At 61.6% G+C, this 57671-nt stretch carries 52 protein-coding genes (2 of these 52 only partly in view); 25 read left to right on the forward strand and 27 right to left on the reverse strand.

The features are described 5' to 3' along the window. The 6 genes from GFU70_RS24625 to GFU70_RS24650 form a co-directional block, all read left to right on the forward strand. Positions 1-3556: the 3' portion of an EAL domain-containing protein gene (locus GFU70_RS24625; protein ID WP_153388926.1), read on the forward strand. Its footprint begins 293 nt before the window's first position; only the last 3556 of its 3849 coding nucleotides appear in the window; its start codon lies beyond the left edge, outside the window; it ends in the stop codon at positions 3554-3556. 222 nt (positions 3557-3778) lie between these two features. Beyond that, complete coding sequence (gene glyA, locus GFU70_RS24630; RefSeq protein ID WP_058544066.1) at positions 3779-5032, forward strand: serine hydroxymethyltransferase; 1254 nt, start codon at positions 3779-3781, stop codon at positions 5030-5032. 204 nt (positions 5033-5236) lie between these two features. Continuing rightward, positions 5237-5767: a hypothetical protein gene (locus GFU70_RS24635; RefSeq protein ID WP_153388927.1), complete on the forward strand. Its 531-nt coding sequence runs from the start codon at positions 5237-5239 to the stop codon at positions 5765-5767. Positions 5768-6185: 418 nt separating this feature from the next. Next, positions 6186-7499 carry a C4-dicarboxylate transporter DctA gene (locus GFU70_RS24640; RefSeq protein WP_153388928.1) on the forward strand — a complete coding sequence of 438 codons (1314 nt, stop codon included), beginning with the start codon at positions 6186-6188 and terminating at the stop codon, positions 7497-7499. A gap of 59 nt (positions 7500-7558) precedes the next feature. Then, positions 7559-8263: a FadR/GntR family transcriptional regulator gene (locus tag GFU70_RS24645; protein ID WP_058544063.1), complete on the forward strand. Its 705-nt coding sequence runs from the start codon at positions 7559-7561 to the stop codon at positions 8261-8263. Positions 8264-8285: 22 nt separating this feature from the next. Next, a complete protein-coding gene (locus GFU70_RS24650) occupies positions 8286-9005 on the forward strand; it encodes a GntR family transcriptional regulator (protein ID WP_116641300.1) in 720 nt (239 codons plus the stop codon). On the opposite strand, the gene yjiA is transcribed toward GFU70_RS24650, so the two are convergent. The 3 genes from yjiA to GFU70_RS24665 form a co-directional block, all read right to left on the reverse strand. Continuing rightward, positions 8997-9965 carry a GTPase gene (yjiA, locus tag GFU70_RS24655; RefSeq protein WP_058544062.1) on the reverse strand — a complete coding sequence of 323 codons (969 nt, stop codon included), beginning with the start codon at positions 9963-9965 and terminating at the stop codon, positions 8997-8999. The genes GFU70_RS24650 and yjiA overlap by 9 nt on opposite strands. A gap of 178 nt (positions 9966-10143) precedes the next feature. Further along, a complete protein-coding gene (locus GFU70_RS24660; protein ID WP_153388929.1) occupies positions 10144-10341 on the reverse strand; it encodes a YbdD/YjiX family protein in 198 nt (65 codons plus the stop codon). 15 nt (positions 10342-10356) lie between these two features. Continuing rightward, complete coding sequence (locus GFU70_RS24665; RefSeq protein ID WP_153388930.1) at positions 10357-12423, reverse strand: carbon starvation CstA family protein; 2067 nt, start codon at positions 12421-12423, stop codon at positions 10357-10359. A 158-nt stretch (positions 12424-12581) separates the two neighbouring features. Between GFU70_RS24665 and GFU70_RS24670 the strand changes: the two genes are divergently transcribed. Then, positions 12582-12938, forward strand: a complete 357-nt coding sequence (locus tag GFU70_RS24670; RefSeq protein WP_058544500.1) for a PilZ domain-containing protein — start codon at positions 12582-12584, stop codon at positions 12936-12938. 141 nt (positions 12939-13079) lie between these two features. Here the strand turns inward: GFU70_RS24670 and radA are convergent, their stop codons facing one another. The 3 genes from radA to katB all read right to left on the reverse strand — a co-directional run bounded on the left by radA (position 13080) and on the right by katB (position 16733). Then, positions 13080-14447, reverse strand: coding sequence for a DNA repair protein RadA (gene radA / locus GFU70_RS24675; protein WP_030140305.1), 1368 nt, complete (start codon positions 14445-14447; stop codon positions 13080-13082). Between the two features lie 43 nt (positions 14448-14490). Further along, on the reverse strand, positions 14491-15039 hold the full coding sequence (locus tag GFU70_RS24680) for an ankyrin repeat domain-containing protein (RefSeq protein ID WP_058542553.1): 549 nt from the start codon (positions 15037-15039) through the stop codon (positions 14491-14493). Positions 15040-15191: 152 nt separating this feature from the next. Then, on the reverse strand, positions 15192-16733 hold the full coding sequence (katB, locus tag GFU70_RS24685; protein WP_153388931.1) for a catalase KatB: 1542 nt from the start codon (positions 16731-16733) through the stop codon (positions 15192-15194). Positions 16734-17015: 282 nt separating this feature from the next. Between katB and mscL the strand changes: the two genes are divergently transcribed. Then, positions 17016-17429, forward strand: a complete 414-nt coding sequence (gene mscL, locus GFU70_RS24690; protein WP_058542551.1) for a large-conductance mechanosensitive channel protein MscL — start codon at positions 17016-17018, stop codon at positions 17427-17429. Between the two features lie 230 nt (positions 17430-17659). Here mscL and GFU70_RS24695 read toward each other — a convergent pair whose 3' ends face one another. After that, positions 17660-18436, reverse strand: coding sequence for a ferredoxin--NADP reductase (locus GFU70_RS24695; protein WP_153388932.1), 777 nt, complete (start codon positions 18434-18436; stop codon positions 17660-17662). Between the two features lie 290 nt (positions 18437-18726). On the opposite strand from GFU70_RS24695, the gene GFU70_RS24700 reads away from it, so the two are divergent. Together GFU70_RS24700 and GFU70_RS24705 are read left to right on the forward strand one after the other, a co-directional pair. Next, positions 18727-19440 (forward strand): autoinducer binding domain-containing protein, encoded by a 714-nt coding sequence (locus GFU70_RS24700; protein WP_058542549.1) that lies wholly within the window; start codon positions 18727-18729, stop codon positions 19438-19440. 182 nt (positions 19441-19622) lie between these two features. Continuing rightward, positions 19623-20762 carry a methyltransferase gene (locus tag GFU70_RS24705; protein WP_058542548.1) on the forward strand — a complete coding sequence of 380 codons (1140 nt, stop codon included), beginning with the start codon at positions 19623-19625 and terminating at the stop codon, positions 20760-20762. A gap of 41 nt (positions 20763-20803) precedes the next feature. On the opposite strand, the gene GFU70_RS24710 is transcribed toward GFU70_RS24705, so the two are convergent. From GFU70_RS24710 to GFU70_RS24720, 3 genes are read right to left on the reverse strand one after another with little or no spacing between them, the layout of a single operon-like run. Further along, complete coding sequence (locus tag GFU70_RS24710) at positions 20804-20968, reverse strand: DUF2474 domain-containing protein (RefSeq protein WP_064503198.1); 165 nt, start codon at positions 20966-20968, stop codon at positions 20804-20806. A gap of 11 nt (positions 20969-20979) precedes the next feature. After that, positions 20980-21987 (reverse strand): cytochrome d ubiquinol oxidase subunit II, encoded by a 1008-nt coding sequence (cydB, locus tag GFU70_RS24715; RefSeq protein WP_116641296.1) that lies wholly within the window; start codon positions 21985-21987, stop codon positions 20980-20982. Positions 21988-21990: 3 nt separating this feature from the next. After that, on the reverse strand, positions 21991-23430 hold the full coding sequence (locus tag GFU70_RS24720) for a cytochrome ubiquinol oxidase subunit I (protein WP_116641295.1): 1440 nt from the start codon (positions 23428-23430) through the stop codon (positions 21991-21993). A 483-nt stretch (positions 23431-23913) separates the two neighbouring features. Between GFU70_RS24720 and GFU70_RS24725 the strand changes: the two genes are divergently transcribed. Continuing rightward, positions 23914-25152: an MFS transporter gene (locus tag GFU70_RS24725; protein ID WP_058543635.1), complete on the forward strand. Its 1239-nt coding sequence runs from the start codon at positions 23914-23916 to the stop codon at positions 25150-25152. Here the strand turns inward: GFU70_RS24725 and GFU70_RS24730 are convergent. The 5 genes from GFU70_RS24730 to GFU70_RS24750 form a co-directional block, all read right to left on the reverse strand. Next, positions 25149-27350: a xanthine dehydrogenase family protein molybdopterin-binding subunit gene (locus GFU70_RS24730; protein WP_153388933.1), complete on the reverse strand. Its 2202-nt coding sequence runs from the start codon at positions 27348-27350 to the stop codon at positions 25149-25151. The genes GFU70_RS24725 and GFU70_RS24730 overlap by 4 nt on opposite strands. Next, positions 27350-28351 carry an FAD binding domain-containing protein gene (locus tag GFU70_RS24735; protein ID WP_058543677.1) on the reverse strand — a complete coding sequence of 334 codons (1002 nt, stop codon included), beginning with the start codon at positions 28349-28351 and terminating at the stop codon, positions 27350-27352. The genes GFU70_RS24730 and GFU70_RS24735 overlap by 1 nt, the downstream gene beginning before the upstream one ends. Beyond that, positions 28348-28872, reverse strand: coding sequence for a (2Fe-2S)-binding protein (locus GFU70_RS24740; protein ID WP_057451874.1), 525 nt, complete (start codon positions 28870-28872; stop codon positions 28348-28350). The genes GFU70_RS24735 and GFU70_RS24740 overlap by 4 nt, the downstream gene beginning before the upstream one ends. A gap of 207 nt (positions 28873-29079) precedes the next feature. Continuing rightward, entirely contained in the window at positions 29080-29646 is a 567-nt protein-coding gene (locus GFU70_RS24745) for a DJ-1 family glyoxalase III (RefSeq protein WP_116641292.1), read from the reverse strand. Positions 29647-29797: 151 nt separating this feature from the next. Continuing rightward, the gene (locus tag GFU70_RS24750; protein WP_153388934.1) at positions 29798-30253 is read right to left on the reverse strand and encodes a DUF4879 domain-containing protein; all 456 of its coding nucleotides are present in this window, start codon (positions 30251-30253) and stop codon (positions 29798-29800) included. Positions 30254-30457: 204 nt separating this feature from the next. Between GFU70_RS24750 and GFU70_RS24755 the strand changes: the two genes are divergently transcribed. The 4 genes from GFU70_RS24755 to GFU70_RS24770 all read left to right on the forward strand — a co-directional run bounded on the left by GFU70_RS24755 (position 30458) and on the right by GFU70_RS24770 (position 34402). After that, complete coding sequence (locus GFU70_RS24755) at positions 30458-31753, forward strand: NCS2 family permease (RefSeq protein ID WP_058543680.1); 1296 nt, start codon at positions 30458-30460, stop codon at positions 31751-31753. Then, positions 31750-32829 (forward strand): tRNA (uridine(54)-C5)-methyltransferase TrmA, encoded by a 1080-nt coding sequence (gene trmA / locus GFU70_RS24760; protein ID WP_153388935.1) that lies wholly within the window; start codon positions 31750-31752, stop codon positions 32827-32829. The genes GFU70_RS24755 and trmA overlap by 4 nt, the downstream gene beginning before the upstream one ends. 275 nt (positions 32830-33104) lie before the next feature. Continuing rightward, a complete protein-coding gene (aroQ, locus tag GFU70_RS24765) occupies positions 33105-33545 on the forward strand; it encodes a type II 3-dehydroquinate dehydratase (RefSeq protein ID WP_003205806.1) in 441 nt (146 codons plus the stop codon). A gap of 5 nt (positions 33546-33550) precedes the next feature. Next, entirely contained in the window at positions 33551-34402 is an 852-nt protein-coding gene (locus GFU70_RS24770; RefSeq protein ID WP_413468830.1) for a shikimate dehydrogenase, read from the forward strand. Between the two features lie 53 nt (positions 34403-34455). Here GFU70_RS24770 and GFU70_RS24775 read toward each other — a convergent pair whose 3' ends face one another. Beyond that, the gene (locus GFU70_RS24775) at positions 34456-35133 is read right to left on the reverse strand and encodes a TetR/AcrR family transcriptional regulator (protein ID WP_116641287.1); all 678 of its coding nucleotides are present in this window, start codon (positions 35131-35133) and stop codon (positions 34456-34458) included. A gap of 103 nt (positions 35134-35236) precedes the next feature. Continuing rightward, complete coding sequence (gene quiC, locus GFU70_RS24780) at positions 35237-37138, reverse strand: 3-dehydroshikimate dehydratase QuiC (RefSeq protein ID WP_153388937.1); 1902 nt, start codon at positions 37136-37138, stop codon at positions 35237-35239. A gap of 278 nt (positions 37139-37416) precedes the next feature. On the opposite strand from quiC, the gene GFU70_RS24785 reads away from it, so the two are divergent. Then, positions 37417-38754 carry an MFS transporter gene (locus tag GFU70_RS24785; protein WP_058546761.1) on the forward strand — a complete coding sequence of 446 codons (1338 nt, stop codon included), beginning with the start codon at positions 37417-37419 and terminating at the stop codon, positions 38752-38754. A 135-nt stretch (positions 38755-38889) separates the two neighbouring features. On the opposite strand, the gene GFU70_RS24790 is transcribed toward GFU70_RS24785, so the two are convergent. Further along, positions 38890-39768, reverse strand: a complete 879-nt coding sequence (locus GFU70_RS24790; protein ID WP_153388938.1) for a DMT family transporter — start codon at positions 39766-39768, stop codon at positions 38890-38892. Between the two features lie 254 nt (positions 39769-40022). On the opposite strand from GFU70_RS24790, the gene GFU70_RS24795 reads away from it, so the two are divergent. After that, the gene (locus GFU70_RS24795; RefSeq protein ID WP_116641285.1) at positions 40023-40907 is read left to right on the forward strand and encodes a neutral zinc metallopeptidase; all 885 of its coding nucleotides are present in this window, start codon (positions 40023-40025) and stop codon (positions 40905-40907) included. Further along, positions 40908-41855: an alpha/beta hydrolase gene (locus GFU70_RS24800; RefSeq protein WP_153388939.1), complete on the forward strand. Its 948-nt coding sequence runs from the start codon at positions 40908-40910 to the stop codon at positions 41853-41855. 70 nt (positions 41856-41925) lie between these two features. Here the strand turns inward: GFU70_RS24800 and GFU70_RS24805 are convergent, their stop codons facing one another. The 3 genes from GFU70_RS24805 to GFU70_RS24815 all read right to left on the reverse strand — a co-directional run bounded on the left by GFU70_RS24805 (position 41926) and on the right by GFU70_RS24815 (position 44058). Continuing rightward, positions 41926-42519, reverse strand: a complete 594-nt coding sequence (locus GFU70_RS24805; protein ID WP_058546757.1) for an HAD family hydrolase — start codon at positions 42517-42519, stop codon at positions 41926-41928. Then, positions 42516-43385, reverse strand: coding sequence for an acyl-CoA thioesterase II (gene tesB / locus GFU70_RS24810; RefSeq protein WP_058546756.1), 870 nt, complete (start codon positions 43383-43385; stop codon positions 42516-42518). Before tesB ends, GFU70_RS24805 begins: the two co-directional genes overlap by 4 nt. Before the next feature lie 103 nt (positions 43386-43488). Next, complete coding sequence (locus GFU70_RS24815; RefSeq protein ID WP_153388940.1) at positions 43489-44058, reverse strand: GNAT family N-acetyltransferase; 570 nt, start codon at positions 44056-44058, stop codon at positions 43489-43491. A gap of 73 nt (positions 44059-44131) precedes the next feature. Between GFU70_RS24815 and GFU70_RS24820 the strand changes: the two genes are divergently transcribed. After that, entirely contained in the window at positions 44132-45052 is a 921-nt protein-coding gene (locus GFU70_RS24820) for a histone deacetylase (RefSeq protein ID WP_153388941.1), read from the forward strand. 211 nt (positions 45053-45263) lie between these two features. Further along, on the forward strand, positions 45264-46499 hold the full coding sequence (locus tag GFU70_RS24825; RefSeq protein ID WP_153388942.1) for a TIGR03862 family flavoprotein: 1236 nt from the start codon (positions 45264-45266) through the stop codon (positions 46497-46499). 130 nt (positions 46500-46629) lie between these two features. Here the strand turns inward: GFU70_RS24825 and GFU70_RS24830 are convergent, their stop codons facing one another. After that, positions 46630-47967 carry a DEAD/DEAH box helicase gene (locus GFU70_RS24830; protein WP_058546752.1) on the reverse strand — a complete coding sequence of 446 codons (1338 nt, stop codon included), beginning with the start codon at positions 47965-47967 and terminating at the stop codon, positions 46630-46632. A 58-nt stretch (positions 47968-48025) separates the two neighbouring features. After that, positions 48026-48928 carry a drug/metabolite exporter YedA gene (gene yedA, locus GFU70_RS24835; protein ID WP_116641279.1) on the reverse strand — a complete coding sequence of 301 codons (903 nt, stop codon included), beginning with the start codon at positions 48926-48928 and terminating at the stop codon, positions 48026-48028. Positions 48929-49089: 161 nt separating this feature from the next. Between yedA and GFU70_RS24840 the strand changes: the two genes are divergently transcribed. Then, positions 49090-49542 carry an Lrp/AsnC family transcriptional regulator gene (locus GFU70_RS24840; RefSeq protein WP_058546750.1) on the forward strand — a complete coding sequence of 151 codons (453 nt, stop codon included), beginning with the start codon at positions 49090-49092 and terminating at the stop codon, positions 49540-49542. A gap of 63 nt (positions 49543-49605) precedes the next feature. Here the strand turns inward: GFU70_RS24840 and GFU70_RS24845 are convergent, their stop codons facing one another. From GFU70_RS24845 to GFU70_RS24855, 3 genes are all read right to left on the reverse strand, one after another. Then, entirely contained in the window at positions 49606-50217 is a 612-nt protein-coding gene (locus tag GFU70_RS24845) for a PolC-type DNA polymerase III (RefSeq protein ID WP_018604948.1), read from the reverse strand. A 21-nt stretch (positions 50218-50238) separates the two neighbouring features. Then, positions 50239-50718 carry an NYN domain-containing protein gene (locus tag GFU70_RS24850; RefSeq protein WP_153388943.1) on the reverse strand — a complete coding sequence of 160 codons (480 nt, stop codon included), beginning with the start codon at positions 50716-50718 and terminating at the stop codon, positions 50239-50241. Between the two features lie 128 nt (positions 50719-50846). Next, positions 50847-51605: a DUF2076 domain-containing protein gene (locus tag GFU70_RS24855; protein WP_058546749.1), complete on the reverse strand. Its 759-nt coding sequence runs from the start codon at positions 51603-51605 to the stop codon at positions 50847-50849. 175 nt (positions 51606-51780) lie between these two features. Here GFU70_RS24855 and GFU70_RS24860 point away from each other — a divergent pair, with 175 nt between their 5' ends. From GFU70_RS24860 to GFU70_RS24870, 3 genes are all read left to right on the forward strand, one after another. After that, positions 51781-52443 carry a YciC family protein gene (locus GFU70_RS24860; protein ID WP_116643723.1) on the forward strand — a complete coding sequence of 221 codons (663 nt, stop codon included), beginning with the start codon at positions 51781-51783 and terminating at the stop codon, positions 52441-52443. A gap of 91 nt (positions 52444-52534) precedes the next feature. Beyond that, positions 52535-53614 (forward strand): endonuclease/exonuclease/phosphatase family protein, encoded by a 1080-nt coding sequence (locus GFU70_RS24865; RefSeq protein WP_058546748.1) that lies wholly within the window; start codon positions 52535-52537, stop codon positions 53612-53614. 14 nt (positions 53615-53628) lie between these two features. Continuing rightward, positions 53629-54864, forward strand: a complete 1236-nt coding sequence (locus tag GFU70_RS24870; RefSeq protein ID WP_058546747.1) for a hypothetical protein — start codon at positions 53629-53631, stop codon at positions 54862-54864. A gap of 18 nt (positions 54865-54882) precedes the next feature. Here GFU70_RS24870 and hrpB read toward each other — a convergent pair whose 3' ends face one another. Then, a complete protein-coding gene (gene hrpB / locus GFU70_RS24875) occupies positions 54883-57402 on the reverse strand; it encodes an ATP-dependent helicase HrpB (RefSeq protein ID WP_116641276.1) in 2520 nt (839 codons plus the stop codon). 95 nt (positions 57403-57497) lie between these two features. On the opposite strand from hrpB, the gene GFU70_RS24880 reads away from it, so the two are divergent. Next, a protein-coding gene (locus tag GFU70_RS24880; protein WP_058546745.1) for a hypothetical protein crosses the window boundary here: on the forward strand, positions 57498-57671 show its beginning. 246 nt of this gene lie beyond the right edge of the window; only the first 174 of its 420 coding nucleotides appear in the window; its start codon is at positions 57498-57500; the stop codon falls past the right edge of the window.

Here is a 57671-nt window from a genome sequence, read left to right on the forward strand (position 1 = left end):
GGCCCTGGTTCGCAAACTCCAACAATCGCTCCCCGAAGTGCGCAGCCTGGCCCTGCTGAGCCCCTCCGGCCGAGTGCTCAGTGACAGCGACGCCGACAGCCACGACGCCGATTACCTGGGTGAACTGGTGCGGCGCAGCCGGGCCCAGGCCCATTATTTCAGCAATGCCGAAGACGGCTCGGTGGTGCATCTATTGTTGCACCAGGCCAGCGGTAGCAGCCGTGGCTACTGGGCCCTGCGCCTGACCCCGAGCTTTTTCTCCACCCTGACCAAGCAGGCCGATATGGGGCTGCGCCCACTGTGGCTGGTGGAAAACCGTCTCAACCAGCAGATCATCAGCCGCGACGAAAACCTGCCCTCGAGCAGCCCTACCCATTTGTCTCCCGATGACCTGGAGAACACCGTACTGACCGTGCCCCTGAGCAGCAGCGACTGGCAACTGCGGGGGCTATTCGACCGTCGCCAGGTGATCGAGCAACTGCTGCCGGCCTTCATCGGCAAATGCCTGCTGGGCCTGGCGTTTTCGTTGTTGCCGGTGATTGCGCTCTTGAACATGCGCCGGCGCCAGCGGCAGTTGCATGAAGGTCGACGGCGCTACCAGGATATTTTCGAAGGCACCGGCGTGGCCCTGTGCGTGCTCGACCTGTCTGGGCTCAAGGCCTTTTTTGAGCAGGCCGCCCTGCACAATGGCGACCAATTGCGCGCCTGGATGAAAACCGCTCACCAACTCGAGCAATTGCGCCAGGAAGTTCACGTCACCGAAGTCAACCAGATGGCGTTGAAGCTGCTCAACGTCGACTCCTGCGACCAGGCCTGGCAACTGTTGGTCGGCAAGGGTACACAGGACAACAACCCCATTGGCTCGAAGCTGCTCGAAGCGTTGCTCGACCCGCACAAGCAGCTGGAGCTGGAAATCAAACTCCAGGACGCCCATGGCCGCGACCAGCACCTGTGGCTGGTGCTGCGTCTGCCGGAAAAACAGGATGACTATAACGCAGTCATCCTGAGTATCAGCGACATCACCAGCCGCAAGCTGATCGAACTCTCGCTGCTCGAACGCGAGGGTTTCTGGTCCGACGTGGTGCGCACCGTGCCGGATCATCTCTATGTGCAGGACGTCATCAGCCAGCGGATGATCTTCAGCAACCATCACCTGGGCCAGACCCTGGGGTACGACCGCACCGAACTGCACCAGATGGGTGAGTACTTCTGGGAAATCCTGCTGCACAGCGAAGACGCCGATCACTACCACCAACTGCGCCAGGAACAACGGCGAGGCGGATACACGCAACTGTTGCAATGCCAGCTGCGCTTTCGCCATCGCAATGGCAAGTGGCGCTGCTTCGACATCCGCGAACAGGCGCTGGCCCGGGACCGGCACAATCAGGTGACACGGATCATCGGCGTGGCCAAGGACGTCACCGAGCAGATCGAGGCCAGCGAATCGCTGCGTGACAGCGAGCAACGCTACCGGATGCTCGCCGAAAGCATCAGCGACGTGATTTTCTCCACCGACAACAAGCTCTCGCTCAACTATGTCAGCCCGTCGGTGCAAGCGGTGCTGGGCTACACCGCCGACTGGATCTTCCAGAACGGCTGGCAATCGATCATCGCCAACCCGCAACAACTGACCGGCATCTACAGCCTGATGGACCGGGTCAGCAAGGCCCTCGACAAGCCCGAACAGCTGGCCGAGCTGCGCAGCCAGATGCAGACCCAGTTGTTCCTGTTCGACTGCCTGCGGGCCGACGGGCGCAAGATCCCCATCGAGCTGCGGCTGGTGCTTGTGTGGGATGAAAGCGGCGCGTTCGAAGGCGTGCTCGGCGTCGGTCGCGACATCAGCCAGCAGCGTCGCGCCGAAAAAGACCTGCGCATGGCCGCCACGGTCTTCGAGCACTCGACCTCGGCGATCCTGATCACCGACCCGGCCGGCTACATTGTCCAGGCCAACGAAGCCTTCAGTCGCGTCAGCGGTTATGCCGTGTCGCAAGTGCTGGACCAGTTGCCCAACATGCTGACCGTGGACGATCAGCAGGAAGCCCACTTGCGCTACGTGCTCAAGCAGTTGCAACAGCACAGCACCTGGGAAGGCGAAGTCTGGCTCAAGCGCCGCAATGGCGAACACTACCCGGCCTGGGTCGGCATCACGGCCGTGCTGGATGACGAAGGCGACCTGGCCAGCTATGTATGCTTCTTCAGCGACATCAGCGAACGCAAGGCCAGCGAGCAACGCATTCATCGCCTGGCCTATTACGACGCCCTGACTCACCTGCCCAACCGCACGCTCTTCCAGGATCGCCTGCACACCGCGCTGCAATCGGCCGAGCGGCAGAAGACCTGGGTCGTGCTGATGTTCCTCGACCTGGACCGCTTCAAGCCGATCAACGACTCCCTGGGCCATGCCGCCGGCGACCGGATGCTCAAGGAAATGGCCACGCGCCTGCTCGGTTGCGTCGCCGATGACGACACCGTGGCACGCATGGGCGGCGACGAATTCACCCTGCTGCTGCAACCGCGCGCCAGCCGCGAAATGGCGCTGAACCGGGCCATTGCCGTGGCCGAGCAGATCCTCGCCAGCCTGGTCCGGCCATTCGTGCTCGAAGGCCGGGAGTTCTTCGTCACCGCCAGTATCGGTATCGCCCTGAGCCCCCAGGATGGCAACGAACTGAGCCAATTGATGAAGAACGCCGACACGGCCATGTATCACGCCAAGGAGCGTGGCAAGAACAACTTCCAGTTCTATCAGGCCGACATGAACGCCAGCGCCCTGGAGCGCCTGGAACTGGAAAGCGACCTGCGCCATGCCCTGGAACAGAACGAATTCGTGCTGTACTACCAGCCGCAGTTCAGCGGCGATGGCAAGCGTTTGACCGGTGCCGAGGCCCTGCTGCGCTGGCGCCATCCGCGACGCGGGTTGGTGCCGCCAGGAGACTTCATTCCGGTACTCGAAGAACTTGGGTTGGTGGTGGACGTCGGCGATTGGGTCATCGCCGAAGCCTGTCGGCAGCTCAGGACCTGGCACCAGGCCAAGGTCCGGGTGCCGAAGGTCTCGGTCAACATTTCGGCCCGGCAGTTCTCAGACGGCCAGTTGGGCACGCGCATCGCCAATATCCTGCGCAGCACCGGCCTGCCTCCGGCCTGCCTGGAGCTGGAACTGACGGAAAGTATCCTGATGCGCGAAGTCAGCGAGGCGATGCAGATCCTGGCCGGGCTGAAAAACCTGGGCCTGAGCATTGCCGTCGATGACTTCGGCACCGGCTATTCATCGCTCAACTACCTCAAGCAATTCCCCATCGACGTGCTCAAGATCGACCGCACCTTCGTCGACGGCCTGCCGTCCGGCGAGCAGGACGCGCAGATCGCCCGGGCGATCATCGCCATGGCCCACAGCCTCAACCTGGCGGTCATCGCCGAGGGTGTCGAGACCCACGAGCAACTGGACTTCTTGCGCGAACATGGCTGCGACGAAGTCCAGGGCTACCTGTTCGGCCGGCCGATGCCGGCCACCCGATTTGAAGCGCAGTTCAGCAATGATGCGTTGTTCATGCTCGACTGAGGCCTTGTACTCTCTGGGCCAGCCTCTCGCGGGCAAGCCTTGCTCCCACGGCGGAACGCAGGCTTTTGTGGGAGCAAGGCTTGCCCGCGATGAGGCCAGTACAGGCAACGCCCCTCTTGCTTGAACCCCATTCGTCCGCGACATGACGCCCTTTCATATGCCTTCCAAAACCGGTTGGGGTAGAATGCCCCCCTTTTCTGCCCCCGATCCTTGAGGACCGCCATGTTCAGCCGTGATTTGACTATTGCCAAGTACGACGCCGATCTCTTTGCCGCCATGGAGCAAGAAGCTCAGCGCCAGGAAGAGCACATTGAGCTGATCGCTTCGGAAAACTACACCAGCCCCGCGGTGATGGAAGCTCAAGGCTCGGTACTGACCAACAAGTACGCCGAAGGCTACCCAGGCAAGCGTTACTACGGTGGTTGCGAGTACGTCGACGTAGTCGAGCAACTGGCCATCGACCGCGCCAAGCAACTGTTCGGTGCCGACTATGCCAACGTCCAGCCGCACGCAGGCTCCCAAGCCAACGCCGCCGTGTACCTGGCGCTGCTGTCGGCCGGTGACACCATCCTGGGCATGAGCCTGGCCCACGGCGGTCACCTGACCCACGGCGCCAGCGTTTCCTCCTCCGGCAAGCTGTACAACGCCATCCAGTACGGCATCGACGGCAACGGCCTGATCGACTACGACGAAGTCGAGCGCCTGGCCCTCGAGCACAAGCCGAAAATGATCGTGGCCGGTTTCTCTGCCTACTCCCAAGTCCTCGACTTCCCGCGTTTCCGCGAGATCGCCGACAAGGTCGGTGCCTACCTGTTCGTCGACATGGCCCACGTTGCCGGCCTGGTCGCCGCTGGCGTCTACCCGAACCCGGTGCCATTCGCCGACGTGGTCACCACCACCACCCACAAGACCCTGCGCGGTCCACGTGGCGGCCTGATCCTGGCTCGCGCCAATGCCGACATCGAGAAGAAACTGAACTCCGCCGTCTTCCCGGGCGCCCAGGGTGGCCCGCTGGAGCACGTGATCGCAGCCAAGGCGATCTGCTTCAAGGAAGCCCTGCAACCTGAGTTCAAGGCTTACCAGCAACAAGTGGTGAAGAATGCCAAGGCCATGGCCGGCGTATTCATCGAGCGCGGTTTCGACGTGGTGTCCGGCGGTACTGAAAACCACCTGTTCCTGCTCTCGCTGATCAAGCAGGAGATCTCCGGCAAAGACGCCGACGCGGCCCTGGGCAAGGCGTTCATCACCGTCAACAAGAACTCGGTGCCAAACGACCCACGCTCTCCGTTCGTCACCTCGGGCCTGCGCTTCGGCACCCCGGCCGTGACCACTCGCGGTTTCAAGGAAGCCGAGTGCAAGGAACTGGCTGGCTGGATCTGCGACATCCTGGCGGACCTGAACAACGAAGCGGTCATCGACGCCGTGCGTGAGAAGGTCAAGGCTATCTGCAAGAAGCTGCCGGTCTACGGCGCTTAACTAGCCCGCTCGAGCGCAGTTGAAAAAGGTCCGCATCGAAAGATGCGGGCCTTTTTTTTGCCTTGCAAAACTGGGCCAAACAACCAACACCATCCGACACTTAATTTCCTGCAATACAGAAAACTCCACACGCAATTAACAAACTCCTACGATCCCTTTTGCCCCAACCTAACTTAATCAATAAAAACAGGACTCAATATTCACATGGACAGTGAACAATCCTTTAATGCAACGCTCAGCATGTTCAACACCCGCGTGAATCTACTGGAAAGGCTGCATGGCAAACCCGCGATGGCGACCATCAGTTCATTCAGCGGTGGATTCTTTACCGGCAAACCCCAAACCCTCGACCACTCAAGCCTGCTCGGGATGCGCGCCGAAGACCAGGCTGTGCAAGGCGAGCCCTTGCGGCTGCACTTGCGGTATACCGCGGGCGGCTACCTCCTGACCCTGAAAAACACCGGTGAACACTACAACAAGCTGATCAGTAAAAGCTGGCTCGACGTGTTTGGCGCACGTGATCCAGACACTCGCAACCCGACTCTTTTCAGTCTGATCGATCATCAGCACAACATCATTACGCGAAAGAACATCAAATCCCGCCATATCCCCATCTCGCTCATGACAGGCAATAAGAAACATGTCGGGGGCTTAAGGGTGCGCGGCTCGCCTTATCTTTATCTTGCCGAGACAGACGAACAGTCAAAAGCGACGTTCATTCTGAGTATTCTCTGAGAAAAGTACTCCCGCTGGGCTGTAGGAGCTGCCGAAGGCTGCGATCTTTTGATCTTGATTTTTCGCTTGCGACTCAATTGCCTGGAACAAGATCGCAGCCTCGTTGCACTCGACAGCTCCTACGCAGCTCCCACCGGCGCAGCGGGAGCAAGCTCGCCACAGTCTCGTGCTATTTCCTTACTGACTCGCTTAGGCAGCTGGCGACAATTTTTTTCTGCCGATCAAACGCTCAAGCACAAGGCTTTCGCCCCAACTGGTAAGACCGGTAAAGCCAAATCATCACAATCGAGCTTGCATCCCCGCAAAAACAGCGCCTAGACTGCGCCTGCACTGGACAAACCGGTAAGACCACAATAATGAAGTCCCGACGCCAGCCCCTCCTCTGGCGAACAAGGACACCGAACCAGGAATCCCTCCCATGCTCAAATGGTGCTCGCGGTCGATCTTCCTTCAAGTTGTCCTCGGACTGGTGCTCGGCATCGTCTGCGGGCTTACCCTTCCCGAATACTCTGCACAGCTCAAACCCCTCGGCGACGGCTTTATCAAGCTGATTAAAATGCTCATCGGCCTGATCGTGTTCTGCGTGGTGGTCAGCGGCATCTCCGGCGCCGGTGATCTCAAGAAGGTCGGGCGCATCGGCCTCAAGTCGGTCATCTACTTCGAAATACTCACCTCCATCGCCCTGGTCATCGGCCTGCTCCTTGCTTTCAGCACAGGCATTGGCAGCGGCGCGAACATCCACCTGGAGCAGCTCTCCAGCGCGGACGTGAACGATATCGCCCAGCGCGGCCAGCACATGGTCACCACCACTCAGTTCCTGATGAACCTGATCCCGACCTCGGTGATCGGAGCGTTTGCGGAAAACAACATCCTGCAGGTGCTCTTGTTTTCAGTGCTGTTTGGCAGTGCGTTGAATCTCGTGGGTGACGCCGCTTCCGGCATTTCACGCCTGATCAACGAACTCAGCCACGTGATCTTCCGCATCATGGGTATGATCGTGCGCCTGGCCCCGATCGGCGTCTTCGGGGCCATTGCCTTCACCACCAGCAAATATGGCCTGGACTCGCTACAGCACCTGGGCAGCCTCGTCGGCCTGTTCTACCTGACCTGCATCGCTTTTGTCGCGGTGGTCCTGGGCGTGGTAATGCGTGTGTCGGGCCTGCCGATGCTGCCGTTCCTCAAATACTTGCGTGAAGAGTTGCTGATCGTACTCGGCACCGCGTCGTCCGACGCCGTGCTGCCCCAGATCATGCGCAAGCTCGAACACCTGGGGATCGGCAGCTCCACCGTGGGCCTGGTCATTCCAACCGGCTACTCGTTCAACCTGGATGGTTTCTCGATTTACCTGACCCTGGCCATTGTTTTCATCGCCAACGCAACCGGTACGCCCTTGGCCATGAGCGATCTGTTGACCATCCTGCTGGTCTCGCTGATCACCTCCAAGGGTGCCCATGGGATTCCCGGCTCGGCGCTGGTGATCCTGGCGGCCACGCTGACCGCGATCCCGGCGATCCCGGTGGTCGGCCTGGTGCTGGTGTTGGCCGTGGATTGGTTCATGGGCATCGGTCGAGCCCTGACCAACCTGATTGGCAACTGCGTGGCCACCGTGGCGATTGCCCGCTGGGAAAAAGACATCGATGTCCCTCGGGCGCGCAAGGTGCTGTCCGGCCAACAAGGCTATACCTTCCAACCCAGGAAACCGGTGGGCAGTGCCCATCACCAGCAATTCTGAAAGACGGCGATGCCGGCCCGCGAGCCGGCATCGCCTGATTGATTACCAAGGAGTCACATGTGATCAGCTCATCGACCGTCGTCAATTCCGTGGTGGAGAAACTCCGCGCCGCCCTCGCCCGGGGCCAGTGGCGCTCGGGCGACATGCTGCCCGGCCAGCGTGAGCTGGCCGAGCAACTGGGCATCAGCCGCCCCAGCCTGCGTGAAGCGGTGATTGTGCTGGAGACCCTGGGCCTGGTGCGCTCGATGCCCGGCAAAGGTGTCGTGGTGCTGGAGGCCAATCTCAACGATGGCGCCAGTGACAGCGGCGCCATGGCCGGCGCGAGCCTGGAGGACCTGCTGCAACTGCGCTACACCCTGGAGCCCTTCATCGTTGGCCTGGTGGCCCAGTCCATCAGCAGCAAGGAGGTCGGCCAGTTGCGCCTGACCCTCATGGACATGCGCGAAGCCCTGGAAGCCAACGACAGCGACGCCTGCGCCAACGCCTACATCGCCTTCCATGAAGAATTGTTTGCCCTGACGTCCAACCCGATCTTCCAGAACGTGGTCCAGCAGACCAGCAACGCCCTCAAGCAAAGCGCCGATGTGTTGCGCAATTCGCCCGAGCACCTGGCAGAACGCCTGGAAGAAAACGAAGCCGTGGTACGTGCCATTCGTGGCAAGAACAGCGCCCAGGCCAGCGCGCAAATGCGCCGGCACATTCTCCGGGAAGGCCAGCGCATGGGCATCGAATTGAACATTCCGGACGACAACCTCGGCACCTGAGCCATTGCCTGTGGAGACCGCCATGAACAACCTCATGCCCCATCAACCAAAGCACAACCGCAACGTGCTGGCCACCCTGCCCCTGCCCGGCCGAGTCGGCAAACCGTCGGTGGAGGATATCTACCCGCGGATCTTCGACGCTATCCTCGAACAGCGCATTGCCCCGGCCAGCCGCTTCACCGAGGAAAGCCTGGGGGACGTGTTCGGCGTCAGCCGCAGCGTCATTCGCCGCGTCCTGGCGCGCCTGTCCCACCAGCAAGTGGTGATCCTGCGGCCCAACCACAGGCCACAAGTCGCCGCGCCGGACCTGGAGCAGACCCGGCAGATCCTCCACGCTCGCCGCTTGGCCGAGCGAACCCTGGTGCGCCTGGCCTGCAACGCGCCACAGCCCAAGGATTTGCAACAGCTGCGCGATCTGGTGGAGCGCGAGCGCCAGTGCCTGGATCGCGGTGAGCGTGGCCCGGCGATACGCCTGTCCGGCGAGTTTCACCTGCAACTGGCCGTCATGGCCGGCAATGCGCCACTGATGCAATTTCTCGGCAGCCTGGTGCCGTTGACCTCGTTGGCCCTGGCCAGACATGAGATCAGGTCCCGCCGGCATTGCGCGTGGCAGGAACACCTGGCGATCATCGACGCCGTGGAAGGCCGCAACGTCAACGAAGCGGTGCGGCTGATGGACGAGCACCTGGACCATCTGGAGCAAAAACTGCTGCTGGCCGCAGGCACGGGTTCGTCACAGTAGAGCGGCTTCGAAGCCGGCGCGGATCTTTTCTTCCGGCAGTTCGTCGGCGATGAACACGATCACGCTTTCCCGGGCTTCGTCTGGCGCCCATTCGGTGTCCCAATCGAAACCGTACAACTTGAGCACACCCTGGAACACCAACCGACGCGGTTCGCCGGCGATGTTCAGCACGCCTTTGTAGCGCAGCAATTGCTTGCCGTGTTCTTCCAGCAACTGGTTCATGAACTCGCTGAGCTTGTCGATATCCAGCGCCTTGTCGGTACGCAGCACCAGGCTGCTGATGCGATCACCTGGGCTGGCCTTGCCGACCGGTCGCAGGCTGAGCCCGGCGCCCAGGTCCGCATTGAGGTTGAAGCCGCGGATGTCGAGCAGCTCGGCCAGGTCGATCTTGCCGTGCTCGACCACCCGGATCGGCGCCCGCCGGTTGATGCGCGTCAGGCGCTCGCCCAGGGCCTGGACCTGGGTCGCGTCCACCAGGTCGGTCTTGCTCAGGAGCAGGCGGTCGGCAAACCCGACCTGGGCCTGGGCGATGGCCTGGGTCAGGTGGACATCGGCATGGGCAGCGTCCACCAGCGTGAGAATGCCGTCGAGGATATAGCGCTCGCGCAGGTCCTCGTCGATGAAGAACGTCTGGGCCACCGGAGCCGGGTCGGCCAGGCCGGTGCATTCGATCACCAGGCGATCGAAGGCAATCTCGCCGCTGTCCAGCCGCTCGAGCAACAGATACAGGGCCTTGGTCAGGTCGGTGTGGATGGTGCAGCACACACAACCGTTGGCCAGGGTCATGACTTGCACCGGCTCGTCGCCCAGCAATTGGGTGTCGATGCCGGCATCGCTGAATTCGTTCTCGATCACGGCGATTTTCAGGCCGTGCTCGGCTTTGAGCAGATGGCGCAACAGCGTGGTCTTGCCGGCGCCGAGAAAGCCGCTGAGGATGGTGACCGGGATGGGAGAGGACAAACTGAATCTCCTTGATACCTGAAAGGGAAGCGGTTTTGTAGGTATGAAAACCCTGAGACTACCCGAAAACAACTGTGGGAGCGGGCTTGCTCGCGAAAGCGGTGTATCAGTCGACTTTAACGTTAACTGACACTCCGCCTTCGCGAGCAAGCCCGCTCCCACATGGGTTTACCTCAACTCAACAGCACTTGGGCCCACCCTTGCCACCGTAACGGGCCTCCTGGCGTTCGCGAAAGAACGCCTCGTAGTCCATCAACGGTTTGTCCGGGTGCTTGGTTCGCATGTGCTCGACGTAGTTGTCGTAGTCGGGCATGCCGACCATCAGGCGGGCGGCCTGACCGAGGTATTTACCCAGGCGACTCAAGTCATTGAACATTGTTGCAATCCCCTATCAAGCGTCCGGCAGAGCCTGGAATGGCGCTTCCTTGTCCGTGCGTTCCTTGGTGCCCCAGGCGGCGATGCCGACCTTGAGCGCGTAGAACAGGATGCTGAAGACCACCAGCAGAAACAACACCGTCAGCGTTGCGTTGGTATAAGCGTTGTACACCACATGCTGCATCTGCTCGATGCTCTTGGCCGGAGCCAGGATCTGGCCGGCGGTCAGGGCATCGTTGTATTTGCGCGCCAGGGCCAGGAAGCCGATCGCCGGGTTGGCGTCGAACAGCTTGATCAGGCCCGCGGTGGTGGTGCAGATCAGCAGCCAGGCCGCCGGCAGCATGGTCACCCAGACGTAGCGCTGGCGCTTCATCTTGATCAGCACCACGGTGGCGAGCATCAGAGCGATACCGGCCAGCATCTGGTTGGAGATGCCGAACAGCGGCCACAAGGTGTTGATGCCACCCAGCGGATCGATCACGCCCTGGTACAGCAGGTAGCCCCACATCGCCACGCAACCGGCGGTGGCGATCAGGTTGGCCGACCAGGATTCGGTGCGCTTGAGCGAAGGCACGAACGAGCCGAGCAAGTCCTGCAACATGAACCGCCCGGCACGGGTGCCGGCGTCCACCGCGGTGAGGATGAACAGCGCTTCGAACAGGATCGCGAAGTGGTACCAGAACGCCATGGTGTTCTCACCCGGCAACACCGAGTGCAGGATCTGCGCGATCCCCACCGCCAGGGTCGGCGCACCGCCGGCACGGGCCAGAACGGTGGTTTCGCCGATGTCCTTGGCCACCGCTTGCAGCGCCTCGGGGGTGATTGCAAAACCCCAGCTGCTGACGGTCTGGGCCACAGCCACCACGTCACCGCCGACGATCGCCGCCGGGCTGTTCATGGCGAAGTACACGCCCGGCTCGATCACCGAAGCGGCCACCATCGCCATGATCGCCACAAAGGACTCCATCAGCATGCCGCCGTAACCGATGTAGCGGGCGTTGGTTTCGTTATCCAAGAGTTTGGGCGTGGTGCCCGAGGAGATCAGCGCGTGGAAGCCCGAGACCGCGCCGCAGGCGATGGTGATGAACAGGAACGGGAACAGCCCGCCCTTCCACACCGGCCCGGTGCCGTCGGTGAACTGGGTCAGCGCCGGCATTTTCAGCTCAGGCATGGTGACCAGGATGCCGATCGCCAGGGCGACGATGGTGCCGATCTTGAGGAAGGTCGACAGGTAGTCCCGCGGCGCCAGGATCAGCCACACCGGCAGCACCGCCGCGACAAAGCCGTAGCCGATCAACATCCAGGTGATCTGGATCCCGGTGAAGGAAAAGGCCTTGGCCCAGACCGGGTCGGCAGCGATCTGCCCGCCCAGCCAGATCGAGCCCAGCAGCAACAGCACGCCGATCACAGAGATTTCACCGATGCGGCCCGGGCGGATGTAGCGCATGTAGATGCCCATGAACATCGCGATCGGGATGGTCGCCATCACCGTGAAGATGCCCCACGGGCTCTCGGCCAGGGCCTTGACCACGATCAGCGCCAGCACCGCGAGGATGATGATCATGATCAGGAAGCAGCCGAACAGCGCGATGGTGCCAGGGATGCGGCCCATTTCCTCGCGCACCATGTCGCCCAGGGAGCGACCGTTGCGACGGGTGGACAGGAACAGGACCATGAAATCCTGCACCGCACCGGCCAGCACCACGCCGGCGATCAGCCAGAGCGTACCGGGCAGGTAGCCCATCTGCGCCGCCAACACCGGCCCGACCAGGGGCCCGGCGCCAGCAATGGCCGCGAAATGGTGGCCGAACAGAATGTGCTTGTTGGTCGGGACGTAGTCCAGGCCATCGTTGTTGAGCACGGCAGGGGTGGCCCGGCGCGCATCGAGTTGCATCACGTTGTTGGCGATGAAGAGGCTGTAGTAGCGGTAGGCGACCAGGTAGATGGCCACGGCTGCGACGACGATCCATAAGGCGTTGATCGCCTCGCCTCGACGCAATGCCACGACACCCAGGGCGCACGCTCCCAGGACGGCCAGCAGTAGCCAGGGTAGATGGCGTAGCAGGCTATTGTTGTTTTTCATTTTTATATTCCAGCCAGGGTGGACAAGAAAGATAGCCACTGGAGTCTAGCCTTAACCCGGACAAAGGCCATACTCGACATTTGTCTCTGTGTTGCCGAACGGTGACGATGCTCGCTCAGTTGGGTCTATAGTCAGTGAATCTCCAGAGGGAACACGTAATGAGCGAACGTCGCCGCTTCGTACGAATAGAATTCCATGCCAAGACCGAGCTGATCCAGGCTCCATTCAAATGGCCGGTTGAACTGCTGGACCTGTCCCTCAAGGGGCTGCTGATCAAAAAACCCGAGCCCTGGCTGGGCAATCCCGAGAAAACCTTTATCGCCGACATTCACCTGAGCAATGAGGTGGAAGTGAAGATGGAAGTTCGCCTGGCCCACGACGACCACGGCCACCTGGGCTTCGTCTGCGAGCATATCGACCTGGATTCCATCGCCCATCTGCGCCGGCTGGTGGAGCTGAACCTGGCCGATCATGATGAGCTGGAGCGGGAATTGGCGGCGTTGATCCAGATTTGAGCTACCCCGCCTCTTTGGCGAGGGGTTCCATGTGGGAGCAAGGCTTGCCCGCGATGGCTGCGATGCGGTCCTTCAAAATCGAGTCGCCTGCATCGCGAGCAAGCTTTGCTCCCACATACATTCCTTGCGCAATTGCCAGCGCTATTCGAACAACGCATCCAGCGCCTGTTCCAGGCGCGTCACGGCAATGATCTGCAACCCCGCCGGCGCTTCCTTCGGCGCATTGCCCTTGGGCACGATGGCGCGTTTGAAGCCATGCTTGGCCGCTTCCTTGAGCCGCTCCTGGCCACTGGGCACCGGCCGCACTTCCCCCGACAGCCCCACTTCGCCGAACACCAACAGATCGTGGGGCAACGGCCGGTTGCGCAGGCTGGACATGACCGCGGCCATCAACGCCAGGTCGGATGCGGTTTCCAGCACCTTGACCCCGCCCACGACGTTGAGGAAAACATCCTGGTCGTGCGTCGGAATCCCGCCGTGTCGATGCAACACCGCCAGCAACATGGCCAACCGATTCTGATCCAGGCCCAGGGTGACCCGGCGCGGGTTCGCCAGATGGCTGTCGTCCACCAGCGCTTGCACTTCGACCAACATCGGCCGGGTGCCTTCCCATGTTGCCATGACCACGCTGCCGGGGACTTCTTCCTGGGCACGCGTCAGAAAGATCGCCGAAGGGTTTGAGACTTCTTTCAAGCCTCTGTCGGTCATGCCGAACACACCCAGCTCGTTGACGGCGCCAAAGCGGTTCTTCACCGCCCGCAGCAAACGCAGGCGTCCGTCGGATTCGCCCTCGAAATACAACACCGTATCGACCATGTGTTCCAGCACCCGCGGCCCCGCCAGTGCGCCCTCCTTGGTGACGTGGCCCACCAGGAAAATCGCCGTGCCACTCTGCTTGGCGTAGCGCACCAGCAACGCCGCGCTTTCGCGCACCTGGGACACGCCGCCCGGTGCCGATTGCAGCTGTTCGGTGAAAATGGTCTGGATCGAGTCGATCACCATCACCTTGGGTTTTTCCAGGCGCGCCGTGGCGATGATGGTCTCGATGCAGGTTTCGGTCATGACCCGCAACTGGTCCTGGGGCAAGCCCAGGCGTCGGGCGCGCATGGCGACTTGCTGCTGGGACTCTTCGCCAGTGACATACAGTGCCGGCATGCGGGTGGCGAGGTTGCACAAGGTTTGCAACAAGATGGTGGATTTGCCGATGCCCGGATCGCCGCCGATCAGCACCACCGAACCGTCCACCAGGCCGCCGCCCAGCACGCGGTCCAGCTCACCGGAGGCGGTGGAGAAACGCGGAATTTCTTCAACGCTGACTTCGGCCAGGGTCTTGATCTGCGCCTGCTGACCAGCCCAGCCCGTGCGACCGGTGGGTGCCGCCGCACCGCCGCTTTCCACCATGGTTTCAGTCAGGGTGTTCCAGGCCCCGCATTCGCTGCACTGGCCGGCCCATTTGGGAAAGGTCGAGCCGCACTCGGTGCAGCCGTACATGCGCTTTGCCTTGGCCATCTGAACTCCGGGATAAAAACCGCGATGATAGCCCAGCCAAGGTTCACTGAGGGGCCGGCATTCTGATTTCACCCTTGGCCAGATCCACCGCGGTGTTGCCCAACGGGTCCTGGGCCTGCAGGTCGGCGCCCTTGGCCTTCAAGGCATCGAGCAATTCATCACGTTTGAACAGACCGGCGTACATCGCCGCGGTCTGTCCGGCACCGTTGCGTTGGTCCGGGCTGCAATCGGTGGACAACAAACGCCGCGCAATCTGCACTTCGCCCTTGAAAATGGCGCCCATCAACGCCGTGTTACCACGTTTGTCCTGGGCACAGGCATCGGCGCCGGCGGCCAGCAGCCGCTCCACCGCCGGGCCGTGGCCGTGATAGGCCGCCAGGATCAGCGCGGTGTAGCCTTTCTCATCCCGGGTATCGAGCGAATAACCGGCCTCGATAAAGGTCTCGAGCATCGGCATATCGCCGCGGCGAGCGGCGTCGAAGTAATAGTTGTGCAACTGTTCTTGTACGGCGGCCGGTTCGGTGGGTATTGGCTGATCGGCCAGTACGCTCAGTGACCAGGTCGCGAACATCGATAAAAGAAATCTGCGCATCATGACGTCTCCTCTGGCAGATGACTGTGGGGGCATGGTTGTGGGAGCAAGGCTTGCCCGCGATGCCGACAACTCGGTCTGGTTTCAGTCCCCAGCACCTGTCTCGCGAGCAAGCTTTGCTCCCACAGGTCATGCCCCTACCCGGCGGCGGATCAGTCGGTCAGTTTTTCCGCCAGGGCCTTGACCCGGGCCAAGTCGCCTTTGGCGACACGGGCCACGCCAGTGCCGTACTCGGGGTCAGCCTTGTAGAGGAACGACAGGATGATGTGCTTGCTCTCGTCATCGGTGGTCGCCAAAGAGCCGCCGAAGCTGTCGATCAGGTCATCGCGCTCTTTCTTGCTGAACGAACGATACAAATCACCAGCCTGCTTGAAGTTCTGCTCACGCTGGATCTTCGCCTGCTGAGTGCTACCGCTCAGCGCGGCCTGGCTGTAGCGTGCCGCTTGTGGTTCTTCACGCGGCGTCAGGCGACTGGGCTGATAATTCACCCCGGTGCTGGTGCTGCCTGAGTTCATCGCACCGTCCTGGTTACCGTTGTTCACCGCCACCTTGGGGGCGTTGATCGGCAATTGCAGGGCATTGGCGCCTATCCGGTACATCTGCGTGTCAGCGTAGGAAAATACTCGCCCCTGGAGCAAACGATCCTCGGAAGGTTCGATACCCGGTACAAGATTGGCCGGCGCCATGGCCACCTGCTCGGTTTCCTGGAAGACATTCGCCGGGTTGCGGTTCAAGACCATTTGCCCGACTTTTCGCTCAGGCACGCCCGGCCATATCTTGGTCGCATCCAGTGGGTCGAAGTCGAACTTGGCAAGGTCCCGTGGATTGAGCACCTGGACGTACAAGTCCCACTTCGGGAAGTCGCCCTTATCAATATGACTCACCAGATCATTTGTCATATGGCTGTAATCTTGACCCTGAACTTTCACAACTTCTTTCGGATCGAGATTTTTCAAGCCCTGCAAACTTTTCCAATGAAACTTAACGTAATGAACTTCACCCTTGGCGTTAACCAGTTTGTAGGCATGTACACCATTACCGTCCATCTCACGATAACTGGCCGGTGTCCCGGAGTTGGAATACAACTCGGTCAGGGTACGGGTCGATTCTGGAACATGGGAGAAGAAATCGAATCGGCGTGAATCATCGTCCAGATTAGTCCGTGGGTCAGGTTTGAAGGCGTGGACCATGTCTGGAAACTTGATGGCATCGCGGATAAAAAAGGTCGGGAAGTTGTTCCCTACCAAGTCCCAATTACCGTCGGCGGTGTAGAACTTCGTGGCGAAACCACGGGGGTCGCGCAGGGTTTCCGGCGAATGATTGCCGTGCACCACGGCAGAAAAACGCACGAACACTGGCGTGACCTGGCCTGCGGCAAAGACCTTGGCCTTGGTCAGGTCGCTGAGATCGTCGGAAACCGTGAAGGTGCCGTGGGCGCCGGTGCCGCGGGCATGCACCACGCGCTCGGGGATGCGTTCACGGTCAAAGCGCTGGAGCTTCTGGATCAACTGCACGTCTTGCAACAGGGTCGGGCCGTTGGGGCCTGCCGTTTGCGAGTTCTGGTTGTCGCCGACAGCCGCACCGTTGTCCCGGGTCAGGGTGGCCGCGTTGACAGACAAGGACAAAAGGCTCGCGGTCAGCACAAAAAAAGCGCGGCAATGGGAATAAGCCCCGTGGCCAAGGGAAGTGTTCATAGGCGTGTTCCTCTGATGTTATAGAGCGCATCCATGTGCGCCATCCAGAGGCTAGTGCTCGAAAAAGGAAAACCTAAATAGAAATACCGTACCGCGCCGATAGAAAAAACGTTGAGGGGCGCCAGGCTGAAACCGCGTATCACGCGCGATTGATGGCACTTTGAAAACTTTTCACCCGGGACCGGGTCGATAACTGAAGCTTTGTAAGCTGGCGTTTCGAGCAGGACTCGTTGGGCTGATTTACACTGCCACTCATCTTTCATCTGTCACAAGGAATAGCTCATGGGCGTGCTAAGCGAGTTCAAGGCCTTCGCGGTCAAAGGCAATGTCGTCGACATGGCCGTCGGGATCATCATCGGTGCCGCTTTCGGCAAAATCGTTTCGTCATTCGTTGGCGATGTGATCATGCCCCCCCTCGGCCTGCTGATCGGTGGGGTGGACTTCAGTGACCTGGCCATCACCCTCAAGGCCGCCCAGGGTGATGCGCCCGCCGTGCTCCTGGCCTACGGTAAATTCATCCAGAGCACCATCGACTTCATCATCGTGGCGTTTGCCATTTTCATGGGCGTCAAGGCCATCAACCGCCTCAAGCGCGAAGAAGCCGTAGCCCCCAGCGCGCCTCCGGTTCCAACCAAGGAAGAACTGCTGCTCAGTGAGATTCGCGATCTGCTCAAGGCCCAGAACGAGCGGCCCTGAGGCAGTCAGTCACTGACACCTCTTGCTCCCGCCGGGTGTAGGAGCTGCCGCAGGCTGCGATCTTTTGATCTTGATCTTGATCTTGATCTTTCGCTTGAGATTCAAGCGCCAGGGGAAAGATCGCAGCCTCGTTGCACTCGACAGCTCCTACACAGCTCCTACACAGCTCCTAGACCGCTCCTACACAGCTCCTACACTGCGCCTACATGCATGGGGCAACCCGTCTTTTCCTACCAGTAGTTTTCCACCGCCACCTGGCCTGGCCGGCGGGTCAGGCTCAGTTGTAGCCCTCTGGCCTTGAGCAACTTGCGCGTGTCATCGATCATTTGCGGATTGCCGCACAGCATCACTCGCGAATGTTCCGGCGTCAGTGCCACGCCAGCTGCCCGCTCCAGCTCGCCATTTTCGATCAGCGTGGTGATGCGCCCACTGAGCGCCACCGGATGCTGCTCACGGGTGACGGTCGCAATGAAACGGAACTTATGAGCGTACTCGGCCAGGTAGTCGCGCTGGGGCAGTTCCTTGATCAGCTCCTGATACGCCAGTTCCCGCGCCTCGCGCACGCTATATACCAGGATGATCCGCTCGAATTTTTCCCAGGCCTCAAAATCCTGGAGGATAGAAAGAAACGGCGCCACACCTGTTCCCGTAGACAACAGCCACAAATCCCGACCATCGACAAAGCGATCCAGTGTCAGATAGCCGAAAGCCTGGCGATCGACCAACAGTTCGTCACCTGGCTGCAGGCGGCTGAGCTCACTGGTGAACTCGCCATCGGGAACCACGATGGAAAAGAACTCGAGGAACTCGTCGAACGGCGAAGACACCATGGAATACGCCCGCCAGACGGTGGTCCCGTCCGCCTTGACGACCCCCAGCCGGGCAAACTGACCGGCCCGGAAGCGAAAGCCGCGGTCCCGGGTCACGCGCAAAGTAAACAAATGAGGCGTCAACGGCTGGACATCGAGCAGGGTTTGGCGGGTGAACTTCTCTGCGCTATCGGTCATGAGTCACTCCAATGGGTCGAGACTTGCAGTGTCCCGCAAAGCGAGCGTCTTCACCACCGATGACGAATAATGGCACTTTGGCCGCAAACCGCGCTTGCTCAATAAAAACTTTTTCCTAACTTATACAAACTGCAAAATTCTGTAAAAAAATCGACTAAAAAAACTTATTTGCTTAAACATTTCAACTGTAAGAAAACAAAAAAATCTCACTACAAAGTAAGAAAAGTCCTACACTAAAATTTCGCATTACGGATTGGATCCACAAGGATTAATCAACCCAGGAGACAGCGATGGACAAGTGGAAAGACTTGACACTGAGAAAGTTATCCTGTGAAAAAGACCTTCAGACGGCCTATCGTCTGGTACTTAATTTCTTTAACAATCAAGGATTTGAATATTGCGCATTCGCAGCCTATCTCGGAAATCCCGACAAGCACACCAGCAAGGTGAGCCTCAATAACTACCCTTATGGATGGGATAGACTTTATGAACAAAATGGTTATGTCTCGAACGACCCCTTAGTAGCACATTGCAATCAATCATCGCTTCCAATCCTGTGGAATGAGACTGTCTTTGCCCAGGCCCCCAAGTTGTGGCGAGAACTTAATAGACAGGGACTCAAGCACGGCTGGACCCAGTCCGTTCATGACGAACAAGGGATGCAGTGCAGTCTGTTCAGTCTCGCACGAACCCATTGTCCCATCGATATCGAGGAGCACTATGCAAATCTCGGCTACGCCATTTTTGCCAGTCAGCGGCTGCATGCACTTGCCAGCAAAAAACTGTCCGACGCCATCGTGGTCAAGCAGAACTATCACTTGTCACCGAGAGAAATCGAAGTGCTGAGATGGTCTGCCGAAGGCAAGACGGCGTCGGAAGTGGGCAGGATTCTCTGTCTTTCCGAACGGACCGTGAATTTCCATGTGTGCAGTTGCATGCGAAAACTGAACGTCAGCAATAAAATTTCAGCGGTGGCAAAAGCCGCCCAGATCCATGTGATCTGAACAGTGGAGTGACAGTGCCGGGCAAAAAAACCCGCGAGTAATGTGCAACAAAAAAACGTACCATTTACGGCTCCACTTGGATGATGCCGCTTCTTGCACGCGACGCAGTTCATTCAGGCGGTCCCGCACAGACACCTACCTCCAGGCAGCGGGACATTCGTTGATCTCCAGAGTCCCCAGCCATGCCCCTGCTCGACAGTCCCTTCGCCCAACTCGACCTGATCCGCCAACCCGAACAGCAGAACGAACCGCTGCAAGCCTTCGATGCGGCCGATGAATACCTGCTCGCGTACCTGGCCGAACAACAGCCGAGCGTGCAGACTCGGGTCCTGGTGCTCAATGACGGCTTTGGCGCCCTGGCGGCCAGCCTGGCGGGCAACGTCCTGGTGACCAGCAGCGGCGATTCCTTCCTGGCATTGCAGGCGCTGGAGAAAAACCTGGTGCGCAACGGCCGCCCCTTCGATGCGGTGCCGACGTTGCCTGCCAGCGAACCGCTGACTGGCCCGTTCGATCGCGTCCTGGTCAAAGTGCCGAAAACCCTGGCCTTGCTGGAAGAACAACTGATTCGCCTGCAAGGCCAACTCGCGCCAGGCGCCCAAGTGATTGCCGGGGCCATGATCAAGCACCTGCCCCGGGCCGCTGGCGATTTGTTGGAGCGGTATATCGGCCCGGTGCAGGCCTCCCTGGCGGTGAAAAAAGCGCGGCTGTTGATTGCCACGCCACAAGCCAGTTCCTCACAAAGCAGTGCACCGACCGTATCGCCCTATCCCACGCGCTACTGGCTGGACGAGCCGAAGATCGAACTGCTCAACCATGCCAATGTGTTCTGCCGCGAAGGCCTGGACATCGGCACCCGCGCGTTCCTGCCACATCTGCCGAAAAACCTCGGGACGGCCCGGGTCGCGGACCTGGGATGCGGCAACGGCGTGCTGGCCATCGCCAGTGCCCTGCAAAACCCCGAGGCCCTCTACACCCTGGTGGACGAGTCCTATATGGCCGTGCAATCGGCCGCCGAGAATTGGCGTGCGGCCCTGGGCGAACGCGAAGTGATCATCCGAGCCGGTGATGGCCTGGCTGGGCAAGAGGCGCAGTCACTGGACGTGGTGTTGTGCAATCCGCCCTTCCACCAGCAGCAGGTGGTGGGCGATTTCCTCGCCTGGCGGATGTTCCAGCAGGCTCGCGAAGCGCTGGTGGTAGGCGGCGCGTTGTACATCGTCGGCAACCGGCACCTGGGTTACCACAGCAAATTGGCGCGGCTGTTCCGCGGCGTCGAGCAAGTGGCCGCCACACCGAAATTCGTGATCCTCAAGGCCCGCAAGTAAAGGGTCCTTTGTGGGAGCAAACGCTTGCTCCCACAAAAATTTCAGTGAGTGGTCAGGCCTGCGGCATTCATGAACATCCGCATCAGGCTGGCGACGATGAACAGCGCCAGCACACTGCCGGTCCAGATCAACGCCAGCCAGCCGAGCCGCTGCCAGAGTGGCTTGCGTTCGGCGGCCTCGATGTCTTTCAAGTCAGGTTTGGCCATGCTCGACGCCCTCAATGGTAGCCGTCGTCGTGGGTCACCTTGCCGCGGAACACGTAGTAGCTCCAGAAGGTGTACACCAGGATCAACGGGATGATGAACAGCGTGCCCACCAGCATGAAGCCCTGGCTCTGGGGCGGTGACGAGGCGTCCCAGATCGAGATGGACGGCGGCACGATGTTCGGCCACAGGCTGATGCCCAAGCCGCTGTAGCCGAGGAAGATCAGTACCAGGGTCAGGATGAAGGGCGTGTAGTTGGCATTGCGTGCCACCGCGCGGAACAAACCGTACATGGTCACCAGCACCAGGATCGGCACCGGCAAGAACCAGAACAGATTCGGCAAGGTGAACCAGCGGGCCGCGATGTCCGCATGGGCCAGTGGTGTCCAGATGCTGACGATGCCGATCACCGCCAGCACCACGATCGCCAGCGGCCGGGCCAGGTCATGCATCTGCTCTTGCAACTTGCCCTCGGTCTTCATGATCAGCCAGGTGCAACCGAGCAGCGCGTAGGCGGCGATCAACGCCAGGCCACAGAACATGGTGAATGGCGTGAACCAGTCCAAGGAACCGCCGGCGAACTGGCGGTTGACCACCTCGAAGCCGTCGATGAACGCTCCCAGCGCCACGCCCTGGAAGAAGGTGGCCGTCAGCGAACCGCCAATGAATGCCTTGTCCCAGAGATGACGCTTCTCAGCCTTGGCCTTGAAGCGGAACTCAAAGGCCACGCCGCGGAAGATCAAGCCGATGAGCATCAGGATCAACGGCAGGTACAGCGCCGAGAGCACCACCGAATAAGCCAGCGGAAACGCCCCGAACAACCCGGCACCGCCCAGCACCAGCCAGGTTTCGTTACCGTCCCAGACCGGTGCCACGGTGTTCATCATCACGTCACGGTCGCGTTCGCCCTTGACGAAGGGGAAGAGAATGCCGATCCCCAGGTCGAAGCCGTCCATGACCACGTACATCATGATGCCGAAGATGATGACCACGGCCCAGATCAGCGGAAGATCAATACCCATGACTCAATTCCCCTTGTTCGAGCGGTCGTTGTGGTCCACGTCGTCGTCGCCTTCGTTGGCAGCCGACAATGGCCGAGCCGGGGTGCGTTTCTGCCCCGGACCGCCATCGGTCGGCTCGACTTCGTGGGCCACTGGTCCCTTGCGCACCAGACGCATCATGTAGCTCAAGCCTGCGCCGAACAGCGCGAAATACACCACGACAAACAGCACCAAGGTGATGCTCATCTGCGCAAAACTGTGCCCGGACGAAGCATCGGCCGTGCGCATCAGGCCATAGACCACCCATGGCTGGCGACCGATCTCAGTGGTAAACCAGCCGGCCAGGATCGCGACCAGTCCGGACGGCCCCATCCACAGCACCATGTAGAGGAACGGCCGGGATTGATAGATCCGATCGTTGCGGCGCAGCCACAGGCTGCACAGCCCGGTGAAAATCATCAGCAACCCGAGGCCGACCATGACCCGGAACGACCAGAACACAATGGTCGAGTTCGGTCGGTCCTCAGGCGGGAACTCCTTGAGGGCCGGCACCTGCTTGTCCAGGCTGTGGGTCAGGATCAGGCTGCCCAGGTAAGGAATTTCCACGGCGTATTTGGTCTTTTCCGCCTTCATGTCGGGCCAGCCGAACAGGATCAACGGGGTCGGTTCATTGCCGACGTTTTCCCAGTGGCCCTCGATGGCGGCGATTTTCGCCGGTTGATGCTTGAGGGTGTTCAGGCCATGGAAGTCGCCAATGACCGCCTGTATCGGCGCCACCAGCAAGGCCATCCACATCGCCATCGACAGCATCCGGCGGATGGCCGGGTTGTCGCGACCGCGCAGCAAATGCCAGGCCGCCGACGAGCCGACGAAAAACGCCGTGGCGACAAACGCTGCAGTGGACATGTGCAGCAATCGATAAGGAAACGAAGGGTTGAACACCACCGCCAGCCAGTCCACCGGGATCACCCGGCCGTCGATGATTTCGTAACCCTGGGGGGTTTGCATCCAGCTGTTGGAGGACAGGATCCAGAAGGTCGAGATCAGGGTGCCGATCGCCACCATGACCGTGGAAAAGAAATGCAGGCCGCGACCGACGCGATTCCAGCCGAACAGCATCACACCCAGGAAACCGGCCTCGAGGAAAAACGCCGTGAGCACCTCGTAGGTCAGCAACGGCCCGGTCACCGCACCAGCGAAGTCCGAGAAACGGCTCCAGTTGGTCCCGAACTGATAGGCCATGACCAACCCGGACACCACCCCCATGCCGAAGTTGACGGCAAATATCTTCGACCAGAAGTGGTACAGGTCGCGGTAGGTGTCATCGCGGGTCTTGAGCCACAAGCCTTCGAGTACCGCCAGGTAACTCGCCAGGCCAATGGTGATGGCCGGGAACAGGATGTGGAACGAGATGGTGAACGCGAACTGGATTCGGGCGAGATCGAGCGCCTCCAAACCGAACATAAGTCTTCCTCTGTCAGGTAAAACCGGCTGCGGGTGGGGCCTGCATCACAATCCCCAGGGATATGGAGTGCGATGCTTTTCAAATCGTTCTTTTTATAACCGTCACAACGCAGGACTCTGGCCGGATGGCCGCCAGCCCAACGCCCCGAAAGGTATTGACCTGGATCAAGCAATGCTCAAAGAGTAGCCGCATTCTCGTCGATGAACGGCGTGGTCGTTTGTCGCGTGACAGGTTGTCTCAGTGCTGACTGAGGCGAGGGGATATGTGGGAGCAAGGCTTGCCCGCGATGAAGGCGATGCGGTCTTTCAGAAATCGAGTCGCGTCCATCGCGGGCAAGCCTTGCTCCCACAGATAAATCCCCTCGCCACAAAAACGGTGCGATGTGAAAGATCGATGCTTGGCTAACTATTTTTCCCGACACCGCAACTTCCAGTTACAGCTCGGTGATAATCTCGATGCCTTCATCACCGGACCCGTCATAGATGCCCAGCCAAGCGCCGCTGCTGCTCCGTCACCACCGTCCCTTCATCGCCTTCTGGCTGGCCCGGATATTCACCGCCAGCGGTTTCCAGATGCTCACCGTGGCCATCGGCTGGAACCTCTATCAACTGACCGGCAACGTCCTGGACCTCGGCCTGGTGGGGTTGGTCGAGTTTGCCCCGCGCGTGCTGTTCATGCTCCACACCGGGCATGTGGCCGACCGCTATGACCGCCGTAAAGTCGCGGCCATCTGCCAGTCATTGCAGGCGATGATTGCCCTGGCGCTGGTGATCGGCAGCGCCACCGACCATGTCACGCGGGAGATGATCTTCATCCTCGCCTTCCTGCTGGGCGCCGCCCGCTCCTTCGAAATGCCGACCACCCAGGCGCTGCTGCCGAGCATCGTGCCGGCCGGCCTGTTTCCCCGTGCCGTGGCCGCCGCGCAATCGGCCCAACAGTCGGCCACCATCGTCGCCCCGGCGCTCGGCGGCTTGCTCTACGCCTTCGGCAGCGTCTGGGTCTATGGGCCGACCGTAGTGCTTTACCTGATTGCCTGCTGCCTGATGCTCAACCTACCCGCCCGGCAGACGCCGCTGAACAAAGGCAAGGCGACGCTGGATTCGCTGCTGGCCGGGATTCGCTTCATTCGCAGCCGCCCGGACATTCTCGGGGCGATTTCCCTGGACCTGTTCGCGGTGTTGCTCGGCGGCGCGACGGCGCTGCTGCCGGTGTTTGCCAAGGACATCCTGCTCACCGGTCCCTGGGGCCTGGGCCTGTTGCGGTCGGCGCCGGCGGTCGGGGCCTTGCTGATGTCGCTGTGGCTGGCGCGGTTTGCCGTGGAGCGCAAGGTCGGCCGGGTGATGTTCACCGCGGTGGGCGTGTTCGGCGTCGCCACCATTGCGTTCGGCCTTTCCACCTCGTTCTGGTTTTCCCTGGCGGTGCTGGTGGTGCTGGGCGCGGCGGACATGATCAGCATGGTGATCCGCGCCTCCTTCGTGCAACTGGAAACACCCGATGAAATGCGCGGCCGGGTCAGCGCGGTGAACGGGCTGTTCATCGGCGCCTCGAACCAGTTGGGCGAGTTCGAGTCCGGCCTCACTGCCCACTGGTTCGGCACCGTACCGGCGGTGGTCATGGGCGGCATCGGTACGCTGCTGGTGACCGGGGTCTGGATCAAATTGTTCCCGACCCTGGCCAACCGCGACCGAATGCACGAAGCAATGGATGAAGCCAAAGCCTAGAGCAACTTGTCGAGGGTGATGGGCAAGTCCCGCACCCGCTTGCCGGTGGCATGGTAAATCGCATTGGCCACCGCCGCTGCCACCCCGACGACGCCGATTTCACCCACGCCCTTGGACCCGAGCGCATTGACGATCTCGTCATGTTCTTCGACGAAAATCACCTCGATGTCGCCGATGTCGGCGTTGACCGGCACGTGATACTCGGCCAGGTTGTGGTTCATGTGGCGACCCAAGGCGTGGTCCGTCAGGGTTTCTTCGTGCAAGGCCATGCCGACGCCCCACACCACGCCACCGAGAATCTGGCTGCGGGCGGTTTTCGGGTTGACGACCCGGCCAGCGGCAATGGCGCTGACCACGCGATTGACCTTCACCGTCCCCAGGTCTTCGTCCACCAGCACTTCGACGAACACCGCCGAGTGAGTGGCCGTGGCGCAGGCCTGGCGTTTTGCGTCCGGCTCGGCGGTGACCTGGGCCTGCAACGGCGTCTCGCCGCTTTTCTGCGCCAACTGCGCCAATGCAACACTCGCTTCGCCCAGCCGCAGCTGACCATCGACAAACATCACTTGCTCAAGGGTCGCGCCGCTGAAGGCCGGACACGCCTGACGGGCCACGGCCAGGAGTTTTTCCTTCAGCGCTTCACAGGCCTGCTGCACGGCGGTGCCCACCGACGAGACAGTGAACGAGCCGCCCTGCAGCGGCGCGGTGGGCAGCGACGAATCCCCCAGGACAAACGTAACGTCCCCAAGGGAAACGCCTGACGCCTCGGCGGCGATCTGGGTCATGACCGTGTAGGTCCCGGTGCCGATGTCAGTGGTGGCGCTGCTGACGGTCAGCTTGCCATGGGTATCCAGCGACGCCCTGGCGCTAGCCTTCTGCTGCATGGCCTCCCACACGCCGCCGGCCATGCCCCAGCCCACCAGTTGCCGGCCTTCACGCATGCTGCGCGGTTCCGGGTTGCGCTTGTCCCAGCCGAAACGACGGGCACCTTGGGCATAGCACTCACGCAACTCCTTGCTGGAATACGGCTTGCCTTCGTTCTCGTTGCGTTCGGCGTAGTTGATCAAGCGCAATTGCACCGGATCGATCGCCAGGGCACAGGCCAGTTCATCCATGGCGCACTCCAGGCCAATCAAGCCAAGGGCGGCACCGGGTGCGCGCATGTCCAAAGGCGTGTAGACGTCCAGGGGCACCAGTTTGTAGGTCAACTCGACGTTGTCGCAGTGATAGAGCATGCCGCTCCACTCCACCACATGCTCGGTGAAATCCTCGAAACGCGAGGTCTGGCCGACGGCGGTGTGCGCCACGGCCAGCAGGCGACCGTTGGCCGCTGCCCCCAGTTGCACGCGCTGGAGGGTTCGCGGCCGATAGCCAAAGGTAAACATCTGCTGGCGCGTCAGGCTGACCCGCACCGAGCGTTTGAGGGCCAGTGCCGCCATCACGGCCAACGGCAATTGATATTGCGGGCGCAGCCCGGAACCGAAGGCGCCGCCGACAAACGCGGCAAACACTCGCACTTGCTCTTTTTCGAGCCCGAAGACTTTTTGCACATAGGCCTGGCCGTTTTGCGTGCCTTGGGTCTTGTCGTGGATGTGCAGGCTGCCGTCAGGCTGATACAGCACGGTGGAGGCGTGCGGTTCCATCGGGTTGTGGTGTTCAATCGGCGTGCTGTAGGACACGTCCACGCTGAGCGTGGAGCTGGCGTACTCGCCCTGAAAATTCCCACGGGGCTTGGGTAATTCTGCCGGTGCCGGATGGGCGTCGTTTTGCAGGGTTATCAGATCGGTCTGATGATCCTCGGCCGCGTATTCGATGTCTATCAACGAACCGGCATACCGGGCCAACTCAAGATTTTCCGCCACCACCAAGGCCAGTGGCTGACCGTTGTAGAGCACCTGATCGTCGTATAGGGGCCGGAACGGTGAGCCGTCCGCCGCATCGGCATCCTGGTAGGGCTCGTCGTAGCTGGCGATCCTCGGCCGGTTGGTGTGGTCGATGACCGCGACCACGCCAGGCAGCGCCAGGGCGCGGGCAGCATCGATGCGCAGCACACGGCCACGGGCGATAGTGCCGGACACGACGCTGCCGTGCAGCAGGCCGTCCTCGGGGTATTCAGCGGCGTAACGGGCCTGGCCCGTCACCTTGAGCAGGCCATCGACCCGGTCGAGTGGTTGCCCTATGGATTTGCTCGGAGCGTTCATCAGGCTTGTCCTCCCTGCGGTGCGCCACCCAACGCGGCATCGCTCAAGGCGCGGACAATTGCCCGGCGCGCCAATCGGACCTTGAAGCCGTTGTGCGCCAACGGCTCGGCGTGTTGCAGCAATGCATCGGCGGCGACGGTGAAAGTTTCGCGACTGACGGTCTGTCCGACCAGCCAGCTCTCCACGGCCCGGTCGCGCCACGGTTTGTGCGCCACGCCCCCCAGGGCCAGGCGCGCTCGGCGAATCACCGGCCCATCCAGTTCCAGCGCCGCCGCCACCGAGACCAGCGCGAAGGCGTAGGAGGCGCGGTCACGGATCTTCAGGTAGTGGCTATGGTCGGCAAAACCGGCGGCAGGCAACTCGATGGCGGTGATCAACTCATCGTCAGCCAGTTGATTATCGCGCTCCGGGGCGTCGCCGGGCAGGCGGTGGAAGTCGGCGAACTCGATGGTCCGCGCCCCGCCCCGCCCCAGGACATGGACCACCGCCTCCAGGGCCGCCAGGGCCACGCACATGTCGGAGGGATGGGTGGCGACACATTGATCGCTGGCACCGAAAATCGCGTGGATCCGGTTCAGACCGTTCCGGGCCGGACAACCGCTGCCGGGTCGACGCTTGTTGCACGGTACGCTCGCGTCATAGAAGTAATAGCAGCGAGTACGTTGCAACAGGTTGCCGCCGGTGCTGGCCATGTTGCGCAGTTGCGGCGAGGCGCCCGCCAGGATGGCCTGGGCCAGCAGCGGATAACGGCGCTCGATCCACGGGTGCCAGGCCAGGTCGGCATTGCTCACCAAGGCCCCGATCATCACCCCACCGGAAGGGGTTTCACTGAGGTCCGCCAGGGGCAACCCGGTAATGTCGATCAGGTGCTCGGGGCGGGTGAGGTTTTCCTTCATCAGGTCCAGCAGGTTGGTGCCGCCGGCGATGAAGCGGGAAACCGGGCTCGACAAGTCGACGGCCGCCTGCACGGTGTCGGGCTTGCTGTACTGGAAGGGATTCATTGATCACCTCCCGGTTGCCGGCAGAGCGGCAATGCCTCTTCGATGGCATCACAAATATGGGTGTAGGCCCCGCAGCGGCACAGGTTGCCGCTCATCAGTTCACTGATTTGCGCGCGAGTTTGCGCCCTGCCCTCGTTGGCCAGCCCCACCGCAGAACAGATCTGCCCTGGCGTGCAGTAACCGCACTGGAACGCGTCATGGGTGATGAACGCCTGCTGCATGGGATGCAATGCGTCATCACCGGCCAGGCCTTCGATGGTGGTCAATTCGGCGCCGTCGCACATCACCGCCAGGGTCAGGCAGGCATTGATCCGCTTGCCATCGCGCAGCACCGTACAGGCGCCGCACTGGCCGTGGTCGCAGCCTTTCTTGCTGCCCACCAGGTCCAGTTGCTCACGCAGCAAGTCCAGCAATGTGGTCCAGGCCAGCACTTGCAACTCACGCACCTGGCCATTGAGAGTCAGGCGGATCGGATGACGGACGAAGGACGCCGGCGTCGCTTCGGACAGGGTCGCGCTCATGGAACACCTCACGGTTGGTCGTACTCGCGGCGTTTTGGGAAACCGCCGTCATAAGGGGTACGACTTCAGGGTGAGGCGAAGCGTTCAAGGCAAATGATTGACGTTGGAAGCCAGCGCCTTCAGTGGGTCCGCTCGCATCAAGGTTGAATGCGCTGACGCCATCGCGAGCAAGCGCCCTCGCCACAGACCGATGCCCGCTGAAGAATGTCAGGCCAGCAATTCCGCCGCCACCACGCCTCTCACGCCCTTGCCACTGAGTTGTTCCACCAGCGTCAAGGCAAACGCCAGGGCGGCGGCCGAACCCTGGGCCGTGATGCAGTTGCCATCCACCACCACGGGTTGATCCACGAAGCTGCAACCGGACAGTTGCTGGCTCACCGCCGGAAGGCAGGTCATGCGCCGCTGGCGCAGGACGCCGAATGCCTGCAGCGCCAGGGCCGGGGCTTCGGCGATGGCGGCGAAAAACCGTCCGGTGGCGGCCTGGCCCTTGATCAGTTGTTGCAGCGGCTGATGGGCAGCCAAGTGTTGGGCGCCGATGATGCCGCCCGGCAGGACGACCAGGTCGAAGTCCTGCACGAGCACGTCCACCAGCATGCCATCGGCCGTCAGGCGCGTGCCGCGGGCGCAGGTGAGCATCCGCCGCCCTTCGATGCTCGCCACCACGGTTTCGATCTGCGCTCGACGCAGCACATCGATCAGGGTGACCGTCTGCAAGTCGTCGACACCCTCGGCGACCGCTATCAAGGCTCGGGGGATCTTGGTTCCAGGCATCATGGGCGCTTTCTCCGCTGGGTGATGCTTGTAGTGTAGGAGCTGCCGAAGGCTGCGATCTTTTGATATGCGCTTGAGATTCAAGCGTCCGGGGGAAAGATCGCAGCCTCGCTGCGCTCGACAGCTCCTACACGTCGCCTAACGGGCACAGCGGTTATTTGATGTACAGCTGGGTCGACATCCGGTTGCCCGGTGCGTTGATCGAGATGTTGCTGAAGCTGAAGGTGCCTTCCTGCTTGCCCTTCAGGTCGAAGATGTACACATAGCCGACAACTTTGGTCCGCACGGAACAGTCGTTGAGGTTGCCATTACTGTACGCACACACGGGCGAGCGGGTGCCGTCGACTTCAAAGCCGTCCAGGGTGACATGGGGCTGGCGGCCGTAACCGACCTCCAGCACGTAGACCTTGATATTCGGGCCACTGTGATCGCAACGCGTCTGCGCCTGCCCTGGGACGATGTCCTCGAAGCCGCAGGCCGGCGACTCGACCTTGAGCACCTTGACCTCGCTCAGGGGTGGCGCCGACGCGGCATCCGCCGCCTGCCCGGGCAACCACAGGCCCAGCATGCAGCCCATCGCCGCCATCAGCATTTTATTCATGCAATACATAGAGACCTCCCGGAACCGCGCGCAGTATGGCCCACTTGGCGCGTTGGCAAAACATCGACGACGATCGCAGCCACAACGCTACGCTGCTGGTATGATGCGCGGCTTTTTCCGACCCACAGAAAATTCCCGGGCGCCGCTGGCGACCTGTGCTTTGCTGTTGAGGTCGATACATTCACGGCGCCGGGCGCGCCACGGGGAGCAGACATGCTGGAAAGGCTGTTTCAACTCAAGGCACATAACACCAACGTGCGGACCGAGATCCTGGCGGGCGTCACAACGTTCCTGGCCATGGCCTACATTCTGTTCGTCAACCCGAGCATCCTCGGCGAAACCGGCATGGACAAGGGCGCGGTGTTCGTCGCCACCTGCCTGGCAGCGGCCATCGGCTCCACGGTCATGGGCCTGATCGCCAACTACCCGATCGCCCTCGCGCCGGGCATGGGCCTGAATGCCTTCTTTACCTACACCGTGGTCCTGCACATGGGCCACACCTGGCAAGTGGCGCTGGGCGCGGTATTCATCTCCGCCGTGCTGTTCTTCATGTTGTCGATCTTTCGCATCCGCGAATGGATCATCAACAGCATCCCGCTGCCGCTGCGTTCAGCCATTGCCGCCGGTATCGGCCTGTTCCTGGCGCTGATCGCCTTGAATAACGCCGGCATCGTGGTGAAAAACCCGGCGACCATGGTCGGCCTCGGCGATTTGAAACAACCGGCGCCGATCCTCGCGACCCTCGGCTTTGTCCTGATCGTTGCCCTGGAAGCCTTGAAAGTACGCGGCGCAGTGTTGATCGGCATCCTGGCGGTCACCCTCGTCTCGATCCTGATGGGCTTCACGCCGTTCGGCGGCGTGATGTCCATGCCGCCGTCCCTGGCCCCGACCTTCCTGCAACTGGACATCAAGGGCGCCCTGGACATCGGCCTGGTGAGCGTGATTTTCGCCTTCCTGTTCGTCGACCTGTTCGACAACTCCGGCACCCTGATCGGCGTCGCCAAGCGCGCCGGGCTGATGGGCAAGGACGGCCACATGCCGAAGATGGGCCGTGCGCTGATCGCCGACAGCACCGCCGCCATGGCCGGCTCGCTGCTGGGCACCTCCACCACCACCAGCTACATCGAGTCGGCGGCGGGCGTCAGCGCCGGCGGCCGCACCGGCTTGACCGCCGTTGTCGTGGCGATCCTGTTCCTGCTGGCGCTGTTTTTCTCGCCACTGGCCGCCAGCGTCCCACCCTTCGCCACCGCCCCAGCCCTGTTGTTCGTCGCCGTGCTGATGACCTCGGGCCTGGCGGAAATCGACTGGGACGACATCACCGTCGCCGCGCCAGTGGTGGTGACCGCCCTGGCGATGCCGTTCACTTATTCCATCGCCAACGGCATCGCTTTCGGCTTCATCGCCTGGACCGCCATCAAACTGGTGTCCGGCCGTGGCCGTGAGCTGAACCCGGCGCTGGTCATTCTGTCGATCCTGTTCGTGATCAAGTTGGGTTGGTTCAACGCATGACTTTTGATTCCCAAGCCTACGCCGCCCAGCTCCAGGACAAGGTCACCCGCTTGCGTGACCTGTTGGCGCCGTTCGATGCGCCAGAACCTGCGGTGTTCGACTCGCCCCTGAAGAACTTCCGCCTGCGCGCCGAGTTCCGTCTGTGGCGCGAGGCCGGTGAACGGCACTACGCAATGTTCTCCCAGGACGACAAGCGCACACCGATCCTCATCGAGGAGTTTCCCATCGCCAGCCTGCGCATCAACCAGTTGATGCCGCAACTCAAGGCCGCCTGGCAAGCCAGCGCGCCCCTGAGCCATAAGCTGTTCCAGGTGGAATTCCTGACCACCCTGGCGGGTGATGCGATGATCACCCTGTGTTATCACCGCCCGCTGGACGAGCACTGGCACGCTGCCGCCTCGAAACTGGCGGCTGACCTGGGCGTGAGCATCATTGGCCGCTCCAAGGGCAAGCGCGAGGTGATCGGCCATGACTACGTGGTGGAGAAACTCGAGGTCGGCGCGCGCACCTTCAGCTATCGCCAACCCGAAGGCGCCTTCACCCAGCCCAACGGCACGGTGAACCAGAAGATGCTCAACTGGGCTTATGACGCGCTGGGCGATCGCAATGACGATCTGCTGGAGTTGTACTGCGGCAACGGCAACTTTACCCTGCCCCTGGCCACCCGCGTGCGCAAAGTGCTGGCTACCGAGATCAGCAAGACCTCGGTGAACGCCGCGCTGAGCAACCTCAGCGAAAACGCGGTGGATAACGTCACGCTGGTACGCCTGTCCGCCGAAGAACTGACCGAAGCCCTGAACGAAGTCCGGCCGTTCCGTCGCCTGCAGGGCATCGACCTGAAAAGCTACGAATTCGGCAGCGTCTTCGTCGACCCGCCTCGCGCCGGCATGGACCCGGACACCTGCGAACTGACCCGGCGTTTCGACAACATCCTGTACATCTCCTGCAACCCTGACACCCTCGCCGCGAATATCGCGCAACTGAACGATACCCATCGCATCACGCGCTGCGCGTTGTTCGATCAATTTCCCTGGACCCATCACATGGAGTCCGGGGTGTTGCTGACTCGGCGGTAGGAGCTGACGAGTGTAACGAGGCTGCGATCTTTCTCCAGACACTTGAGTCTCAAGCGAAGATCAAAAAGATCGCAGCCTTCGGCAGCTCCTACATGGGGATAAATCCCCTCGCCACAATTGCCCTCCCTCCTCTCTTGGCAAGGTCATGTTCGATCATCGAACACTTATTGGCCGATGTCGGCGGCTTTATTTGACCAAATTAACCATCTAGTACAATTTATCTCCAGCGGCTGAAACCTCGCCGACACCAACAATAAAAATGTGGAGAAATTGCGATGCCTCCGATCGTTCTGGTGCTCAACGGCCCGAACCTGAACCTGCTCGGCACCCGCGAGCCGGCGACCTATGGCCATGAAACCCTGGCTGACATTTCGGCACTGTGCGGTCGCGCCGCTGAAGAATTCGGCCTGGCGGTGGAGTTTCGCCAGACCAACCAGGAAGGTGAGCTGCTGGACTGGATTCACGGCGCCCGTGGCCGATGCGCCGGTATCGTCATCAACCCGGCGGCCTGGACCCACACCAGCGTGGCGATCCGCGATGCCTTGGTGGCCAGCGAGGTACCGGTCATCGAAGTCCACCTGTCCAACGTTCACGCCCGGGAAACCTTCCGTCATCACTCCTTCGTCTCATCCGTCGCCATTGGCGTGATGTGCGGGTTTGGCAGCCATGGTTATCGCCTGGCCCTTGAACATTTCAGTCAGCGGTTGAAGGGTTGATGAGCATGTCGAATATCACTGTGCTGGCCGGCCTGATCGGCGCGGGCATCCAGGCCTCTCGCACGCCTGCGCTGCATGAACATGAGGGCGATGCCCAAGGCATGCGTTATCTCTATCGGCTGATCGACCTCGATGCGCTGAAACTCGACAGCGGCGCCCTGGCCGATCTACTGGTGGCCGCCGAACGCATGGACTTCACCGGCCTGAACATCACCTTCCCCTGCAAGCAGGCGATCATCCCGCTGCTCGATGAGTTGTCACCCGAGGCCCGTGGTATCGGCGCGGTCAATACCGTGGTGCTCAAGGACGGCAAGCGCATCGGCCACAACACCGACTGCCTGGGATTCGCCGAAGGTTTTCGGCGCGGCCTTGGGGATGTGGCGCGCAGGCGCGTGGTCCAGATGGGCGCCGGTGGTGCCGGCGCGGCGGTGGCCCATGCGTTGTTGATGGAAGGCGTAGAAACCCTGAGCATTTTTGACGTCGAGGTCAGCCGTGCCGAGGCGCTGGCCAACAACTTGAATCAACACTTCGGCACTGGCCGCGCCCGCCCCGGGCATGACCTGCCCACCGCCATGACCGAGGCCGACGGCCTGGTGAACACCACGCCCATGGGCATGGCAAAACTACCGGGCATGCCAGTGCCGGTCGAGCTGTTGCGCGGCGCATTGTGGGTCGCGGAAATCGTCTACTTCCCGCTGGAAACCGAACTGCTGCGCAACGCCCGCGCAGTCGGCTGCCGCACCCTGGATGGCGGCAACATGGCGGTGTTCCAGGCCGTGAAGGCGTTCGAACTGTTCAGCGGCGTGGCGCCCGATACGCAGCGGATGCTGGCACATTTCCAGAGCATGAACTACTAGTATCCAGTGATACTGTGGGAGCGGGCTTGCTCGCTCCCACATTAGGTCCGGCGTCAGGCCTGCAAGTATCTCAATACCGATTCACAGACCATCTCACGATGCCGCTGCTTGATCGCTTCGTCCGACAGGTCGATCTGAAAAATCTCACCGAACGTCTGGCGATTGGACACGCGGTAAAAACAGAACGAGCTGATCAGCAGATGCACATCCAACGGCTCGAGGCCGGCACGGAACACGCCCTCTTCAGCGCCGCGCCGCAGGATCACGCCCAGGGAATCGAGGATGGTATTGGTCATCGCCTTGATCGCGCCTGACTGCTTCACGTACTCGGCGTTGTGGATGTTCTCGATGCAGACGATGCGCACGAAATCCACGTTGCGGTCGTGGTGGTCGAAGGTGAACTCCACCAGGCGCCGGATCGCATCGACCGGGGCCAGTTCCGCCAGGTGCAGGCGGCTCTCGGTGGTGCGGATATCCCCATAGAGTTTTTCCAGCACCTCGACGTACAACTGCTCCTTGCTGCCGAAGTAGTAGTAGATCATGCGCTTGGAGGTGTGGATGCGCTCGGCGATGGCGTCGACCCGGGCTCCGGACAGGCCCTGCTGGACGAACTCGACGATGGCTTCCTGAAGAATGTTCTCCCGGGTTTTCTCCGGGTTGTTCTTGCGACTCTTGCGCGGCGTGGCGACGGGTTCGTCGAGGGCAGCGGAAAGTTCTGAATTCATAGTCATTGCGGGGCTCACGGCCATCACTGCACAGATCGGCGATTATGGGCCGCACCGCGCAGTGAAGGAAGCCACGGCACTGCCCTTTACCGCAGCGTTTACGATTTCCCTACAACTTGGCGTGCCGCAGGCCACCGCTGCGCGACTTGGCCATGGCCGCCAGGCGCACCGCGACGTTGGCGGCGCCGTAGCCCGCGTAACCGTTCTTGCGCTGGATGATCTCGAAGAAAAAACGCCCCTCGAACGGCTCGGTGTAGACGTGGAACAGCTCGCCACCCTGGGCATCACGGTCGTACAACACGTTGAAATAAGCCAATTCGCTGAGGAACTCGTCGTCGAAATCAAAACGCGCGGCCAGGTCATCGTAGTAGTTGAGCGGAATGTCCAGCAACGGCACACCGGCCTCTTTGGCACGACTGACCTGGGCGAAGATGTCATCGCAATCGAAGGCGATGTGATGCACGCCGGAGCCACGATAACTCGATAGCGCGTGTGAGATCGCGGTGTTGCGGTTCTCGGAAATGTTCAGCGGCAAGCGGATCGAACTGCAGCGGCTGCGCAGCGCACGGCTTTTTACCAGGCCGTAAGGGTCGGGCAAGACCACTTCGTCATCGGCCTCGAAATCCAGCAGGCTCTTGTAGAACAGCACCCAACTGTCGAGGCTGTCGGCCGGCAGCGCCATCGCCATGTGGTCGATGCGCTTGAGCCCGGCCCCAATGACCGCCCCCGGTTGCAGATTGAAATCGGTGCCATAGACATCGGCCTGCTGGTCCACCAGGTAGATCAGGCTGCCGTCCGGTGCGCGCACCGCCGCCAGCTCCAGCTCATTGGGCCCCACCAACCCACGATAAGGCTGGCCCTTGTAGGCAACGGCCCGCTCCAGGGCGCTGGCGCTGTTTTTCACGCGCACGGCGGTGGCGCACAACGAAGGTCCGTGGGCTTCGAAAAAACTATGGGCGAACGAGTACGGTTCGCTGTTGAGGATCAGGTTGATATCGCCCTGGCGCAGCAGGCTCACATTCTTCGAACGATGCTGCCCAGCCTTGACGAACCCCAGCCGCTCCAGCCAATGGGACAGCTTGGCGCCGAGGTTATCGTCCACGGCGAACTCGAGGAATTCGATGCCTTCGTACTCGCTGGCCGGCGGCGTGGCGAACAGGATGTCGGCATTGCCCATGGAGGGCGCTTCTTCAGCCAGGCGCTGGCGGGTCTTTTCTTCCAGGTACAGCAGCGAGCGCAGGCCGTCGGCGGCGTTGGCCCGTGGCGGCGCGGCGCGGAAACCGTCGTTGAAGATTTCCAGCGACAGCGGCCCGGTGTAGCCACTCTTGATGATCGGCGCCAGGAAACCCGGCAAGTCGAACTCGCCCTGCCCCGGGAAACAACGGAAATGCCGGCTCCATTCCAGGACGTCCATGGCCAGGATCGGCGCGTCGGCCATTTGCACGAAGAATATCTTGTCGCCGGGAATCTCGGCGATCGCGCTTGGATCGCCCTTGAGGGACAAAGTATGAAAGCTGTCGAGCAACACGCCGAGGCTGGGGTGGTCGGCCTGGCGCACGATGTTCCAGACCTGTTGATAAGTATTGACGTGCCGGCCCCAGGCCAGCGCTTCATAACCGATACGCAAGCCCCGCGCACCGGCCCGTTCGGCCAGCAGGCGCAGGTCATCGATGAGCATCTGTTCGTCACCGACGCTGTCGGCCGAGGCGTTGCTGCACACCAGCACCAGGTCGGTGCCCAGTTCCTGCATCAAGTCGAACTTGCGCTCGGCCCGTTCCAGGTTGCGCGACAGGCGATCGCGGCGGCAGCCTTCGAAGTCGCGAAACGGTTGGAATAAGGTGATGGCGACGCCCAGGTCGGCGCACATCTGCCTGATTTCCCGAGGGCTGCCATCGTAGTAGAGAAGGTCGTTCTCGAAGATTTCCACCCCGTCAAAACCGGCGGCGGCAATGGCTTCGAGTTTTTCCGGCAGGGTACCGCTCAAGGATACGGTGGCAATGGAACGCTGCATGACTTCGGCTCCCGGGACAGGCATCGGCTACAGAAGCTGCGCCGCTTTTGAAAAATGCTCTTGAAAGAGTGAGCCGATTATTGTGCTGCAGGTTTTTTTCAGCAATTTAATATGTACCATTCGGTTAGTTTTTTGGGCGATTATCGAACAAAATGCCGATTGCCGAATTGACGATTTTTTGCTCACTGCGCACCATCGCTTCCACATTGATGCCGGCCCTGCCGACCTCGATGGACAGACCCAGACCAACCATAAGAATTTCAAAACGGGTACACGCTATGATCCCTTCCCAAAGTTCCCGCCTGGCCCCCGGCCTGGGAGCCGCCACCGGCAGCATCGGTGACAAGATCCGCGGCGCCATGGCCGTGGGCAAGACCCGTTGGAGCATGCTCGCCCTGGTGTTTTTTGCCACGACCCTGAACTACATCGACCGCGCTGCCCTGGGCGTCATGCAGCCTATCCTGGCCAAGGAAATGAGCTGGACGGCGATGGACTACGCCAACATCAACTTCTGGTTCCAGGTCGGTTATGCCGTCGGTTTCGTTTTGCAAGGGCGGCTGATCGACCGGATCGGCGTCAAGCGCGTGTTCTTCTGCGCCGTGCTGCTCTGGAGCCTGGCGACCGGTGCCCACGGCCTGGCCACTTCGGCGGTGGGCTTCATGGTCTGCCGCTTCATCCTCGGCCTCACCGAAGCCGCCAACTACCCCGCTTGCGTGAAGACCACCCGGCTGTGGTTCCCGGCGGGCGAGCGAGCCGTGGCCACCGGTATCTTCAACGCCGGGACCAACGTCGGCGCGATGTTCACCCCGATGCTGCTGCCGTTGGTCCTGCACGTGTGGGGCTGGCAGGCCGCGTTCCTGTGCATGGCTGCGCTGGGCGGGATCTGGCTGCTGTTCTGGGGCCTGAAATACTTCAACCCCGAAGACCATCCCAGCGTCAAGCAATCGGAACTGGACTACATCCAGGCCCAGGACGAACCGGACCAGGTCCGCGTGCCGTTCTCACGCATCCTGCGCATGCGCGGCACCTGGGCGTTCGCCCTGGCCTACTCGATCACCGCCCCGGTGTTCTGGTTCTACCTCTATTGGCTGCCGCCGTTTTTGAACCAGCAATACAACCTGGGCATCAACGTGACCCAGATGGGCATCCCACTGATCATCATCTACCTCACCGCCGACTTCGGCAGCGTGGGCGGCGGCATCCTGTCTTCGTTCCTGATCGGCCGTGGTCTCAACCCGATCAAGGCGCGACTGATGTCCATGCTGCTGTTCGCCTGCTGCATCATCGGCGTGATCATGGCCGCAGGCGCAAGCGACCTGTGGGTGGCGGTGTTTGCCATTTCGCTTGCCATCGGCGCGCATCAAGCCTGGACCGCCAACATCTGGAGCCTGGTCATGGACTACACGCCCAAGCACATGATGAGTACGGTGTTCGGTTTCGGCGGCATGTGCGCGGCCATCGGCGGGATGTTCATGACCCAACTGGTGGGCCACATCCTCACGATCACCCACAACAACTACACCGTGCTGTTCACCCTGATCCCGGCGATGTACTTCATTGCCCTGACCTGGCTGTACTTCATGGCACCGCGCAAGGTGCCTACGCTGGAAAACTGATTCCAGTCTGTGGGAGCAAGGCTTGCCCGCGATGCAGGCGCCTCGGTTCACTTGGGACCGCATCGTCTTCATCGCGGGCAAGCCTTGCTCCCACAACTGATCTTGCTTCCACAATTGATCCCTTCCCAATCCGTATTACGCCCGCCGCTGTTGCCACGCCGCCGCCAACCCACTCAAGCAGATCAAGGTGATGCCCACCACGGTGGTCAGCGTCGGCGTATGGTTGAACAGCAACCAGCCCAGCAACCCGGCAAACACGATCTGGCAGTACCCGAACGGCGCGAGCAGCGCCGGGGCGGCAAAGCGGAAGGCCTGGGTCAACATCAGGTGCGCGGTCATCCCGCAAGCTCCCAGCGCCAGCATCATCGCACCGTGCAACAGGCTCGGCACTTGCCAGAAGAACGGCACCAGCGCGCTCATCACCAAGGTGTTGCACAGGCCGGCAAAGAAGTTGCTGGTGGTCGGGCTGTCGATCTCGCTGAGCTTGCGCGTGAGCAACTGGTAGAAACAGAAGAACAGCGCCGAACAGAACGGCAATATTACCGCCGGGGTGAACAGGTCCCCGCCCGGATGGACGATGATCAACACCCCGATAAAGCCGAAGATCACCGCGATCCATTGGCCGCGTGTCACGTGTTCGCCCAGCAATGGCACCGACAACGCGGTGACCAGCACAGGCGCGAGGAAGTTGACCGCCGTCGCCTCGGCCAGCGGGATATACAACAACGCGGTGGTGAAGAACAGGCTGGTGCCCAGCAGGCACAGCGCCCGGGCCAGTTGCCACAAAGGACGCTTGGTACGCAGGACCCGCAGCCCCGAGCGCGGCAGGAAAATGCCCGCCATCAATAAGGTATGCACCATGTAACGCGCCCAGACCACCATGATGATCGGATAAAAACCCGAAAGATATTTGGCCAAGGCGTCATGACTGGAGAACAGGAACGTTGCGACCAGAATAAGCACGATGCCCTTGAAAGGCTGATTGACGCCGGAGAGCGGAGTGCTGACGGTCATGAGGGAAACCTGCGTTGCTTGATATAAGGGCCGTGGCGCACGGTGCAGTTTTTGGGCCAGCGAGAATACCGATAAGTTCTGAATCCGCAGTGTAATGAAAATTGCGCAGCCAGGCAGGATTGGCTCACCGCTGAACCAAAACCCGTGTCCGTTGCCTGACAACTCATCAAACGCGGCGCGCGCCTTGGGCGCCTGAAAGCTAGACTCACCGCCACAGCAGTCATTTTTTGCAGGGTCATTCAGAGGACTTCCACATGTTATGGAAAAAAGGTCGCCGCAGTGACAACGTGGTGGACGCTCGCGGTGACGGTGGGGGTGGTGGCGGGATGCGTTTCGGCGGCGGCAAGGGATTGAGCCTGACGGCCGTCCTCCTGATCGTCGGCATCGGCTGGATCACCGGCCAGGACCCGATGCAGATTCTCGGACAACTGGCCGGGCAGATGGACTCGTCCGCGCCTGCCACTTCACAAACCCGCCAGGCACCGCCGGCCAACGATGAACAGGCCGAGTTCGTGCGCTCGATCCTCGGCGACACCGAAGACACCTGGGGCCAGGTCTTCCAGCAGGCCGGACGCCAATACCAGCAACCCAAACTGGTGTTGTTCAGCGGTCGGGTCAACTCGGCCTGCGGCCTTGCCTCTTCGGCGACCGGTCCGTTCTATTGCCCGGCAGACCGGCAAGTCTACCTGGACATGAGTTTCTTCAAGGAAATGTCCCAACGCTTCGCTGCCGCCGGGGACTTCGCCCAGGCCTATGTCATTGCCCACGAAGTCGGACACCATGTGCAGACGCTGCTCGGCGTGTCGGCGAAAATCCAGGAAGCGCGCCAGCAAGGCCGGCAGATGGAGGGCGATGGCGGCTTGTTGGTACGCCAGGAGTTGCAGGCCGATTGCCTGGCTGGTGTGTGGGCCAACCATGCGCAAAAACGCCTGAACTGGCTGGAGCCGGGAGACGTCGAGGAGGCCTTGAACGCCGCCAATGCCATCGGCGATGACCGCTTGCAGCAACAAGGCCAGGGCCGCGTGGTACCGGACTCCTTCACCCACGGCACTTCGGCGCAGCGCGTGCGCTGGTTCAAGACCGGGTTCGCCCAGGGCCAGGTCAACCAGTGCGACACGTTCGCGGCGAAAGCCCTGTAGATGAAGTGGGGGGCGTTGATCGGGCTGGTGCTGTGCTACGCCGTTGCCCAGGCCGATGAACACGGCGTCAACGTGGTCGCCCAAGGGCGACTACAGTTCAAGGGCGGCGCCATGGCCGTCGGCGTAAGCCCACCGCCGGCGTCCATCCAGCGCGTGCTGATCATCCTCCACGGCCGGCTGCGCAATGCCGATACCTACCTGCACAGCGCCGAAAAGGCTGCCGGGCAGGCCGGGCAACTGGGCACCACCCTGATCATCGCCCCGCAGTTTCTCAACGAACAGGACGTGGCGCGCCATCAATTGCCCAATGACCTCCTGCGCTGGCAAGGCAACGACTGGATGGCCGGTGGTTTATCCACAGGGCCGAGTCCAGTCAGTTCCTTCCAGGTACTGGATGACATCATTGCGCGAGTCAGTGACCGGCAGCAGTTTCCCGAAGTGAAAGAAATCGTCATCGCCGGCCATTCCGGCGGCGCCCAGGTCGTGCAGCGCTATGCCCTGCTCGCCCACGGCCAATACCGGATCAACCCGCGCTTTGTCATCGCCAATCCGTCGTCCTATGCCTACTTCGATGCGCAACGGCCCATGGCGTTCGACCCTGCCAGTTGCCCTGGCTTCAATCATTGGAAGTACGGCCTGCAGAACTTGCCAGCCTATGCGGCGGGGCAAACGCCTGCGCAACTGGAAGATAACTACGTCAAGCGCGACATCGTCTATTTGCTCGGGCAGCAAGACACCAACCCGGAACATCCAGCACTGGATAAAGGCTGCGAAGCACAAACCCAGGGGCCGTATCGGTTATTGCGCGGTCATTTCTTTTTTGACTACCTGACCCGGCGCCATCCCGTGGGGTTGAACCAGCGGCTGATCGAAGTGCCTGGGGTCGGGCATGATGGGGATGGGATGTTGACTTCGCCTGAAGGGTTGAAGGTGTTGTTTGGTCAGTGAGTTTTGTAGTGAATGACAGGGACCTATCGCGAGCTTGCTCGCGATAGCGATCGATCAGTCAACCCAGCGCTCAAGCCAACAGCATCCGCCGCAATTCCCCACAATCGCGCGCATGCCAATCCGTCAGCTCCGGCCATGGATTGTCCGGCAGGTTCACCAGCACCGTCCGCGCCCCCGCCGCACGCCCACAGTCCAGGTCAAAGCGGTAATCGCCCACCATCACCATCGCCTCGGGCGCCACGTTCCAGGCCTCGGCCAATTTCAACAGGCCACCGGGATGCGGCTTGGGCGGCGCTTCGTCGCGACCCAGCACATCCTCCATGGCGAAACAGTCCGCCAGGCCGATGGCTTCGAGGGTCACGTGGGCCAGCTCGCGGGCGTTGCGGGTGAGGATGCCCAGGCGATAACCGCACCCGGCCAGCTCTCGCACCAGTTCAACCGCCCCCGGCGCGGGCCTGGAGCCCAGCGCCAAGTCCCTTTCGTGTTCCAGCAGCCAGGCGTGCTTGGCCGCCGCTTCCTCAGCGGGCAACCCGGCCAGATGCGTGAGGATGTCGTCTTCGGCCGGAATTGCCAGGGCCACGCGGATCGCCGCGAAATCATGCACGGCGATGGTCAGCGTGCCATCCATGTCGAACACCCAGTGGCGGACATCGGCCAGGCTCATGCCCAGTCCTTGCGATGGCGAATCAGGCCTTCCTGGGTCACCGACGCCACCAGTTGCCCGGCGCGATTGAACACGCTGCCACGGGAGAACCCGCGGGAATTGCCGGCCCATGGGCTGTCCATGGCGTAGAGCAACCAGTCATCGGCACGCAGGTCGGCATGGAACCACAAGGCGTGGTCGAGGCTGGCGACCTGCATATCCTTGTGCCACACCGATTTGCCGTGGGGCAGCAGCGAAGTGGTCAACAGGCCGAAGTCCGACGCGTAGGCCAGCAGGTATTTGTGCAAGGCGGGCGAATCCGCCAGGGCGCCATCGGCGCGGAACCACACGTATTTGACCGGATCGGCCGGTTGCGGGTTGTAAGGGTCTTTTTCGGTGACCGGGCGTACCTCGATCGGCTTGGCGCACAGCAGTTTTTCGCGCATGTGCTCGGGCAGCAGGTGCGCGCGCTGTTGGGTCAGCTCCAGCTCGGACGGCAGGTTTTCCGGCCCGACGACTTGCGGCATGCTGCTCTGGTGCTCGAAACCCTGTTCGTCGTACTGGAACGACGCACTGCAGGTAAAAATCGGATTGCCCTTCTGGATCGCCGTCACCCGGCGAGTGCTGAAGCTGCCACCGTCGCGCACCCGGTCCACCTGGTAGACCACCGGCAATGCGGCGTCGCCTGGACGCAGGAAATAACCGTGCATCGAATGCACATGGCGCGCCTCTTCCACGGTCTGGCTGGCCGCCGACAACGACTGGCCCAGTACCTGGCCGCCGAACAACTGGCGAAACCCCAGGTCCTGGCTACGCCCGCGAAACAGGTTTTCTTCGATCGGTTCCAGGGTCAGCAGGTCGACCAGATCTTCCAACACGTGGCTCATTCAGACTTTCCTCACACAGCGCAATACCGCGCAGTCTACGCTGGGCGGTGGATCGATTGTTGGCCCGGGCCATTTGGGCGGGCATTGTAAACGTCCGTGTTGGCTAACCGTGCAGGGTCTGCAACCACTGCTCACGATTGATGCGATAGAGCACATGGTGACGCAATGGATGACCGACGGCGAGTGTCGGGTGTTCGAAGTCGTCAGCCGGGTCGTGCTGCATGCCAATGGCCTGCATGACCTTTTGCGATGGCAGGTTATCGACGGCGGTGAACGCCACCACTTCGTCCAGCGCCAACTGGTCGAAGGCACAACGCAGGGCGGTCCACGCCGCTTCGCTGGCGTACCCCAGGCCCCAGTGCTCGCGGGCCAGGCGCCAGCCAATCTCGATGGCCGGCGTGAACGGCGCGTCGAACCCGACCACACCCAGCCCAGTGAAACCAATGAAGGCGCCGGTGTCCTTGCGTTCCAGGGCCCACAAACCAAAACCATGCTCGGCGAAATGCCCCCGCACACGACCGATCAGGGCAGCGCTTTCCAGACGGCTCAGGCGCTCCGGGAAATAACGCATCACCTGCGGGTCTGCGCACATGGCGGCAAATTCCGGCAAGTCATCATCGCGCCACTGCCGCAACAGCAGCCGTGCGCTTTCCAGTTCCAGTATCGGCTCCATCTTCACTCCCTTTCCATGCCCCAGAGTCTACATCGCTGGTAGGATCCGTCACTCAATCGTCACTGAAAACACCATGTCGCTGCCACTGATCTATCACGAAGACTACAGCCCCGATTTCCCGGCGGAACACCGTTTCCCCATGGACAAGTTTCGCCTGCTGCGCGATCACCTGGTGGAGAGCGGCCTGACCCGCGACGCCGACCTGTTGCGCCCGTCGCTGTGTCCGCCGGACATTCTCGCCCTGGCCCACGACCGTGCGTATATCGAACGCTACATGGGCGGCGAGTTGTCCCGCGAAGACCAACGGCGACTTGGCTTGCCTTGGAGCGAGGCCCTGGCCCGCCGAACGGTGCGCGCCGTGGGTGGTTCGCTCCTGGCCGCCGAACAAGCCCTTGAGCACGGGCTGGCCTGCCACTTGGCCGGCGGCACCCATCACGCTCACTACGACCACCCGGCCGGGTTCTGCATTTTCAACGACCTGGCGGTGATCAGCCGCTATTTCCTGGCCAGCGGCCGGGTCTCACGGGTGCTTATTTTCGATTGCGATGTGCACCAGGGCGACGGCACCGCCCGAATACTCCATGACACCCCGGACGCGGTGACAGTTTCCTTGCACTGCGAAAAGAATTTTCCTGCACGCAAGGCGCAAAGCGACTGGGACATCCCCCTGCCGATGGGCATGGAAGACGCGGCTTATTTGAAGGTGGTGGATGATGCGCTCAACTACTTGCTGCCGCTCTATCAGCCAGACCTGGTGCTGTATGACGCCGGTGTCGATGTCCACAAGGATGACGCCCTCGGCTACCTGAAGCTGACCGACGAAGGCCTCGCCGCCCGGGACGAGAGCGTCATGCGCCACTGCCTGGGACGCAACATCCCGGTGGTCGGCGTGATCGGGGGCGGCTACAGCAAGGACCGCAAGGCCCTGGCCCGCCGCCACGGGATCCTGCACCACAGCGCGCAACGAGTCTGGACGTCATCAGGTTGTCACTGAAACCTGGGCTTTACGGCCTGTGGATAACCCGTAGGAGCTGCCGAAGGCTGCGATCTTTTGATCTTGATCTTGATCTTTCGCTCGCGACTCAATTGTCTGGGACAAGATCGCAGCCTCGCTTCGCTCGACAGCTCCTGCACGGATTCCGGCCTCAGATCATGTGGACCAAGCTGATAGAATGCCCGCCTTGATCCTCCAGACATCGCTCGCCATGACTCAAGCTTCCAAGCCCTCCCCCTCAAACATCGCCATCATCGGCGGCGGCCCCGCTGGCCTGATGGCAGCCGAGGTGTTGAGCCGGGCGGGCCTGCGGGTCGACCTGTACGACGGCATGCCCTCGGTGGGGCGCAAATTCCTGCTGGCCGGCGTGGGCGGCATGAACATCACCCACTCCGAAGCCTTCCCGGCCTTCCTCTCCCGCTACGGCGAACGTGCACCAAACATTGCCCCGCTGCTGCGGGCATTCGGCGCAGGGCAATTGTGCGAATGGATTCACGGGCTGGGCATCGACACCTTTGTCGGCAGCTCCGGTCGGGTATTTCCTACCGACATGAAGGCCGCCCCGCTGTTGCGCGCCTGGCTCAAGCGCCTGCGTGATGCCGGCGTGGCGATCCACACGCGCCATCGCTGGCTCGGCTGGAACCCCGACGGCAGCTTGCGAATAGCTTCGCCGGAGGGCGAAAAAAACCTGCGACCCAAGGCCACCTTGCTGGCGCTGGGCGGTGGCAGCTGGTCGCGCCTGGGCTCTGATGGCGCCTGGATGCTGCCACTGGAACAGCGCGGCGTGGCCCTGGCGCCATTGCAACCGAGCAACTGCGGGTTTGAGGTAGAGGCCTGGAGCGACCTGATGATCAGCAAATTCGCTGGCGCCCCGCTGAAAAACATCGCCATCGGCCTGAACGACGACGTGCCGCGCCTCGGCGAATGCGTGATCACCACCACCGGCATCGAAGGCAGCCTGATCTACGCCCTGTCGGCAGCGATTCGCGAAGCCATCAACCAACATGGCAGCGCGACCCTCCATCTGGACCTGCTGCCGGGCCGGCCTGTGGATAAAATCCTCCAGGCCCTGAACAAGCCTCGCGGCTCACGCTCGATGGCCAAGCACTTGCACAGCCAGTTGGGAATCGATGGCGTCAAGGCTGCGCTGTTGCGCGAGCTCACGCCGGCCGAGTGTTTCACTGACCCGGCGCGGTTGGCCCAGGCGATCAAGGCCCTGCCGCTCACCCTGGTGAAGACCCGCCCCTTGGACGAAGCCATCAGCAGCGCCGGTGGCGTGACCTTCGAAGCCCTGGATGAACGCCTGATGCTCAAGCAATTGCCTGGCGTTTTCTGCGCCGGAGAAATGCTCGACTGGGAAGCACCGACCGGCGGCTACCTGCTCACGGCGTGTTTTGCCAGTGGCCGCGCAGCGGGTTTAGGAATCCTGGAATTCTTGAACGGTTGAACCCGTAGGAGCTGACGAGTGAAACGAGGCTGCGATCTTTCCCCAAGCAGTTGAGTCTCAAGCGAAAGATCAAAAGATCGCAGCCTCGCTTCGCTCGACAGCTCCTACAGCGCCCAAGTGACCTTGGGTATCAAGGCTTACGCTTGCGCGGCCCGGTATTGAACACCGGTACTTTGCGCACAGGCTTGACCGAAGGCTCCACAGGCGCGGCATCGCCGCTGTCCACCCACTTGCCCAGGTTGCGCTTGCCGCCACCGCCGGAGGTTTTCGGTTTCTTCGGCTTTTTCGGTTTCTTGATCACCTGGCCGCTGGCATCGGTGTCCGGTACCCGATGTTCAGGCTCGAAGTCCTGTTCCATCTGACGAGTCAGCGTCTGGCGCGTCAGCATCTCGATGGCCGACAGCAGGTTCACTTCGTCGGCGCAGACCAGGGAAATCGCTTCCCCGGTCGAGCCCGCCCGACCAGTACGGCCGATGCGGTGGATGTAGTCCTCGGCGACGATCGGCAGGTCGAAGTTCACCACCAACGGCAAATCCTCGATATCCAAGCCACGGGCGGCGACGTCGGTGGCCACCAGGATCTGCACCTCGCTGGCCTTGAAGCGGTCCAGCGCGCGCTGGCGGGTGGCCTGGGGTTTGTCACCGTGGATGCCGTCGGCGTTGACGCCCAGGCCCTGGAGTTTTTCCACCAGCGCATCGACGCCGTTGCGGGTCTTGGCAAAGACCAGCACCTGTTTCCACTTGTTCTTGCGCATCAGGTGCACGAACAATTCCGGCTTGCGCTTCTTGTCCACCGTCACCACCCATTGCTTGACGGTGTTGGCGGCGACGTTGCGCGGGCTCACTTCAATGCTCAGCGGATCGTTGAGCATCTGCCCGGCCAGCAGGCGGATCGCGTCGGAGAAGGTCGCCGAGAACAGCAACGTCTGGCGCTTCTTCGGCAGTGCCTTATAGATATTCGCCAGTTCCTCGGAGAAACCCAGGTCGAGCATGCGATCGGCTTCGTCCAGCACCAGGGTCTGCAGCTGATTGAACTTCAGTGCGTTCTGGCGGAACAAATCGAGCAGGCGCCCCGGCGTGGCGACCAACAGATCGACGCCTTTGCGCAATTTCATCATCTGCGGGTTGATGCTGACGCCGCCGTACACGGCGTAGGTGCTCAGCGGCAGGTTTTGCGCGTACTGGCGCACGCTTTCATGGACCTGCTCGGCCAATTCACGGGTCGGCACCAGGATCAGCGCGCGCACCGAGTTGGCCGCGACCTTCGGCCCTTCGGTGGTCAGCAACTGCAACAGCGGCACGGCGAAACCGGCGGTCTTGCCGGTGCCGGTCTGGGCCGCGGCCATCAGGTCACGACCGGCCAGCACCGCCGGCATGGCTTGGGCCTGCACCGGGGTCGGGGTCTGGTAGCCGAGCGTCTCGAGGGCGCGCAGCAAGGGTTCGATCAGGCCAAGGGTGGCGAAAGTCATGGAAGTACCGTAGGAAAAATCAGCGCAAGGTGTGCAATGCGCGGCAGTTTACCCTAAATCAGGATACGGCCGGCGCAGGCTTGGGTTTGCGCCACTGCGGCAATCCGATCAACACCACGGCACTGATGATCACCAGCATCGCCAAGGCCTCTTCGATGCCGATGGTTTCACCGGCGAACACAATGCCCAGCAACACCGCCACGGCCGGGTTGACGTAGGCATAACTGGTGGCCGCCGCCGGGCGCACATGCTTGAGCAGGTACATGTAGGCGTTGAAGGCGATGATCGAGCCGAAGCAGGTCAGGTAAGCCAAGGCAAACCAACCTTCCAGCGGCGGCATGCTGTCCAGGTGTTCACCGCTGGCCGCGCTGCCGATCAACAGCACCACGCCGCCCACCAGCATCTCCACGGCACTGGCCATCGCCCCCGCCGGCAACGGCAAGTGCCTGCTCAACACTGAACCAAAGGCCCAGGACGCCGCCGCGAATACCAGCAAGGTCGCACCCAACGGGCTGGACTGCAGGTTCGAGCCCAGGTTGAGCATCGCGATGCCGATCAACCCCAGCACAATCCCCGCCCATTCCAGACGGGTATTACGCGCGCCCCAGAAATATCCGCAAAGCAAGGTAAACAAAGGCACCGTCGCCACGGCCAACGCCGCCACCCCGGACGCCACCCCCGTGTGTTCGGCGACACTGACCGCGCCGTTACCGAAACTGAGCAACAGCACGCCGATGATGGCCCCGGCCTTCCATTGCGCCCAGGTCGGCGCCGGTGCCCCGCGCCAGCGCAGGAAGCCATACATCAGCGAACCGGCCAGCACAAAACGAATCCCGGCCAGCAACAGCGGCGGCCAATGCTCCACACCGATGCGAATCACCAGGTAGGTCGAACCCCAGATGACGTACAAGGCAAAAAAGGCAGCGATCAATGGCAGGGGAAAGCGGCGTGGGCCAGGCATGTTCAGCTCGAAGTCAGGACAAGGAGAGACGCTATTCTAGAAAGGCGACAGACGGAAAATAAGTTACAAAACCTGTTTATCCAAGCCATACACTTTTCAAAACACGGAGATCAGCGCTATAAACCAAGCTTTCGAAAGCCACGTCATTTGGAACCTCTCCTGTGGACAAATACGACCGCATGTTGCTCGGCGCCCTGTTGGAAAACGGTCGTGCGTCCTACGCCGAACTGGCCCGCAAAGTGAACCTGTCGGCCCCGGCCGTGGCCGAGCGGGTCAGCAAACTGGAAGCCAGCGGCGTCATCACCGGTTATCAAGCCAAAGTCGACATGGCGAAGATCGGCCTGCCGGTGCAGTGCGTCATCGAACTGCGCATGAACCAGCACGGCAACCAGAAGACCTACGACGAACTGTGCAAGATCCCACAACTGACCGAGTGCCACCGGGTCACCGGCGACCCGTGCGTGATCATGCAAGCGGCGGTCGGCTCGATGCCGGAGCTGGAAGAGCTGATCAACCGCATTGCCAAGTTCGGCTTCAGCAAGACCTCGATCGTGCTGTCCAGCGCCATTGAAAAGCGCGTGCCGTTGGGGCAGTTGGAAGGTAACGGGAAATAATCTGCTCAACACCGACCAACCCTGTGGGAGCGAGCCCGCTCCCACAGTTGTCTTGTGGTGTATTCAGAACCCGCGATGCCGCTTGAGGTGCTCGTTGATCTTCGCCGCTGGCACTTTCTGCAAACTGCACAGCAAATCATGGGACAACTCCCGCAGCCCGTGCTTTTGCCGCAGCTCCGAAGCCAGGTGCGCGGTGAGGTTGGCGGCCATTTCGGCGTCGGCCATGGCCCGGTGAGCCTGGCCGGTGTGGGGCAGGCCGGCAAACGTGTTGAGCGTGCCGAGCTTGTGGTTCGGCGCCGCCGGCATCAGGCGTCGGGCCAGCAACAGTGAGCAGGCGAAATTCTGCAGGCGGGTGCGCTTGATTCGCCCCAGTTCGAAATCCCAGAACTTTTGGTCGAACGCGGCGTTGTGCGCCAGCAGCGGTGTGATGCCGACGAACTCGTTGACCTCGTTCATCACTTTTTCCGCCGACGGGGCGCTGCGCAGCATGGCATTGCTGATGCCGGTCAGTTGCTCGATAAACGCAGGGACGCGCACACCGGCGTTCATCAGGCTCTGGTAGCGGTCGACGATCCGGCCTTGCTCAAGCATCACCACCGCGATTTCAGTGGCGCGGCAACTGCTGCTCGGGGTGATCCCGGTGGTTTCAAAGTCGATGACTGCGATGCGTTCCAAACCTTTTGAACTCCGTGAAAATCAATTCTTGAGCAACAACGCGCCGTCGATAGGCACGTAGCGGCTGGCAGCGCGGATCAGCGAGTTGGCGGTCAACCCCGGCACGCCATAGGCCACGGCTTGTACACCGTGCTTTTGGATGATGCGTTCGAGCAACATGTCGAAATCGCCATCGCCGGAGGCCAGCACCACTTCGTCGACGTGGTCGGCGGCGTCCATGATGTCCAGCGTGATGCCCACGTCCCAGTCGCCCTTGGCCGAGCCGTCGCTGCGCTGGATGTAGGGCTTGAGCTTCACGACAAAACCCAGGTTGCGCAGGATCTGCTGGAATTGCTGCTGCTTGCTGTCACCGCGATCGATCGCGTAGGCGTAGGCCTCGACGATCTGCCCCTGTTTGCTGACATCGGCCCACAGCGCGGCGTAGTTGAAATGGCAACCGTAGGCCTGGCGCACGGTGTAGTAGAGGTTCTGGACATCGGCGAACACTGCAATTTTTTTCACCGCGTTTCCTCTTGGATGCACACGCACGCTGACCACCAGGGCCGAAAAGTCGCCCAGTATGCCAGCCAGAAGGATTGTTCCGCGAATAATCGGCCCGAGGCGCCAGAGCGCCCCGGACGAATGGCAGGTCAGACGAAGGAGTCGTCGTCGCCGAAGAAAGAAGAATCGTCGCTGTAGTCCGCGTCGCTGAAACCGCCCGGGTCGTTGCCGTAGCTGTCGTTATCGGCCACACGCTGGTCATCGCCCCAGCCGTTGTCGCCGCTGTTGGCGGTGTCGTTGACCGGTTGCGCCGGCTCCTCCTTGATGACCTCGACGATTTCCTGCGGTTGCTGATTGCTGTGGAACAGGCTGCTGATGCCTTGGGCCAGCATCACGCCGCCGGCCACGCCCGCCGCGGTTTTCAGCGCGCCACCGAGGAAGCTGCCCGCGGCCGGGGCCTGCTGCTGCGGCGCAGCATAATTGCCGGGTGACGCACCGAAGCCCTGTTGGGGCTGGGCATTGAAGGACGGCTGTGCCGGTTCGCGCCAGCCACCGCCGCTGGCAGGCGGCGCGCTTGCCGGACGTGAATCCCGCGCGCTGCCACCAAAAATACTCGACAGAAAGCCTCCGCCACCGCTGGGTGCCGATGGCTGGGTGCGGGCCCGTTGCAGCTCAGCCTGCAGTTGCTCGAGTTGCTGGGTGAGTTGCCTGTTCTGTTCATCGAGGCGCTTGATCGCGGCCTCCTGTACCAGAATCGCCTGGGCCATGAAATAGCCCGCTGCTGGCTGGCTGGCCAGGTGTTCCTTGATCCGCGCCTCGGCCTGGGCGTCGCGCGGGGCTGAATCCTTCTCGGCCTGTTGCAGCCGTGAAAACAGTCCATCGATCAGGGTTTGTTCTTCGCTGTTCATGGCGACCTCATCAGATTGCCGGGTAGAAACCATTCCGATCCTGAAGACCGGTGCCCACCAGTAATGGGGCTCGCCGCAAAGGTTTCAACGGTCTTTACCTGATGTTTACGTTTGTTTATGCGGTCACCTGATGGGTAAAGTGTCGGACCGCTTTTTTGAACTGCGATACCGACCCATGAATCCGTTAGAAGTACTGCGTGACTCTTTGTATTTTTTCAAGCGCCATCTGGGCCGGATCGCCCAGCTGTGCCTGCCGCTGGTCATACTCGAGGCTTTGCTGCAGCAAGGCGTGGACACTGCCCTCGGCCCCGAGGGCTTCCCCGGCTACAGCGTGATCGTCGGGCTGTTGGTGTACCCCTTGTACACCGCCGCGTTGATCCTGTTTCTCGACGCCCGCAGCCGCGGTGAAGCACCACGCACCCGTGACTTGCTCGCAACGGCCCTGACCCTGTGGCCACGCTTTGCCCTGCTGACGGCTCTCAACACGCTGTTGATCCTGGTGGGTATTTCGCTGTACATCCTGCCGGGCCTGTGGCTGATGGTGACCCTGGCCTTCAGTGAATACCTGGTGGTCCTCAGGGGCCTGACACCCCTGGCGGCGATGAAGGAAAGCCTGAACATGTCCCGGGGCAACTTCTGGCGGGTCCTGCTGTGCATTCTCTGTGTGATGGGCCCGTTGTGGCTGCTCAAGGGCGTCAGCGTCTCGGTGTATCCGTCGCCTCAGAACCCTGTGCTCAGCCTGCTGATCGACAGCGTCCACAGTTTCCTGCAACTGTTCACCAGCGTGGTACTGTTCCGCCTGTTCATGTTGATCGAAGCCAAGCCTGACAAGCGCTGACCGAACACAACGACGACCCTGGGCCTTGGGCTTGAGAAGCGCTCTCGGTTATGCTCGGGATCACTTTCGCGTTTCGCCCATAAGCCGAGCCATGACCCGTCTATTGCGCTACACCTTGCTGGGCCTGCTGTTGATCCTCAGCCTGGCCGTCCTGTCGATCTACGGCCTGACCTGGCGGCCACAGCCCCGGGAAACCTTGCCAGTCAGTTGCACCGCCAACGCAGCACCGCTGGTGCCCGGCCAGGCCTTGAAGGTGATGACCTGGAACGTGCAGTTCCTCGCCGGCAAGCGCTATGTGTTCTGGCACGACCTGGCCCAGGGCGACGATGAACGCCCGACCCTGGAGGACATGGCCTTCAGCCTCGACGAAGTGGCACGGGTCATCCGCGACGAGCAGCCAGACGTCGTGCTGCTCCAGGAACTGGACAAGGGCGCCAAGGCCAGCGATTACCAGGACCAGCTCAAGCTGTTGCAGGAACGGCTGGCCGACCTCTATCCGTGCGGCACCAGTGCCTTCGACTGGAAGGCCGATTTCATCCCTGACCCGCACATCTTCGGCAGCGTCGGCCGACAACTGGCGACCCTGAGCCGCTACCGCATCGACCATGCCGAACGGATACAACTGCCGGTGGCCGACACCAATGTCATCAGCCGTCAGTTCCAGCCGAAGAACGCCTTGTTGGTAAGTTATCTGGCGCTGAGCGGCGGTGGCCAACTGGCGGTGCTCAACACCCACCTGGAACGGGCCACCGAGCCGGGCGAAACCCTGCCCAAACAAGTCATCGCCGTGGCCAAGGCCCTGGATAAATTCGAATCCGCTGGCACACCTTGGCTGATCGGCGGCGACTTCAACCTGCTACCCCTGGGCCAATACCGGCGCCTGCCGGCCGAGCAACGCACGCCCTACTCCGCCGACAGCCCGCTGCACCTGCTGTGGGACAAATACCCGATGATCCCCACCAACAACGAGGCCAGCGGCATCGACCGCGCGCACTGGTTGACCCACTACCCGAACGACCCCGGCCTCAACGGCCCCGACCGCACCGTCGACTACCTGTTCTACAGCCCAAGAATCAAACGGGTCGAAGCCCAGGTAAGGCAGGACGACACCTTGCGCATCTCCGATCATTTGCCGGTGATTGCGCGGTTCTTGTTACCGGCAATGCCTTAAAAGGAATTTCACCCATGACTGTAATCGCCCTGGTCAACCCCGAGAATGACCCGCACTTGATCGCCGACTGTTTGATCAGCGCGGACGGTCCAGACAAACGCCAGTCGATGTCCGTGTGGGTTCCTTCGCTGGGGCTTATACCCACTGATTGGAGTGACGCCGACGGACCGTTTCATATCGCGCGCATGGGTCGAAAAACCTACATCCTGCCGAACAACAGCGGCATGCTCGCCTTTGCAGGAGATTGCCGATCGGCTTATGAATTCTGGGTGGCGCTCGCCAAGTCGGTCGATATAAAGCTCGGCTATCAACCGGATGCCCTGATAGATGCCGACACAATCGACCAGGTTCTAATGGGCATGGGCGGGACTGCGGGTGCATTCCACATGCTGGGCGTTTTATTGGATGGGAAAGGTGGTAAGCGCGCCTATATCCACCGCCCCGAGGACACGATGACCACCGAGAACTTTGGAACCTGCTATCTCGCCGGTTCAGGGACACACCATCTCAAGCGTCAGATCGAAACGGAAGACGAACGCTTCACTTCAATCGAGGAGTGGTCTTGGGCGCATATCTCGCCGACTGAAGAACTGGCGGAATCCTTGTGTTCCAACATGCTGTATTACGAATCCGACATCAACAACGGGCGCAAACCCAATACACCCATTCATGACCGGTTCGGCGGATTCTATGAATGGTATGGCATTAAACCTGTCGGGATAAAACCCACACCTCCCAGAATCGACTTGAATATTCTGGTCAAGAACGATGCCCTGTATCTGACTCGGCTCCATTTCTCCGAAAGCACCCACCCACCTGCGGATGACGCCGACTTCAAAGGGTCGCAACTCATCTTGAAGGTCTTGACGTTCTGCCTGAGAACACAAGAATTTGACCCACATCGACTTTTCGACAACCTGGCGTTCACATTCGAGCAGGTCGATGGGGTACTCATCGAGCGGTTCTTCAACCACTACGATAGAGATGCAAGCTCGCCGCTATCGGACCCCAGAATTTCAGGCATCGTCCCAGCGGACGTCCTGCAAAAGGACTTTGGCCATGGCCTGCCGGTCAAGAGAGTTCGCCTGACCGTATCGGTCAATGGATATGCCGTTGTAAAGGGCGTGACCGAAAGCGACGAATCCCTCGCACCGGCGCGAATCCAGTATGCCAATGGCCAGGCATCAGTGGCCTTCTCCGAAAAGATAGGCCTCTTGATTGCAGATATCGTCTCGAGGCATCTGAAATAGTATTTTTGATACGGGACACTAGGCCTTACGCGGCTTGACCCGCGCCGTCGCCTCCGCCACCAGCGGGTCGTCCGGCCAGTAATGCTTGGGATAACGCCCCTTGAGGTCTTTCTTCACCTCGGCGTAGGTGCTGCGCCAGAAGTTCGCCAGGTCCTGGGTGACCTGCACCGGCCGGCGCGCCGGTGACAACAGGTGCAACTTGACCACCTGCCGCCCGCCGGCAATACGCGGGGTGTCGGCCAGGCCGAAGAGTTCCTGCAAGCGCACCGCCAGGATCGGTGGATGCTCGCTGTAGTCCAGGCGGATCGACGACCCCGAGGGCACGCTCAGATGGTGCGGCGCCAGTTCATCCAAGCGTTGCGGCAAGGGCCAGGGCAACAGGTTGTGAACGAAGCTCGCCACGTCCAGGTTGGCAAAATGGCTGAGACGCGAGACGCGGCCCAGATACGGCATCAACCACTGTTCGAGATTGCCCAGCAAGGCGTCGTCGCTGACATCCGGCCATTCGCTCTCGCCCTTGGCGTCCAGGTCCAGGCGCCGCAGCAGCGCCACCCGCGCCTGCCATTGCCGCAGTTCCGGAGTCCAGGGTAATAATTCCAGGCCCTTGCGCCGCACCAGGTTCACCAGGGCCTGGCTACGAGCCGACTCATCCAGGCCGGTCAACGGTTCGCGGCTGAGCACCAGTTCGCCGACCTTGCGCTGGCGCTCGGCCCGCAGCACGCCTTCGCGCTCATCCCAATCCAGTTGATCCACAACGCGTACTTGTTCGGCCAGCACCGAATCGAACAGCGCCGGGTCGAAATCCGTCGCCAGGTAGATCCGTTCTTCGCGCTGGCCCTGGCGGCTGCCCAGGTCGGCGATCACCAGCCACGCTTGCTTCATCAGGCTGTCAGCCTCGGCAAACAGCGCCGCACGGCCGTTGGCCAAACGATATTCGGCGCCACCGGGCCGGCGCTGCTGGGCGACGCGGTCCGGGTAGGCCAGCGCCAGCAACGCGCCGAGCCAGCGCGGATGTTCGGGATCGGCCACGGCGTCTTCGGCCTTGCCCCGCAGGTAACTGCGGTATTGCCGGGCCAGTTGCCGTGCCCGCTGCACCCCGCCCTGGGCGCCGCGCGCTGCTCGCTCTTCGCCGGACAGCAAGGCCAGGCGACTGTGCAGGTCCGCGCCGGCGCCCCGCAGAATGTCGCGCTCGCCCAACAGCGCGGCGACGTTGCAGGCCATGTCCGCCAGCCCCAACGCCTGGCCGCGCAACAGCAGATGCGCAATACGTGGGTGGGCCGGCAGTTCGGCCATGGCCTGGCCGTGGCGGGTCAGTTGCTCACCCTCCAGCGCGCCCAGGCGTTGCAGCAGGTCCTGGGCCTGGGCATATGCAGCAATGGGCGGCATGTCGAGCCAGACCAGTTGCTGCGGCGTCACGCCCCAGCGTCCCAGTTGCAGGGCCAACCCGGCCAGGTCCGCCGACAGAATCTCCGCGCTGGCGTAGGCGGCCAATTGTTCATGTTGGTCTTCGGACCACAACCGGTAGCACACCCCCGGTTCCAGGCGCCCGGCCCGACCAGCCCGCTGGGTGGCGCTGGCGCGGGAAATGCGCTGGGTGTCGAGCCGGGTCATGCCGCTGCCCGGATCGAAACGCGGCACCCGGGCCAGTCCGGCGTCGATCACCACGCGTACGCCATTGATGGTCAGGCTGGTTTCGGCGATGTTGGTGGCCAGCACCACTTTGCGCTGGCCGGGCGGCGCGGGATCGATGGCAGCGCGTTGGGCAGCGAGGTCCAGTTCACCGTGCAGCGGACAGAGCAACACATTGCCACCCTCGCCCAAGGCCTCCGCCAGTTGCTGATGAACCCGGCGGATCTCCGCCTGCCCCGGCAAGAACACCAGCACGCTGCCAGTTTCATCGTGCAGGGCTTCGAGCACGGTCTGCACCAGTCGCGGCTCGATGAACTCGCCAGGCTGAAACGGCCGACCCCAGCGCACCGTCACCGGGAACATGCGGCCTTCACTGCGCAGGATCGGCGCGTTGTCCAGCAACCCGGCCAGGCGTTCACCCTCCAAAGTGGCGGACATCAGCAGGATCTTCAGCGGCTGGTCGTCGCGAAACAGCTCCCGACCGTTGAGGCTCAGGGCCAGGGCCAGGTCGGCGTCGAGACTGCGCTCATGAAACTCATCGAAAATCAGCAGCCCCACGCCTTCCAGCGCCGGGTCGTCCTGCAAGCGCCGGGTGAGGATGCCCTCGGTGACCACTTCAATGCGGGTCTTGGGCCCGACCTTGCTGTCGAGGCGAATCCGGTAGCCGACGGTTTCACCGACCTTTTCCCCCAGTTCACTGGCCAGTCGCTCGGCCGCCGCCCGTGCCGCCAGGCGCCGGGGTTCGAGCATCAGGATGGTCTGCCCGGCCAGCCAGGGCTCGTTGAGCAAGGCCAGGGGAACACGGGTGGTTTTACCAGCACCGGGCGGCGCTTCGAGCACGGCTTCGTGGCGCGACGCCAAGGCTTGACGCAGCGTGGGTAAAACTTCATCAATCGGCAAAGAAATCATGCTGGCTCCAAAACAGAGGGCCGAGTATAACGGCGAACTGTTTAGCGTGGTCTGGACTCCAACCAGCAACGCCTTTACCTGTTCAGGAGATTGCTATGCGTATTCCCTTTCGCGTGATCGGTGGCGTCCTGGTCGCCGCCCTGCTGACCCAAATCAGCGCCTGCGGCTCGATCTTCTACCCGGACCGTCGCGGCCAGATCGATGGCAAGATCGACCCGGCGATTGCCGCGCTCGACGCCGTCGGCCTGCTGTTCTACATCATCCCCGGC

Source organism: Pseudomonas brassicacearum (assembly GCF_009601685.2).
In the GTDB taxonomy this organism is placed as follows: Bacteria; Pseudomonadota; Gammaproteobacteria; order Pseudomonadales; family Pseudomonadaceae; genus Aquipseudomonas; species Aquipseudomonas kilonensis_B.

Coding starts and splice junctions, on each gene's coding strand:
- glyA (WP_058544066.1), top strand. CDS start 3,779: ATGTTCAGCCGTGATTTGACTATTGCCAAGTACGACGCCGATCTCTTT.
- GFU70_RS24635 (WP_153388927.1), top strand. CDS start 5,237: ATGGACAGTGAACAATCCTTTAATGCAACGCTCAGCATGTTCAACACC.
- GFU70_RS24640 (WP_153388928.1), top strand. CDS start 6,186: ATGCTCAAATGGTGCTCGCGGTCGATCTTCCTTCAAGTTGTCCTCGGA.
- GFU70_RS24650 (WP_116641300.1), top strand. CDS start 8,286: ATGAACAACCTCATGCCCCATCAACCAAAGCACAACCGCAACGTGCTG.
- GFU70_RS24660 (WP_153388929.1), bottom strand. CDS start 10,341: ATGTTCAATGACTTGAGTCGCCTGGGTAAATACCTCGGTCAGGCCGCC.
- GFU70_RS24665 (WP_153388930.1), bottom strand. CDS start 12,423: ATGAAAAACAACAATAGCCTGCTACGCCATCTACCCTGGCTACTGCTG.
- GFU70_RS24670 (WP_058544500.1), top strand. CDS start 12,582: ATGAGCGAACGTCGCCGCTTCGTACGAATAGAATTCCATGCCAAGACC.
- radA (WP_030140305.1), bottom strand. CDS start 14,447: ATGGCCAAGGCAAAGCGCATGTACGGCTGCACCGAGTGCGGCTCGACC.
- GFU70_RS24680 (WP_058542553.1), bottom strand. CDS start 15,039: ATGCGCAGATTTCTTTTATCGATGTTCGCGACCTGGTCACTGAGCGTA.
- katB (WP_153388931.1), bottom strand. CDS start 16,733: ATGAACACTTCCCTTGGCCACGGGGCTTATTCCCATTGCCGCGCTTTT.
- mscL (WP_058542551.1), top strand. CDS start 17,016: ATGGGCGTGCTAAGCGAGTTCAAGGCCTTCGCGGTCAAAGGCAATGTC.
- GFU70_RS24695 (WP_153388932.1), bottom strand. CDS start 18,436: ATGACCGATAGCGCAGAGAAGTTCACCCGCCAAACCCTGCTCGATGTC.
- GFU70_RS24700 (WP_058542549.1), top strand. CDS start 18,727: ATGGACAAGTGGAAAGACTTGACACTGAGAAAGTTATCCTGTGAAAAA.
- GFU70_RS24705 (WP_058542548.1), top strand. CDS start 19,623: ATGCCCCTGCTCGACAGTCCCTTCGCCCAACTCGACCTGATCCGCCAA.
- GFU70_RS24710 (WP_064503198.1), bottom strand. CDS start 20,968: ATGGCCAAACCTGACTTGAAAGACATCGAGGCCGCCGAACGCAAGCCA.
- cydB (WP_116641296.1), bottom strand. CDS start 21,987: ATGGGTATTGATCTTCCGCTGATCTGGGCCGTGGTCATCATCTTCGGC.
- GFU70_RS24720 (WP_116641295.1), bottom strand. CDS start 23,430: ATGTTCGGTTTGGAGGCGCTCGATCTCGCCCGAATCCAGTTCGCGTTC.
- GFU70_RS24725 (WP_058543635.1), top strand. CDS start 23,914: ATGCCCAGCCAAGCGCCGCTGCTGCTCCGTCACCACCGTCCCTTCATC.
- GFU70_RS24730 (WP_153388933.1), bottom strand. CDS start 27,350: ATGAACGCTCCGAGCAAATCCATAGGGCAACCACTCGACCGGGTCGAT.
- GFU70_RS24735 (WP_058543677.1), bottom strand. CDS start 28,351: ATGAATCCCTTCCAGTACAGCAAGCCCGACACCGTGCAGGCGGCCGTC.
- GFU70_RS24740 (WP_057451874.1), bottom strand. CDS start 28,872: ATGAGCGCGACCCTGTCCGAAGCGACGCCGGCGTCCTTCGTCCGTCAT.
- GFU70_RS24745 (WP_116641292.1), bottom strand. CDS start 29,646: ATGATGCCTGGAACCAAGATCCCCCGAGCCTTGATAGCGGTCGCCGAG.
- GFU70_RS24750 (WP_153388934.1), bottom strand. CDS start 30,253: ATGTATTGCATGAATAAAATGCTGATGGCGGCGATGGGCTGCATGCTG.
- GFU70_RS24755 (WP_058543680.1), top strand. CDS start 30,458: ATGCTGGAAAGGCTGTTTCAACTCAAGGCACATAACACCAACGTGCGG.
- trmA (WP_153388935.1), top strand. CDS start 31,750: ATGACTTTTGATTCCCAAGCCTACGCCGCCCAGCTCCAGGACAAGGTC.
- aroQ (WP_003205806.1), top strand. CDS start 33,105: ATGCCTCCGATCGTTCTGGTGCTCAACGGCCCGAACCTGAACCTGCTC.
- GFU70_RS24770 (WP_413468830.1), top strand. CDS start 33,551: ATGTCGAATATCACTGTGCTGGCCGGCCTGATCGGCGCGGGCATCCAG.
- GFU70_RS24775 (WP_116641287.1), bottom strand. CDS start 35,133: ATGACTATGAATTCAGAACTTTCCGCTGCCCTCGACGAACCCGTCGCC.
- quiC (WP_153388937.1), bottom strand. CDS start 37,138: ATGCAGCGTTCCATTGCCACCGTATCCTTGAGCGGTACCCTGCCGGAA.
- GFU70_RS24785 (WP_058546761.1), top strand. CDS start 37,417: ATGATCCCTTCCCAAAGTTCCCGCCTGGCCCCCGGCCTGGGAGCCGCC.
- GFU70_RS24790 (WP_153388938.1), bottom strand. CDS start 39,768: ATGACCGTCAGCACTCCGCTCTCCGGCGTCAATCAGCCTTTCAAGGGC.
- GFU70_RS24795 (WP_116641285.1), top strand. CDS start 40,023: ATGTTATGGAAAAAAGGTCGCCGCAGTGACAACGTGGTGGACGCTCGC.
- GFU70_RS24800 (WP_153388939.1), top strand. CDS start 40,908: ATGAAGTGGGGGGCGTTGATCGGGCTGGTGCTGTGCTACGCCGTTGCC.
- GFU70_RS24805 (WP_058546757.1), bottom strand. CDS start 42,519: ATGAGCCTGGCCGATGTCCGCCACTGGGTGTTCGACATGGATGGCACG.
- tesB (WP_058546756.1), bottom strand. CDS start 43,385: ATGAGCCACGTGTTGGAAGATCTGGTCGACCTGCTGACCCTGGAACCG.
- GFU70_RS24815 (WP_153388940.1), bottom strand. CDS start 44,058: ATGGAGCCGATACTGGAACTGGAAAGCGCACGGCTGCTGTTGCGGCAG.
- GFU70_RS24820 (WP_153388941.1), top strand. CDS start 44,132: ATGTCGCTGCCACTGATCTATCACGAAGACTACAGCCCCGATTTCCCG.
- GFU70_RS24825 (WP_153388942.1), top strand. CDS start 45,264: ATGACTCAAGCTTCCAAGCCCTCCCCCTCAAACATCGCCATCATCGGC.
- GFU70_RS24830 (WP_058546752.1), bottom strand. CDS start 47,967: ATGACTTTCGCCACCCTTGGCCTGATCGAACCCTTGCTGCGCGCCCTC.
- yedA (WP_116641279.1), bottom strand. CDS start 48,928: ATGCCTGGCCCACGCCGCTTTCCCCTGCCATTGATCGCTGCCTTTTTT.
- GFU70_RS24855 (WP_058546749.1), bottom strand. CDS start 51,605: ATGAACAGCGAAGAACAAACCCTGATCGATGGACTGTTTTCACGGCTG.
- GFU70_RS24860 (WP_116643723.1), top strand. CDS start 51,781: ATGAATCCGTTAGAAGTACTGCGTGACTCTTTGTATTTTTTCAAGCGC.
- GFU70_RS24865 (WP_058546748.1), top strand. CDS start 52,535: ATGACCCGTCTATTGCGCTACACCTTGCTGGGCCTGCTGTTGATCCTC.
- GFU70_RS24870 (WP_058546747.1), top strand. CDS start 53,629: ATGACTGTAATCGCCCTGGTCAACCCCGAGAATGACCCGCACTTGATC.
- hrpB (WP_116641276.1), bottom strand. CDS start 57,402: ATGATTTCTTTGCCGATTGATGAAGTTTTACCCACGCTGCGTCAAGCC.